This is a genomic window from Segatella copri (genome assembly GCF_019127135.1).
Taxonomy (GTDB): domain Bacteria; phylum Bacteroidota; class Bacteroidia; order Bacteroidales; family Bacteroidaceae; genus Prevotella.
In genome coordinates this window covers 1-57671 of record NZ_JAHOEA010000014.1, presented here as the reverse complement: position 1 = coordinate 57671, position 57671 = coordinate 1, and the positions used below count along the sequence as shown (strand labels likewise).

At 45.8% G+C, this 57671-nt stretch carries 56 protein-coding genes and 1 tRNA gene (1 of these 57 running past the window's edge); 25 read left to right on the top strand and 32 right to left on the bottom strand.

The genetic code is table 11. The features are described 5' to 3' along the window. The 4 genes from serC to KSW37_RS05795 all read left to right on the top strand — a co-directional run. On the top strand, positions 1 to 941 hold the 3' portion of the coding sequence (gene serC, locus KSW37_RS05810) for a 3-phosphoserine/phosphohydroxythreonine transaminase (RefSeq protein WP_217313611.1). It extends 130 nt beyond the left edge of the window; 941 of the gene's 1071 nt are visible here — the last part of the coding sequence; its start codon lies off the left edge, out of view; its stop codon occupies positions 939 to 941. A 137-nt stretch (positions 942 to 1078) separates the two neighbouring features. Next, positions 1079 to 1996 (top strand): NAD(P)-dependent oxidoreductase, encoded by a 918-nt coding sequence (locus KSW37_RS05805; protein ID WP_217313610.1) that lies wholly within the window; start codon positions 1079 to 1081, stop codon positions 1994 to 1996. A 104-nt stretch (positions 1997 to 2100) separates the two neighbouring features. Then, positions 2101 to 3435 carry a DUF1015 domain-containing protein gene (locus KSW37_RS05800; protein WP_117727968.1) on the top strand — a complete coding sequence of 445 codons (1335 nt, stop codon included), beginning with the start codon at positions 2101 to 2103 and terminating at the stop codon, positions 3433 to 3435. Continuing rightward, positions 3435 to 4022, top strand: a complete 588-nt coding sequence (locus tag KSW37_RS05795) for an IMPACT family protein (RefSeq protein ID WP_006849028.1) — start codon at positions 3435 to 3437, stop codon at positions 4020 to 4022. The genes KSW37_RS05800 and KSW37_RS05795 overlap by 1 nt, the downstream gene beginning before the upstream one ends. Positions 4023 to 4116: 94 nt before the next feature. Here KSW37_RS05795 and uvrB read toward each other — a convergent pair whose 3' ends face one another. Beyond that, positions 4117 to 6162 carry an excinuclease ABC subunit UvrB gene (gene uvrB / locus KSW37_RS05790; protein WP_217313609.1) on the bottom strand — a complete coding sequence of 682 codons (2046 nt, stop codon included), beginning with the start codon at positions 6160 to 6162 and terminating at the stop codon, positions 4117 to 4119. Positions 6163 to 6320: 158 nt separating this feature from the next. On the opposite strand from uvrB, the gene KSW37_RS05785 reads away from it, so the two are divergent. From KSW37_RS05785 to KSW37_RS05765, 5 genes are all read left to right on the top strand, one after another. Beyond that, positions 6321 to 7187, top strand: a complete 867-nt coding sequence (locus KSW37_RS05785; RefSeq protein WP_217313608.1) for an outer membrane protein assembly factor BamD — start codon at positions 6321 to 6323, stop codon at positions 7185 to 7187. A 55-nt stretch (positions 7188 to 7242) separates the two neighbouring features. Beyond that, a complete protein-coding gene (locus tag KSW37_RS05780; protein WP_117586749.1) occupies positions 7243 to 7593 on the top strand; it encodes a DNA-directed RNA polymerase subunit omega in 351 nt (116 codons plus the stop codon). Positions 7594 to 7607: 14 nt separating this feature from the next. Beyond that, entirely contained in the window at positions 7608 to 8075 is a 468-nt protein-coding gene (locus KSW37_RS05775; RefSeq protein ID WP_117586750.1) for a DUF4293 domain-containing protein, read from the top strand. Between the two features lie 139 nt (positions 8076 to 8214). Further along, on the top strand, positions 8215 to 8745 hold the full coding sequence (locus tag KSW37_RS05770) for a 30S ribosomal protein S16 (protein WP_118064442.1): 531 nt from the start codon (positions 8215 to 8217) through the stop codon (positions 8743 to 8745). A 91-nt stretch (positions 8746 to 8836) separates the two neighbouring features. Continuing rightward, on the top strand, positions 8837 to 10321 hold the full coding sequence (locus KSW37_RS05765) for a hypothetical protein (RefSeq protein ID WP_217313607.1): 1485 nt from the start codon (positions 8837 to 8839) through the stop codon (positions 10319 to 10321). A gap of 195 nt (positions 10322 to 10516) precedes the next feature. Here KSW37_RS05765 and KSW37_RS05760 read toward each other — a convergent pair whose 3' ends face one another. Further along, a complete protein-coding gene (locus tag KSW37_RS05760; RefSeq protein ID WP_089543362.1) occupies positions 10517 to 11530 on the bottom strand; it encodes a GGGtGRT protein in 1014 nt (337 codons plus the stop codon). Between the two features lie 15 nt (positions 11531 to 11545). Then, positions 11546 to 12247 carry an iron-sulfur cluster assembly scaffold protein gene (locus tag KSW37_RS05755; RefSeq protein ID WP_006849036.1) on the bottom strand — a complete coding sequence of 234 codons (702 nt, stop codon included), beginning with the start codon at positions 12245 to 12247 and terminating at the stop codon, positions 11546 to 11548. A gap of 241 nt (positions 12248 to 12488) precedes the next feature. On the opposite strand from KSW37_RS05755, the gene KSW37_RS05750 reads away from it, so the two are divergent. From KSW37_RS05750 to KSW37_RS05705, 10 genes are all read left to right on the top strand, one after another. Continuing rightward, positions 12489 to 12998 (top strand): DMP19 family protein, encoded by a 510-nt coding sequence (locus KSW37_RS05750; protein ID WP_217313606.1) that lies wholly within the window; start codon positions 12489 to 12491, stop codon positions 12996 to 12998. Positions 12999 to 13091: 93 nt separating this feature from the next. Then, positions 13092 to 13571, top strand: coding sequence for an SsrA-binding protein SmpB (gene smpB / locus KSW37_RS05745; RefSeq protein WP_217313605.1), 480 nt, complete (start codon positions 13092 to 13094; stop codon positions 13569 to 13571). Positions 13572 to 13574: 3 nt separating this feature from the next. Next, positions 13575 to 16358, top strand: coding sequence for a methionine synthase (gene metH / locus KSW37_RS05740; protein WP_217313604.1), 2784 nt, complete (start codon positions 13575 to 13577; stop codon positions 16356 to 16358). A gap of 35 nt (positions 16359 to 16393) precedes the next feature. After that, positions 16394 to 17014, top strand: coding sequence for an HAD family hydrolase (locus tag KSW37_RS05735; RefSeq protein WP_217313603.1), 621 nt, complete (start codon positions 16394 to 16396; stop codon positions 17012 to 17014). Between the two features lie 108 nt (positions 17015 to 17122). Beyond that, a complete protein-coding gene (map, locus tag KSW37_RS05730; protein ID WP_118253320.1) occupies positions 17123 to 17983 on the top strand; it encodes a type I methionyl aminopeptidase in 861 nt (286 codons plus the stop codon). A gap of 111 nt (positions 17984 to 18094) precedes the next feature. Beyond that, positions 18095 to 19120, top strand: a complete 1026-nt coding sequence (gene tsaD, locus KSW37_RS05725) for a tRNA (adenosine(37)-N6)-threonylcarbamoyltransferase complex transferase subunit TsaD (RefSeq protein ID WP_117693676.1) — start codon at positions 18095 to 18097, stop codon at positions 19118 to 19120. Between the two features lie 91 nt (positions 19121 to 19211). After that, positions 19212 to 19718 carry a CinA family protein gene (locus KSW37_RS05720; protein ID WP_217313602.1) on the top strand — a complete coding sequence of 169 codons (507 nt, stop codon included), beginning with the start codon at positions 19212 to 19214 and terminating at the stop codon, positions 19716 to 19718. A 153-nt stretch (positions 19719 to 19871) separates the two neighbouring features. Further along, a complete protein-coding gene (gene rpmB / locus KSW37_RS05715; protein ID WP_006849044.1) occupies positions 19872 to 20135 on the top strand; it encodes a 50S ribosomal protein L28 in 264 nt (87 codons plus the stop codon). A gap of 5 nt (positions 20136 to 20140) precedes the next feature. After that, positions 20141 to 20329 carry a 50S ribosomal protein L33 gene (rpmG, locus tag KSW37_RS05710; protein WP_006849045.1) on the top strand — a complete coding sequence of 63 codons (189 nt, stop codon included), beginning with the start codon at positions 20141 to 20143 and terminating at the stop codon, positions 20327 to 20329. 43 nt (positions 20330 to 20372) lie between these two features. Further along, the gene (locus tag KSW37_RS05705; protein WP_006849046.1) at positions 20373 to 20531 is read left to right on the top strand and encodes a DUF4295 domain-containing protein; all 159 of its coding nucleotides are present in this window, start codon (positions 20373 to 20375) and stop codon (positions 20529 to 20531) included. Positions 20532 to 20731: 200 nt separating this feature from the next. Here KSW37_RS05705 and hrpB read toward each other — a convergent pair whose 3' ends face one another. From hrpB to KSW37_RS05645, 12 genes are all read right to left on the bottom strand, one after another. Continuing rightward, positions 20732 to 23308, bottom strand: a complete 2577-nt coding sequence (hrpB, locus tag KSW37_RS05700; RefSeq protein WP_217313601.1) for an ATP-dependent helicase HrpB — start codon at positions 23306 to 23308, stop codon at positions 20732 to 20734. A 58-nt stretch (positions 23309 to 23366) separates the two neighbouring features. Then, positions 23367 to 24140: a hypothetical protein gene (locus KSW37_RS05695; RefSeq protein WP_217313600.1), complete on the bottom strand. Its 774-nt coding sequence runs from the start codon at positions 24138 to 24140 to the stop codon at positions 23367 to 23369. 63 nt (positions 24141 to 24203) lie between these two features. Continuing rightward, entirely contained in the window at positions 24204 to 25346 is a 1143-nt protein-coding gene (locus tag KSW37_RS05690; protein ID WP_217313599.1) for a glycosyltransferase family 2 protein, read from the bottom strand. 75 nt (positions 25347 to 25421) lie between these two features. Further along, positions 25422 to 26579, bottom strand: coding sequence for a diaminopimelate decarboxylase (gene lysA / locus KSW37_RS05685; RefSeq protein ID WP_217313598.1), 1158 nt, complete (start codon positions 26577 to 26579; stop codon positions 25422 to 25424). Positions 26580 to 26718: 139 nt separating this feature from the next. Next, a complete protein-coding gene (locus KSW37_RS05680) occupies positions 26719 to 28041 on the bottom strand; it encodes an aspartate kinase (protein WP_006846458.1) in 1323 nt (440 codons plus the stop codon). A 27-nt stretch (positions 28042 to 28068) separates the two neighbouring features. Continuing rightward, the gene (locus KSW37_RS05675) at positions 28069 to 28785 is read right to left on the bottom strand and encodes a cell division ATP-binding protein FtsE (RefSeq protein WP_217313597.1); all 717 of its coding nucleotides are present in this window, start codon (positions 28783 to 28785) and stop codon (positions 28069 to 28071) included. Between the two features lie 31 nt (positions 28786 to 28816). Next, a complete protein-coding gene (gene hisIE / locus KSW37_RS05670; RefSeq protein WP_117728361.1) occupies positions 28817 to 29464 on the bottom strand; it encodes a bifunctional phosphoribosyl-AMP cyclohydrolase/phosphoribosyl-ATP diphosphatase HisIE in 648 nt (215 codons plus the stop codon). Positions 29465 to 29508: 44 nt separating this feature from the next. Beyond that, a complete protein-coding gene (gene hisF, locus KSW37_RS05665) occupies positions 29509 to 30291 on the bottom strand; it encodes an imidazole glycerol phosphate synthase subunit HisF (RefSeq protein ID WP_217313596.1) in 783 nt (260 codons plus the stop codon). A gap of 99 nt (positions 30292 to 30390) precedes the next feature. Beyond that, positions 30391 to 31104, bottom strand: coding sequence for a 1-(5-phosphoribosyl)-5-[(5-phosphoribosylamino)methylideneamino]imidazole-4-carboxamide isomerase (gene hisA, locus KSW37_RS05660; protein WP_217313595.1), 714 nt, complete (start codon positions 31102 to 31104; stop codon positions 30391 to 30393). 16 nt (positions 31105 to 31120) lie between these two features. Further along, complete coding sequence (gene hisH / locus KSW37_RS05655; protein ID WP_217313594.1) at positions 31121 to 31759, bottom strand: imidazole glycerol phosphate synthase subunit HisH; 639 nt, start codon at positions 31757 to 31759, stop codon at positions 31121 to 31123. A gap of 229 nt (positions 31760 to 31988) precedes the next feature. Next, entirely contained in the window at positions 31989 to 32525 is a 537-nt protein-coding gene (locus KSW37_RS05650) for an FHA domain-containing protein (protein WP_006846465.1), read from the bottom strand. Positions 32526 to 32633: 108 nt separating this feature from the next. Next, positions 32634 to 33788 carry an SPOR domain-containing protein gene (locus tag KSW37_RS05645; protein ID WP_217313593.1) on the bottom strand — a complete coding sequence of 385 codons (1155 nt, stop codon included), beginning with the start codon at positions 33786 to 33788 and terminating at the stop codon, positions 32634 to 32636. A gap of 106 nt (positions 33789 to 33894) precedes the next feature. Between KSW37_RS05645 and rfbC the strand changes: the two genes are divergently transcribed. Both rfbC and KSW37_RS05635 read left to right on the top strand, forming a co-directional pair. Continuing rightward, on the top strand, positions 33895 to 34449 hold the full coding sequence (rfbC, locus tag KSW37_RS05640) for a dTDP-4-dehydrorhamnose 3,5-epimerase (RefSeq protein WP_217313592.1): 555 nt from the start codon (positions 33895 to 33897) through the stop codon (positions 34447 to 34449). 45 nt (positions 34450 to 34494) lie between these two features. Then, positions 34495 to 35298: a DUF4738 domain-containing protein gene (locus KSW37_RS05635; protein ID WP_217313591.1), complete on the top strand. Its 804-nt coding sequence runs from the start codon at positions 34495 to 34497 to the stop codon at positions 35296 to 35298. 116 nt (positions 35299 to 35414) lie between these two features. Here KSW37_RS05635 and KSW37_RS05630 read toward each other — a convergent pair whose 3' ends face one another. The 5 genes from KSW37_RS05630 to KSW37_RS05610 all read right to left on the bottom strand — a co-directional run bounded on the left by KSW37_RS05630 (position 35415) and on the right by KSW37_RS05610 (position 41618). Beyond that, the gene (locus KSW37_RS05630) at positions 35415 to 36563 is read right to left on the bottom strand and encodes a sodium ion-translocating decarboxylase subunit beta (RefSeq protein ID WP_022121790.1); all 1149 of its coding nucleotides are present in this window, start codon (positions 36561 to 36563) and stop codon (positions 35415 to 35417) included. A gap of 125 nt (positions 36564 to 36688) precedes the next feature. Further along, positions 36689 to 37177 carry a biotin/lipoyl-containing protein gene (locus KSW37_RS05625; protein ID WP_217313590.1) on the bottom strand — a complete coding sequence of 163 codons (489 nt, stop codon included), beginning with the start codon at positions 37175 to 37177 and terminating at the stop codon, positions 36689 to 36691. A 5-nt stretch (positions 37178 to 37182) separates the two neighbouring features. Continuing rightward, positions 37183 to 38211, bottom strand: coding sequence for an OadG family protein (locus KSW37_RS05620; RefSeq protein ID WP_217313589.1), 1029 nt, complete (start codon positions 38209 to 38211; stop codon positions 37183 to 37185). Between the two features lie 222 nt (positions 38212 to 38433). Continuing rightward, the gene (locus KSW37_RS05615; protein ID WP_217313588.1) at positions 38434 to 40128 is read right to left on the bottom strand and encodes a putative transporter; all 1695 of its coding nucleotides are present in this window, start codon (positions 40126 to 40128) and stop codon (positions 38434 to 38436) included. A gap of 242 nt (positions 40129 to 40370) precedes the next feature. Beyond that, the gene (locus KSW37_RS05610; RefSeq protein WP_022121786.1) at positions 40371 to 41618 is read right to left on the bottom strand and encodes a phosphoglycerate kinase; all 1248 of its coding nucleotides are present in this window, start codon (positions 41616 to 41618) and stop codon (positions 40371 to 40373) included. Between the two features lie 324 nt (positions 41619 to 41942). Between KSW37_RS05610 and radA the strand changes: the two genes are divergently transcribed. The 3 genes from radA (at position 41943) to KSW37_RS05595 (ending at position 45328) form a co-directional block, all read left to right on the top strand. Then, the gene (gene radA / locus KSW37_RS05605) at positions 41943 to 43427 is read left to right on the top strand and encodes a DNA repair protein RadA (protein WP_217313587.1); all 1485 of its coding nucleotides are present in this window, start codon (positions 41943 to 41945) and stop codon (positions 43425 to 43427) included. A 47-nt stretch (positions 43428 to 43474) separates the two neighbouring features. Then, positions 43475 to 44128 (top strand): 7-cyano-7-deazaguanine synthase QueC, encoded by a 654-nt coding sequence (gene queC, locus KSW37_RS05600; RefSeq protein ID WP_217313586.1) that lies wholly within the window; start codon positions 43475 to 43477, stop codon positions 44126 to 44128. A 75-nt stretch (positions 44129 to 44203) separates the two neighbouring features. Next, positions 44204 to 45328, top strand: a complete 1125-nt coding sequence (locus KSW37_RS05595; RefSeq protein WP_217313585.1) for a TlpA disulfide reductase family protein — start codon at positions 44204 to 44206, stop codon at positions 45326 to 45328. A gap of 79 nt (positions 45329 to 45407) precedes the next feature. Here KSW37_RS05595 and KSW37_RS05590 read toward each other — a convergent pair whose 3' ends face one another. The 5 genes from KSW37_RS05590 to KSW37_RS05570 form a co-directional block, all read right to left on the bottom strand. Further along, positions 45408 to 46856 (bottom strand): HU family DNA-binding protein, encoded by a 1449-nt coding sequence (locus KSW37_RS05590; RefSeq protein ID WP_217313584.1) that lies wholly within the window; start codon positions 46854 to 46856, stop codon positions 45408 to 45410. Then, on the bottom strand, positions 46853 to 47143 hold the full coding sequence (locus tag KSW37_RS05585; RefSeq protein ID WP_006846479.1) for an HU family DNA-binding protein: 291 nt from the start codon (positions 47141 to 47143) through the stop codon (positions 46853 to 46855). The genes KSW37_RS05590 and KSW37_RS05585 overlap by 4 nt, the downstream gene beginning before the upstream one ends. A gap of 58 nt (positions 47144 to 47201) precedes the next feature. Next, positions 47202 to 48503, bottom strand: coding sequence for a 30S ribosomal protein S12 methylthiotransferase RimO (gene rimO, locus KSW37_RS05580; RefSeq protein ID WP_153092783.1), 1302 nt, complete (start codon positions 48501 to 48503; stop codon positions 47202 to 47204). Between the two features lie 3 nt (positions 48504 to 48506). After that, positions 48507 to 49460 carry a signal recognition particle-docking protein FtsY gene (gene ftsY, locus KSW37_RS05575; RefSeq protein WP_217313622.1) on the bottom strand — a complete coding sequence of 318 codons (954 nt, stop codon included), beginning with the start codon at positions 49458 to 49460 and terminating at the stop codon, positions 48507 to 48509. Between the two features lie 244 nt (positions 49461 to 49704). Beyond that, complete coding sequence (locus tag KSW37_RS05570) at positions 49705 to 52938, bottom strand: S41 family peptidase (RefSeq protein ID WP_217313583.1); 3234 nt, start codon at positions 52936 to 52938, stop codon at positions 49705 to 49707. A gap of 241 nt (positions 52939 to 53179) precedes the next feature. Here KSW37_RS05570 and KSW37_RS05565 point away from each other — a divergent pair. Further along, positions 53180 to 53254, top strand: a tRNA-Arg gene (locus tag KSW37_RS05565). A gap of 362 nt (positions 53255 to 53616) precedes the next feature. Here KSW37_RS05565 and KSW37_RS16115 read toward each other — a convergent pair. The 7 genes from KSW37_RS16115 to KSW37_RS05530 all read right to left on the bottom strand — a co-directional run. Continuing rightward, complete coding sequence (locus KSW37_RS16115; protein ID WP_262897843.1) at positions 53617 to 53751, bottom strand: hypothetical protein; 135 nt, start codon at positions 53749 to 53751, stop codon at positions 53617 to 53619. An 88-nt stretch (positions 53752 to 53839) separates the two neighbouring features. Then, positions 53840 to 54520: a DNA alkylation repair protein gene (locus KSW37_RS05555; RefSeq protein ID WP_217313582.1), complete on the bottom strand. Its 681-nt coding sequence runs from the start codon at positions 54518 to 54520 to the stop codon at positions 53840 to 53842. A 77-nt stretch (positions 54521 to 54597) separates the two neighbouring features. Continuing rightward, positions 54598 to 54858, bottom strand: coding sequence for a hypothetical protein (locus tag KSW37_RS05550; protein ID WP_217313581.1), 261 nt, complete (start codon positions 54856 to 54858; stop codon positions 54598 to 54600). Positions 54859 to 54901: 43 nt separating this feature from the next. Next, entirely contained in the window at positions 54902 to 55936 is a 1035-nt protein-coding gene (locus tag KSW37_RS05545) for a virulence RhuM family protein (RefSeq protein WP_217313580.1), read from the bottom strand. A gap of 133 nt (positions 55937 to 56069) precedes the next feature. Beyond that, positions 56070 to 56432: a DUF1653 domain-containing protein gene (locus tag KSW37_RS05540; protein WP_254368560.1), complete on the bottom strand. Its 363-nt coding sequence runs from the start codon at positions 56430 to 56432 to the stop codon at positions 56070 to 56072. A gap of 388 nt (positions 56433 to 56820) precedes the next feature. Further along, on the bottom strand, positions 56821 to 56916 hold the full coding sequence (locus tag KSW37_RS05535) for a smalltalk protein (protein WP_153072405.1): 96 nt from the start codon (positions 56914 to 56916) through the stop codon (positions 56821 to 56823). A gap of 72 nt (positions 56917 to 56988) precedes the next feature. Beyond that, positions 56989 to 57671 (bottom strand): HU family DNA-binding protein (locus tag KSW37_RS05530; protein ID WP_437183421.1); only part of this gene is annotated, 683 nt, incomplete at its 5' end.

The following is a 57671-nucleotide window of genomic DNA, read 5'->3' as shown; positions in this document are numbered from 1 at the left end:
ATTTCCAGCCAGTAGTTGATGAGGCAGTCTCCTTATTCAAGGAGCTTCTTGACATTCCTGAGGGTTATTCCGTAATCTTCCTTGGTGGTGGTGCATCATTGCAGTTTATGCAGATTCCAGCAAACTTCCTCATCAAGAAGGCTGCCTACATTAATTCTGGCACTTGGGCTAAGAAGGCAATGAAAGAGGCAAAGCATTTTGGTGAGGTCGTGGAGATCGCATCATCGTCCGACGCCAATTTCACTTTCTATCCACAGGTTCCTAACACTGTACCAGCCGATTGTGATTACTTGCATTTGACAAGCAACAATACTATATATGGTACTGAACTCCGTGTTGATCCAGATGTAAACGTACCATTGATTTCTGATATGTCTTCAGATATCATGAGCCGTCCAGTAGATGTTTCTAAGTATACTGCCATCTATGCAGGTGCTCAGAAGAATCTTTCTATGGCTGGTGTTACTGTTATCATCGTAAAGGATGATATGCTCGGCAAGGCTCCTCGCGAGCTTCCTACTATGCTCGATTATCGTACTCACGTAGAGAAGGGCAGTATGTTCAATACTCCTCCTGTTGTTCCTATCTATACCTTGATGGAGAATCTCCGCTGGTTGAAGGCTAATGGTGGTGTTGAGGCTGCTGACAAGCGAGCTCACGAACGTGCAGAAGTTCTTTATGCTGAAATCGACCGCAACAAACTCTTCAAGGGTACTGTTGAAGAAGCATCCCGTTCTTTGATGAACATCTGCTTCGTGATGAACGATGAGTACAAGGAGTTGGAGAAGCCATTCCTCGACTTCGCTACAGAGCGTGGCATGGTAGGTATCAAGGGTCACCGCTCAGTGGGTGGTTTCCGTGCCAGCTGCTACAATGCACAGACCATGGAGGGTGTTCAGGCACTCGTCAAGGCCATGCAGGATTTTGAAGCTAAGTATTAACATTGAACATTGAACTTGGAACTTTGAACTTTATGATTACTCCAAAGATTATATATCTATGTATAATCTGGAAATATTGAAAAAGCAAATCATAAAGTTCAAAGTTCAAGGCTCAAAGTTCCAAGTAAAATCGTAATATGAAAGTATTAGTTGCAACAGAAAAGCCATTCGCAGCGGCTGCTGTGGACGGCATTAAGAAAGAAATAGAGGGAGCAGGCAACGAACTTGTCTTGCTCGAAAAGTATACAGAAAAAGCACAGCTTCTCGATGCAGTGAAGGATGTGGACGCGATGATTATCCGTTCTGACAAGGCTGATGCCGAGGTGCTTGATGCAGCAAAGAACCTGAAGATTATCGTTCGTGCTGGTGCAGGTTATGATAACATCGACCTGGCTGCTGCTACTGCTCATAATGTAGTGGCTGAGAATACTCCTGGTCAGAACTCTAACGCAGTAGCTGAGTTGGTATTCGGCTTGTTGGTTTACACCGTTCGTAATTTCTACAACGGCAAGGCTGGTTCTGAGTTGAAGGGCAAGAAACTGGGTATTCTTGCTTTCGGTAATGTTGGTCGAAATGTGGCTCGCATCGCCAAGGGATTTGGCATGGAGGTAGCTGCTTACGATGCATTCTGCCCAGCTGATGTTATCGAGGCTGCCGGTGTGCATGCTGTAAAGTCACAGGATGAGTTGTTCCAGACTTGTGACATCGTTTCTCTTCATATCCCTGCTACTCCAGAGACTATCAAGAGCATCGACTACAAGACCGTAAACCAGTTGCCTAAGGGTGGCATCCTCATCAATACAGCGCGTAAGGAAGTTATCAATGAGCCTGAGCTCCTGAAACTTCTCACTGAGCGTGAGGACTTGAAGTTCATCACTGATATCAAGCCTGATGCTGATGCAGACTTTGCCAAGTTCGAGGGTAGATACTTCTCAACTCCTAAGAAGATGGGTGCACAGACTGCAGAAGCAAATATCAATGCCGGTATTGCTGCAGCTAAGCAGATTAATGCGTTCTTTAAGGATGGATGCACTAAGTTCCAGGTAAATAAGTAATTATTCTTCCCATACATATAGCTCATGAAGGGTGCTTTTTCACAGAAGCACTCTTGATGGGCTTTTCATGTTTTTATTAAACTAGTCAATTTAAACGAAATATTATGGCAATAGTAAAACCTTTTAAGGGAGTAAGACCTCCTAAAAATCTCGTTGAGCAAGTTGAGTCTCGTCCTTACGATGTTCTCAATTCTGAGGAAGCACGTGCCGAGGCTGGCGATAACGAGAAGAGCCTTTATCATATTATTAAACCTGAAATCAATTTCGAACCAGGTACTTCTGAGTACGATCCTCGCGTTTATGAAAGCGCTGCAGAGAACTTCAGAAAGTTCCAGGAGAATGGCTGGTTGAAACAGGATGATAAGGAACAGTATTATATCTATGCACAGACGATGAACGGCAAGACTCAGTATGGTCTTGTGGTAGGTGCGTATGTAAACGACTATATGACGGGTGTCATCAAGAAACATGAGCTGACACGCCGCGATAAGGAAGAAGACCGTATGAAGCATGTGCGTGTATGCAATGCCAATATCGAACCAGTATTCTTCGCTTATCCTGATAATGAGGTGCTAAACGAACTTCTGATGCGTTATGCAGCAACAACGCCGGAATATGATTTCATTGCTCCAATTGATGGTTTCCGTCATCAGTTCTGGGTTGTAAGCGATGATCAGGATATTGCCACAATTACAGCGGAATTTGCCAAGATGCCTAGCCTTTATATTGCTGACGGTCATCACCGTTCTGCAGCAGCAGCTCTGGTAGGTGCAGAAAAAGCTAAGCAGAATCCTAATCATACAGGTAAGGAGGAATATAACTACTTTATGGCAGTTTGTTTCCAGGCAAGTCAGCTTACCATTCTCGATTATAACCGAGTTGTGAAGGATTTGAATGGTCTGACTTCTGATCAGTTCCTCGATGCTTTGACAAAGAACTTCGAGGTGATAGATATTGATGCAATCAATGTGAATGTATCTGGTGATGAAGAGGGCATACCTTGCTATGAAAAGATGGCTATTGATGATGCTATCAGCCAGTTTGGCTTGGATATTCTGAAACCAGCAGCTCTCCATTCTTTCCTCCTGTATCTGGATGGTAAATGGTATGGTTTGTTTGCCAAGCCAGGAACCTACGACGATGCAGATCCAATCGGCGTGCTCGATGTGGATATTTCATCTCGTCTGATTCTTGATGAAATCCTGGGTATCAAGGATTTACGTTCTGATAAGCGCATCGACTTTGTTGGTGGTCTTCGCGGTCTCGGTGAGTTGAAGCGTCGTGTGGATAGCGGTGAGATGAAGATGGCACTTGCTTTGCATCCGGTTTCTATGCAGCAGATTATGGATATCGCTGACAGTGGTAAGATTATGCCACCTAAGGCAACATGGTTTGAACCTAAGTTGCGCAGCGGTTTGATTATTCACAAGTTGGATTAATGATAGACGAATTTAAGACTATATCAGATACGATAGGCGAGGGATATTACACCGAGAAAAGGAGTAAGTTTCTCGCCTTTGCTCACCATGTTACAACTGTTGACGAGGTGAAGGAAATTGTTGCCGGGTACCGTAAGAAATATTACGATGCCCGACATTGTTGTTATGCATATATGCTAGGTCCTGAACGGACAGAGTTCCGTGCCAATGATGATGGCGAACCTTCTTCTACGGCAGGAAAACCAATCCTCGGCCAAATCACGAAATCAGAATTGACGGATATTTTAATTGTCGTCATCCGATATTTCGGAGGAGTGAAATTGGGAACCAGCGGACTCATTGTTGCCTATCGTGAAGCTGCCATTGATGCGCTGGCTCATTGCGAGGAGGTTACGCAACAGATAGAGGAAATCGTAACCTATGATTTTACTTATCCGATGATGAATGATGTGATGAGGATTGTAAAAGATATGAATCCGCGTATCTTGGATCAGACTTTCGATAATACTTGCAGCATCAAACTTTCTATCAGAAAGAGCGAGGCTGAGCAGTTACGTTCCCGTCTGAAAAAGCTGTCGTTTGAATAGCAGATAGACAGATGAATAACTGCTGGGTAAATAAAAAGAGGGTGAATCATTAATTTATGATACACCCTCTTTTTGATGGTTATTTCTTTTGAATTTATCCCTTTTCTTCCAATTCCTTCTGCAATCGGATGATTTCATCGCGATATTGGGCAGCTTGCATGAAGTCGAGGTCTTTGGCAGCTTGCTTCATCAATGCCGTAGTATTGGCAATGCTCTTCTCCAGTTCTTCCTTGCTCATACTGCGCACGATAGGATCGGCAACGAAGGCAGCACTTTCCGGTTCCACGTAGACGCGAGGCTTAGAACCCTCGGCTCCCATCGGAACAATCTTTGCTCCCTCTTCCTTGCTAGTAGGCAGAGCTGAGGTTATTGCCTTCACAATCTGTTTTGGTGTAATGCCATGGTCTGCATTGTATTTCAACTGGATGCTTCGGCGGCGGGCAGTCTCATCTATCGTTTTCTGCATGCTGTCTGTGATGTTGTCTGCATACATGATTACCTTTCCGTTCACGTTTCGGGCTGCACGGCCAGCTGTCTGGGTCAGAGAACGGTGACTGCGCAGGAACCCTTCCTTATCTGCATCGAGAATAGCTACGAGCGAAACTTCTGGCAAGTCGAGTCCTTCTCGTAACAGGTTGACACCCACCAGCACATCGTAGACACCAGCACGTAGGTCGTTCATAATCTTTACTCGGTCTAAGGTTGCCACATCACTGTGGATATAGGCAGCCTTTACATTGTGATTGAGCAGGAACTCAGTGAGTTCTTCTGCCATACGCTTTGTAAGAGTCGTAATCAGAACTCGCTCGTTGCGGTGTGTTCTTGTTAATATTTCATCCAGAAGATCATCTATCTGGTTCTCACTTGGACGGACTTCGATTTCCGGATCCAGGAGTCCTGTAGGACGAATCAGCTGTTCTACAACCACGCCTTCGGCTTCTCTCAATTCATAGTCTGCCGGAGTTGCACTTACGTAGATGGCCTGCGGAATGAGATCATGAAATTCCTCGAACTTCAGCGGACGGTTGTCGAAGGCAGCAGGCAAACGGAAACCATATTCTACCAGGTTCTTCTTTCGTGCCCGGTCGCCTCCATACATGGCACCAATCTGCGGGATGCTCACATGGCTCTCGTCAACCACAAGCAGGAAATCTTTAGGGAAGAAATCGAGCAGGCAATACGGGCGTTCGCCTTCATGTCTGCCATCGAAATAACGGGAATAGTTCTCAATGCCCGAACAGTGGCCTAATTCCTTGATCATTTCCATATCATATTCTACACGTTCCTTGATGCGCTGTGCCTTGATTCCATCTCCAATACTCTTGAAGAATTCTACCTGTTTAACCAGATCGTCCTGAATTCTGCGAATAGCACTTTCCTGCTGTTCTTTTGATGTTACGAAAAGGTTGGCTGGATAAATCTCGTAATCTTCGAACGAGGCAAGGCGGTGATAAGTGAGCGAATCCACTTCTTCGATACTGTCAATCTCATCGTCCCACCATGTTATGCGCAAAACATGATCGCTGTAAGCCATAAAGATGTCAACCGTTTCGCCTTTCACTCTAAAGTTGCCACGTTGCAGTTCTATGTCATTTCTAACGTAAAGTGCATCAACGAGTTTCCTCAGAAATTCATTTCTGTCGAGTCGCTGCCCGCGATGAATCTTGATGATGTTCTCCTGCATCGCCACAGGTCCGCCCATACCATAGATGCACGATACGGATGAGACAACGATGACATCCTTTCTGCCCGAGAGAAGGGCAGAAACAGCACCGAGTCGCAACTTGTCTATTTCATCATTGATGGCGAGGTCTTTTTCTATATATGTATCAGTAGTTGGCAGATAAGCTTCCGGCTGATAATAGTCGTAGTATGAAACATAATATTCTACAGCGTTCTCAGGGAAGAAACCCTTCATCTCCTGATACAGTTGGGCGGCAAGAGTCTTGTTGTGGCTCAAGATGAGCGTAGGCTTCCCCACGTTGGCAATCACGTTTGCCACCGTAAAGGTCTTACCCGAGCCGGTTACACCCAACAACACCTGTGCAGGGTCTCCTTCAAGCACCCCCTCTGTGAGTTGCCTGATGGCTTGCGGTTGGTCGCCAGTCGGCTTATATTTTGATGTAATCTTAAAATCCATTTTCTTCCTGATTTCTTCTCAAAAGTTCTGTTTCAAGGTGCAAAATTACAAAAAAAACGCCATTAATCGTTATAAAGATTAATTTTTTACGAAAAAATGTATCTTTTCTTTTGATAATAAGTAAATTATGAGTAACTTTGCAGTTCAAAATGAGAATTATGAAGAAATTGACTCTTATCGCATCGTGTGTTGCATTGCTCTTGTCAAGCTGTGCCCACGAATATAACCAGGTATTGAAATCTGGCGATTATACTTATAAGTATGAGTACGCCAAGCAGAGCTATGCTCAGGGCAAGTATTCCCGTGCCATTCCTCTTCTGCAGGAACTGGTAACGATGAAGAAAGGTTCTACCGAGGGTGAGGAATGTTTGTACATGCTGGCTATGGCCGAGTATGGTATGAAGGATTATGAGACTGCTGCAGAGTATTTCAAGAAGTATTACTCTTCTTATCCTAAAGGCGAGTTTGCAGAAAATGCAAAGTACTTTGTAGGAGAGAGTTTGTATCAGAATGCTCCGGAGCCTCGTCTAGACCAGAGTACTACGATTACAGCCATCGCAGCCTTCCAGGAGTTCCTGGATCTTTATCCTGATGCCCGACTCAAGCAGCAGGCAACAAACCGCCTTTTCGCTCTTCAGGATCTCTTGGTTGAGAAGGAGTATAAGAGTGCCAAGCTCTATTTTGATATGGGCACCTATTTCGGCAACTGTACAAACGGAGGTAATAACTATGAGGCTTGTATCGTAACTGCACAGAATGCGCTTAAGGATTATCCTTACAGTAACCGACGCGAGGAGTTTGCATCGCTCATCATGAAAGGCAAATATGAACTGGCTAAGATGAGTGTCGAGAAAAAGCAGCTGGAGCGCTACCAGGATGCTGAGGACGAGTGTTATGGCTTTATCAACGAATATCCTGATTCAAAGGATCGCGCACTTGCCGAGAAGTATATCGAGAAGTGCAAGCTGTATGAGAAAGAGCATCCGGAGACAGCTCTCGACCAACTTGGCAATAATGCCAATTAAAAAGTATATATATATAATAAGGTAAAAACAATATAATAATAATAGTACTATAATTATGGATTTCAAAAAATCAAAGGCACCAGTAAACACAGTAACTCGCAACATTATGGATCTCTGCGATGATACCCATAATATCTACGAGAGCGTAGCTATCATTGCAAAGCGCGCTAATCAGATTTCTATCGAAATCAAGCAGGAGTTGAGTAAGAAACTTCAGGAGTTTGCTTCTTACAACGATTCTTTGGAGGAAGTTTTTGAGAACCGCGAACAGATTGAAATCTCTCGCTACTACGAGAAGTTGCCAAAGCCAACTTTGCTCGCTACAGAAGAGTTTATTGAGAACAATATTTATTGGCGCGATCCAACCAAGACATCTGCGCCAATGGTTCACGATAGCGAAATTTAATATTCCAGGGCTATATGATACAGCGTAAACAGACATTATTTCTGCTCTTTGCTGTCATCGCCATTGCTATCTGTCTTTTCCTTCCTGTCGCCAGCATCGCAGCTAAGACGATGGGAGGAGACACTATGGTTTATAACCTCGGAGTGGTAGGGGAGGCAGGAATGCAGATTTCAACTACTTGCGTTCCTCTGTTCCTTCTGCTCGCCGTTTCAGCCATTATTGCATTGGTAAACATCTTTTTGTACAAGAATCTGAAACTTCAGAAATCACTCTGTTCACTTGCCATGCTTTTTGCAGGTTTATGGTATGTAGATTATATCGTGATGTTCATGGGCTTGATTCCTGTTCCTGAAGCAGAAGGAGCGATGAAGTTTCAGTTTGCCGCTTGCCTTCCTTTGGTAGCAATCATATTCGAATGGATGGCAATGAAAGGTGTGAACGATGACATCAAACTCTTGAGAGCAGCAGACCGAATCAGATAAAAAATGCTAAAAAAGCATTTGAATATCGATAAAAGTTTGCTCAATTCAAATAAAAGTAGTAATTTTGCACCCGCTGTCACGAGATGGCAGCATAAAATTCAAACCTCATTATAAATTAAATTAAAATTAAGATTTAAAAATGGCAACAAAAATCAGATTGCAGCGCGGCGGTCGTAAAAACTATGCTTTCTACAGCATCGTAATCGCTGACGTTAGAGCACCACGTGATGGTAAATTTACTGAGAAGATTGGTACTTTCAACCCTAACACCAATCCAGCTACTGTAGATTTGAATTTCGAGCGCGCACTCTACTGGGTAGAGACAGGTGCACAGCCAACAGACACAGTTCGCAACATCCTCAAGGGCGAGGGCGTTTACTTGATGAAGCACCTCAAGGGTGGCGTTAAGAAGGGCGCATTCGACGATGCTGAGGCTCAGAAGCGTTTCGACGCTTGGAAGAATGGCAAGGACGCTAAGATTTCTGCTGTTCGCGAGGGCGATGCTAAGGCAAAGAAGGAAGCTGCTGCTAAGGAGCTCGAGGCTGAGAAGAAGATGAACGAGGCAATCGCTAAGAAGGTAGCTGATAAGAAGGCTGCTGCAGCTGCTGCTGAGGCAGAGGCTAAGGCTGCTGAGGAAGCTCCTGCAGAGGAGGCTCCAGCTGAGGCTTAATCTTCGACAGAATCTTCTTTTGAGATTTTAAAGTATAAAGGTTGAATTTCTCTTTCGGGAAATCCAACCTTTTTTTTTGTTTCTTTTGATTATGGGTGATAAAAAGGAAAACAGTTATTCGCATATTCTGAAATATACAGGATTGTTTGGCAGTGTGCAAGGATTGGGAATTCTTGTAGGAGTTTTGCGCAATAAATTTACGGCGCTCTTCCTCGGACCTTCTGGAATGGGACTGCTGTCTCTTTTCAGCTCAACGATTTCTGTTCTCAGTTCTGCGTGTAATTTCGGCATTCCTACAAGTGGTGTTAAATTTATTTCTGAAAAGGAACATGCTGCAGATGAATCGCAGTCTGAAAAGGCTGATATCGCCGGAGCGGTTCTTCTTGTCCGCACCTATAGTCTGCTTGCTGCATTTTTCGGAGCCATCGTCTGTGTTCTTCTGGGTCCGTTACTCAATGGGTTTACTTTTTCCTGGGGCAATCATACGCTACATTTCATTCTCCTGGCACCAACCATTTTCTTCACGATTCTGGCTGGAGGTGAAACAGCCATTCTGAAAGCTACCGGACAGTTGCGTGCGTTGGCGATGCAGGCAAGTCTTCTGGCTATTCTTCTGCTTTTGGTTTCGGTTCCGGTTTATTGGATATTTGGTGAGAGAGGTATTCTGCCCGTTCTGTTCATTTTGGCATTTATGCAATGGGCTCTGAATTTTCGATATTCCCGACGAGTTGTACGGTGGGGCGTAAATATGCGAAAAATGACGCTAGTTGCAGGTTTTCCACTTTTGCGACTTGGCGGGGCATTTGTACTTTCGGGTTTGATGAATAGCGGATGCGAATTTCTGATTCGTGCCTTTTTGAACCAACAAGGCAATCTGGAAGTTGTCGGACTTTTCAATGCCGGCATAACGATAGTCTTTGTTTATGCGGGAATGGTATTTTCGGTCATGGATCAGGATTTTTATCCCCGTCTCTCTGGCATTTCGGGTTCCAGAAAAAACGAGGAGTCTGTAAAAGAACGCAATCTCTGTGTGAACCGCCAGCTTGAGATGAATGTCCTGTTGTTGGGGCCTATAGTAGCTGCTATCATTTTGGGACTGCCTCTCATTATTCCTATTTTATACAATGCCCAGTTTATGGGGATGCTCCAGATGACTCAGCTTGCTGCTATTGCCATGTTGTTCAAGGCCGTTTATCTTCCGATAGAATATCTCCCGTTGTCAAGGGGAGATTCCAGACTTTTTCTCATTCAGGAAAGTTTTTGTGTTATCTTGCTGATAATCTGTGAAATAGCTGGTTATCAGTTAGATGGATTGAGAGGAGTAGGAGGGGGTATTGCCGTTGCTTATGCCATAGAGACCTTAGCAGTATTGGCTTTCAGCAGAGCCGTTTATGGTTATCGGTTATCCGCTCTTGGTTTCAGATTCAGTATTTTTCAACTCCTGATTCTGCTCCTGGTGTTGTTCCTGGTTTTCATGATCAGTTATCGTGATTGGCTTTATTGGCTGATTGGCGTTATCATTGTACTCATGAGTACATCGTTTAGTTTTAGGAAAATCCGAAAACTGGTTAGATAAAAATAGAAACTCTGTAGGATAAATTATTTTCTCCGAAAGATAAATTTTTATCTCCGAGAAATAAGAAAATATCTCCGAGAGATAATTTTTTTATTCCAGTAAGATATAAAGATTATTTCAGTGGGATAAATAAAGAAAAAGCCTTGAGAATCAGTTGATTCTCAAGGCTTTTATATGTTTTGTATCTCAAAGAAATTACTTCTTGTTGATAGCGAGGTCGATAGCTACGGCGATAGCAACAGTAGCACCTACCATAGGGTTGTTACCCATACCGAGGAAGCCCATCATCTCTACGTGAGCAGGAACTGAAGAAGAACCTGCGAACTGAGCGTCTGAGTGCATACGACCCATAGTATCAGTCATACCGTAAGAAGCAGGACCTGCAGCCATGTTATCTGGGTGCAAAGTACGACCTGTACCACCACCAGAAGCTACAGAGAAGTATGGCTTACCAGCAGCAATACGCTCCTTCTTGTATGTACCAGCTACTGGGTGCTGGAAACGTGTAGGGTTTGTAGAGTTACCTGTGATAGATACGTCTACATCCTCGCTCCAGTTGATAGCAACACCCTCGCGAACGTCGTCAGCGCCATAGCAGTTAACCTTAGCACGTGGACCGTCGCTGTAAGCGATGCGGTTAACAACCTTCAACTCACCTGTATAGTAGTCGAACTTTGTCTGTACGTATGTGAAACCGTTGATGCGGCTGATGATCTGAGCAGCATCCTTACCAAGACCGTTCAAGATAACGCGCAATGGGTTCTTGCGAACCTTGTTTGCCATCTCAGCAATCTTGATAGCACCCTCAGCAGCAGCGAAAGACTCGTGACCTGCCAAGAAAGCGAAGCACTGAGTCTCCTCACGGAGCAAACGAGCAGCCAAGTTACCGTGACCGAGACCAACCTTACGGTCGTCAGCTACAGAACCAGGAATGCAGAATGCCTGCAAACCGATACCGATAGCCTCAGCTGCGTCAGCAGCAGTCTTAGCACCTTTCTTGATAGCGATAGCAGCACCAGCTACATACGCCCACTTAGCGTTCTCGAAGCAGATACGCTGAGTATCTTCACACATCTGATAAGGGTCAACACCTGCGTCCTCGCAGATTTGATTAGCCTCTTCCAAGCTCTGAATACCGTTAGCATTAAGAGCAGCAAGAACCTGCTTCTCGCGACGTTCCTGACTTTCGTAACTTACTTTTCTAATCATATCTGTATCTCCTTATTATTCTTTACGTGGATCAATTGCTTTAACAACACCCTGCTCAGCAGTTGTACGACCGTAGCTACCTGTGAACTTCTTGACAGCCTCGTTAGCGTCCATACCGTTCTTGATAGCTTCCATCATCTTGCCGAGGTGAACATACTCATAACCACAAACCTGGCTGTCCTTATCGAGGAACTGCTTTGTGATGTAACCCTCTGTCAACTCGAGGTAACGTGTACCCTTAGCTACAGTACCATAGAGAGTACCAGTCTGTGAACGAAGACCCTTACCCAAGTCCTCAAGACCTGCACCGATAACGAGACCGCCCTCAGAGAAAGCGCTCTGGCTACGACCATAAACAATCTGGAGGAAGAGCTCGCGCATAGCTGTATTGATAGCATCGCATACGAGGTCAGTGTTCAAAGCCTCAAGAATAGTCTTGCCTGGGAGAATCTCAGAAGCCATAGCAGCTGAGTGAGTCATACCAGTACAACCGATAGTCTCAACAAGAGCCTCCTGAATAACGCCTTCCTTGATGTTCAAAGAGAGCTTGCAAGCACCCTGCTGAGGAGCACACCAACCCACACCGTGAGTATAACCAGAGATGTCTTTGATCTCTTTTGCCTGAATCCATTTTCCCTCTTCAGGAATTGGAGCTGGTCCGTGGTTAGGACCCTTAGCGACAACGCACATGTTGTCTACTTCTTTAGAATAGATCATATTCGCTAAATTTTATATTAATGAATATTATAAGTATAAAGTTCTGTACTTAATTCATATTATTTTGCTGAAACATCGGTGCCATCACCTCAATTCCGAGCACAAAAGTACAAAAAAAATCCGGAAAATACCTAAAATTGGGTATTCTTTTTAACTCTTTAACCTAATATTTAGATTTTTTCTTGGGTTTATGCACAATTTCATGTATCTTTGCAAACTGAAAATTGCAATTTTGTAGATTATGATCGAAGTAAAGATAAACGATGCCAGGCTTCAGCAGGCTGCCGAGGCAGGCATGGATGAATTTGTAAAGGCTTTCGTGGATGCCATCCGCGAAGCGATTGGTGGCGAACTGACAGCCGAGACCATGGCGCAGCTCAACAGCGACCAGATTACTCTTCTGGCTTGGGATATCCTGCATGAGGAGATGATGGATGGCGGAATGGTTCAGCTCATACATAACGGCTATGGTGCTTTCCTCTGGAAGAACCCTACCGACAAGGCGTTTAAAAACTGGGGATTGGCAGAACTCTCCAAGCTTATCAAGAAGAGTCATTTCCTGTATAAGACAAACCATGAGGAGATTGAGCGCGATCTGACCGATGAGGAGTTTATGGCGCTCTACGAGAAATTTCCTGAGTTTGATGATTTTGACGATGAGTTCGTAGAGAACGAAGAGGAGTGGACCAGCAAGGTTGCCTTCTACATCGATGATCATATCGACAATTTCTGCGAAATTGTCAAAAGTTAATAGTTGATAGTTAATAGCGGCTTCGCCGTATGATAGGAATGCCGTATAAACTATAAACTTTAAACTATAAACTTATAATACATTATTATATATATGAACAAGCAAGAACAGGAACTCCGTAAGAAGAGTCCGATACAGATACGCAACAAGAAGGCTTCGTTCGAGTACTTCTTCGTTGACACATATACCGCAGGCATTGTGCTTACGGGTACAGAGATTAAGTCAATCCGTGGCGGAAAGGCTTCGCTGGTAGATTGTTATTGCGATTTCTATCAGGGCGAACTTTGGGTCAAGGGAATGAACATCTCTCCTTATTTCTATGGCTCTTTCAGCAATCATGAGGCTCGCCGCGACCGCAAACTTCTTCTCACCAAGCGTGAATTGCGCCGTCTTGAGGAGGACAGCAAGCAGCCCGGTTTCACCATTGTTCCAATCCTCATCTTTATCGATAATCACGGTAGAGCCAAGGTGGACATAGCCCTCTGCAAGGGTAAGAAGGAGTATGACAAGCGCCAGACTCTGAAGGAGAAGGAAGACAGAAGGGAGATGGATAGAGCAATCAAGCACTTTTAGCCAATGAAGAATTTAAGAGAGATTGTAAAGGAGAAAATTCTGATTCTCGATGGTGCCATGGGTACTGAGATTCAGAAGTATAATCTTACAGAAGAAGACTTCAGAGGCGAGCGGTTCCGCGATTTGCCGGGCATGATGAAGGGCAACAACGATATGCTCAACATCACTCGTCCTGATGTGATATCTGATATTTACCGACGCTACCTAGAGGCTGGCGCCGATATTATTACTGCGAATACTTTTTCGTGCCAGCGCATTTCGCAGGCTGATTATCACCTGGAGAACTGCGCCCGCGAAATGGCATTCGAGGGTGCACGCCTGGCACGTATCGAATGCGATAAGTTTTCTACACCTGATAAACCACGCTTCGTTGCAGGAGATGTGGGACCAACCAACAAGACATGTTCCATGAGCCCGGACGTCAGCAATCCTGCCGCCCGCGAGATTACCTACGATGAGCTTTTCACCGATGTATGCGAACAGGTGGATGGTCTTATCGAAGGCGGTGCTGACGTGATTCTCATCGAAACCATCTTCGATACACTCAACTGCAAGGCGATGATAGATGCGGCGCTCACCATGATGAAGAAACATGGAGTAGAGTTGCCTGTTATGATCAGTCTTACGGTGAGTGATCTGGCGGGCAGGACGCTCAGTGGTCAGACTGTAGATGCTTTCCTTGCTTCGCTTTCTCCTTATCCTATCTTCTCTGTCGGCATGAACTGTGCCTTTGGTGCTCCTCAGATGAAGCCTTTCATCGAACATATGGCTCAGGTTGCACCTTATTATATTAGTGCGCATCCTAATGCCGGTTTGCCTAATGAAATGGGCGAATATGACGAGACTGCCGAATCGATGGCTCCGCAAATAGCCGAATTCATCGATGAAGGTATCGTGAACATCATTGGCGGATGCTGCGGTACAAGTCCTGAATTCATCGCTCATTATGCCCGTATAGCAGAGGGTAAGAAACCGCACAAAGTTGTGGAGAAACCTAAGTATATGTGGCTCTCGGGATTAGACCTTCTGCAGGTCGATGATTCTGTACATTTACCGGTTGACGCAAGCCGGTTCGTCAATGTGGGCGAACGCTGTAATGTGGCTGGTAGCAGGAAGTTCCTGCGTTTGATTAACGAAAAGAATTATGAAGAAGCCATTGGTATTGCCAGAAAGCAAGTGGCTGATGGAGCAGCTGTCGTTGACGTGAATATGGACGATGGTTTGCTCGATGCGAAAGCCGAGATGGTTAATTTCCTGAATATGATTGCAGCCGAACCTGACATTGCGAAGGTTCCGGTGATGATCGACTCTTCCAAATGGGACGTCATCGTGGCTGGCTTGAAGTGCTGCCAGGGTAAGTGTATTGTCAATTCCATCAGTTTGAAGGAGGGCGAGGAAGTATTCCTTTCTCATGCCCGCGATGTGTTGCGCTATGGTGCAGCCGTTGTTGTGATGTGTTTTGATGAGGTTGGTCAGGCTACCACTTTCGAGCGCCGCATCGAGATAGCAGAACGTGCTTATCATCTTCTGGTAGACAAGTTGGGCATGAATCCGCTCGATATCATCTTCGACCCGAACGTACTTGCCATAGCTACCGGTATGGAGGAGCATGATAATTATGCTGTTGAGTTCATCCGTGCAACGGAGTGGATTCATCAGAATCTGCCTGGTGCACATGTCAGCGGAGGTGTCAGTAACCTCTCGTTCTCATTCCGTGGCAATACTTATATCCGTGAGGCTATCCATTGTGTTTTTCTGCATCATGCCCAGCAGGTAGGTATGGACTTTGGTATTGTAAATGCCAAAGCCAGAATGGATTACAATAAGATTCCTGAAGAACAACTTCAGCTCATCGAGGATGTCGTGCTGAATAGAAGGAAAGGTGCGGCAGACGAACTCATCGAGCTTGCGGCAGAGATAAAAGCACAGGCTGATGCTGCCAAGGCTGCAGCTAAGGCAGGCGGTGTTGCTCCCAAGAAGCCGGCTGCTCCTGAATGGCGAAAGGAGAGTGTAGAAGAACGTCTGAAGTATGCGCTGAGAAAAGGAATCACCGATTTTCTGCAGCAGGATATTGACGAAGCACTTGCCAAATATCCTCATGCAGTAAACGTAATTGAGGGTCCTCTGATGGACGGCATGAACCTGGTAGGCGAACTTTTTGGAAAAGGCGAAATGTTCTTGCCGCAGGTTGTCAAGACGGCTCGCACGATGAAATCGGCAGTTTCTATCCTTCAGCCTCATATCGAGGCAGAAAAACAGGGTGGAGCAACAACTGCCGGTAAGATTCTGATGGCAACCGTGAAGGGCGATGTTCATGATATCGGAAAGAACATCGTCTGCGTGGTTATGTCATGTAACAATTACGAAATCATCGACTTAGGTGTGATGGTTCCAGCCGAACAGATTGTACAGAAAGCTATCGATGAAAAGGTAGACGCAATCGGTTTGAGCGGACTTATCACCCCTTCGCTTGAAGAAATGGTTCATGTGGCCCGAGAAATGCAGAAAGCTGGTTTGCGCATTCCTATCATGGTAGGTGGGGCAACAACGAGCGAACTGCATGTGGCTCTGAAGATTGCGCCTGAATATGACGGACCGGTTATCTGGGTGAAGGACGCATCGCTCAATGCCGGAATCTGTGCCCGATTCCTCAACGAGACAGAATGCCCTAAATTTGAGGCGGAACTGAAGAAGCGCTACGAGAAACTTCGCCAGGACTATCACGAAGAGCAGGCTAAGATAGCCTCGCTCTCAGAGGCTAGAAAGAACAAGCTGGAGCTGTTCTGACAAGATAAAGAATACAACGTTTTTAGGATAATTATATGATTAAAACTGTGATTTTTGATATGGGTGGTGTCATCATCACCCTCGACGAGAATGAGGCAGGCAAACGTTTCATTGAGTTGGGTATGAAGGAGTTTGCGGAGAAGATGGACCCTTATAAGCAGGTTGGCTTAAACGGCCAGCTGGAAGAGGGCAAGATTTCCGAGGAGGAATATCGTCGGGAAGTGAGCAAGAAGATTGGCCGCGAGGTAACCTTCGAGGAACTGCAGCATTGCTGGCTGGGCTACATGAAGGAAATTCCAGAACGCAATCTGGTTACTCTCCGCAATCTTAAGAAGCAGGGCTACCGTGTAATCTTGCTCAGCAATACCAACCCTTACGTTTCTGCCTGGGTAGACAGCGAGGCATTCTCTGCCGACGGTCATCCTATCGGCGATTATTTCGATGCGATGTACCGTTCTTATGAGGCAAAGTATATGAAGCCGGATGAGAATTTCTTCCGTTATGTCCTTTCTCAGGAGAAGATTATGCCAGAGGAGTGCCTGTTTATTGATGATGGTCCTCGTAACTGCTGTGCTGCCTCAGAACTGGGACTGTTTACTTATTGTCCGCAGAATGGAGAAGACTGGTGCGATAAGATTTATGAGCATTTGAAGTAATTATTTGTGGTGATTATTTGCACTAAAATGCAAATAATTGCCATTTTATTTTGTGCTCTGCAATAAAAAATGTACTTTTGCAGTCGCAAATATTAAATACATAATACAATGATTAAGAAGAAAAGATGGCATTGCTTGCCAGGTCAGCCTCTTACAGAGCTCGACAAGCAGGTAATGTTTTGGGAAAACAAGGGTAAACTTGTTCCTACCCGTGACTTGATTAAAACTCCAGAACAGATAGAAGGCATCCGTAAGAGTGGTGTCGTAAACACCGGTTGTCTCGATGCGGTAGCAGAGATGATTCGTCCGGGAATCAACACCCAGGAGATTGATGACCTCTGCATGCAGTATTGTAAGGATCATAATGCCATTCCTGCATGCCTCAACTACGAAGGCTATCCTAAGAGCGTTTGCACTTCTATCAACGAAGTGGTTTGCCATGGTATTCCTAAGGAAGAGGATGTGCTCGAAGAGGGTGATATCATCAATGTGGATATGACAACCATCGTTGATGGCTATTATGCTGACGCCAGCCGTATGTTCATTGTTGGCGGCAAAACTACTCCTGAGAAGGAACAGCTGGTTCGCGTAGCCAAGGAATGCCTGGAAATCGGTATGGAGGTTGCCAAGCCTTACTCGTTTGTAGGTGATATCGGTCATGCTATCGAGAAGCATTGCAAGAAGTATGGTTATGGTGTGGTTCGCGATCTTTGCGGTCATGGCGTAGGTTGCCAGTTCCATGAAGAGCCTGAGGTTCTTCACTATGGTCATAGAGGCACGGGCATGCTGCTTGTTCCGGGTATGGTATTCACCATCGAGCCAATGATTAACATGGGCACCTGGCAGGTATTCCTCGATGCCGACGATCCATACGGATGGGAAGTAATCACCGGCGATGAGAAACCATCTGCGCAGTGGGAGCACACGCTTGTGATGACAGAGACAGGTGTGGAGGTTTTGACACACTAGTGTTAGTTAATAGTTGATAGTTTATAGTTAATAGGGCATTCTTGCTTGAGTCTCATGGATAAGGTGTTTTATGCTATAAACTATAAATTATAAATTATAAACTTTGATATAATGAAGGATATATATATATTAGGTATAGAGAGCAGCTGCGATGATACCTCTGCCGCAGTGCTCAAGAATGGTGTGCTGCTGAGCAATGTTACCGCCTCTCAGGAGGTTCACAAAGCTTATGGCGGTGTTGTTCCGGAGTTGGCTTCCCGTGCCCACCAGCAGAATGTGGTTCCAGTCGTTGACCAGGCCATCGCCCGTGCCGGCATCAAGAAGGAAGATCTTTCAGCCGTAGCCTTCACCCGTGGTCCGGGTCTGATGGGTTCGCTTCTCGTGGGTGTGAGCTTTGCCAAGGGATTCGCCCGTTCGCTCAATATCCCGATGATAGATGTAAACCATCTGCAGGGTCATGTGATGGCTCATTTCATCAAGGAGAGCGATGATGACCAGAGTGCACCTCCATTCCCGTTCATCTGTCTTCTCGTGAGCGGTGGAAATTCGCAGATTGTAAAGGTGAATGCCTACAACGATATGGAAGTGCTGGGACAGACCATCGATGATGCGGCTGGCGAGGCTATTGACAAGTGTGCCAAGGTACTGGAGTGGGGCTATCCTGGTGGTCCTGTCGTAGATAAGTATGCACGCCAGGGTAATCCGAAGGCTTTCAGTTTCTCTGAGCCTCATATTCCGGGTTTGAACTACAGTTTCTCTGGCTTCAAGACAAGTTTCCTCTACAGCTTGCGCAAATGGGTGGCTGCAGATCCTGACTTTGTTGAGAAGAACAAGTACGATCTGGCTGCCAGCATAGAGTTTACCATCGTTGATATTCTGATGAAGAAACTCCGCATGGCTGTCAAGCAGACCGGTATCAAGCATGTGGCTGTAGCTGGAGGTGTGAGCGCCAATAATGGTTTGCGCAACGCTTTCCGCGACCATGCCAAGCGCTTCGGCTGGACTATCTACATCCCTAAGTTCAGCTATACTACCGATAATGCGGCGATGATAGGCTGCGTGGGAACCTTCAAGTATCGTGATGGCGAGTTTGCAACCATCGACTTGCCAGCCTATAGTAAAGTAACATTTAAGTAATTAAGAGTTTATAGTTTATAGTTAATAGGGCAATCTTGTTTTAAGGTTGTTCATGCTATAAACTATAAATTGTAAACTGTAAATAAACAAGATGGAATTTGAAACAAAGATATTGAGCAAGGGCATCCAGGAGATGCTCTACAACAGTGACAAGACAGTAGGCACAGCAGAGAGCTGCACAGGCGGTCGTATCGCCGAGGCGCTGATTTCTGTGCCAGGTGCCAGCAATTACTTCAAGGGTGGTGTAGTAAGCTACACCAACGAGGTAAAGGAGAATCTTTTGGGCGTGAGCCATGAGGTTCTGGAGGAGCAGACTGCCGTTTGCGAAGAAGTGGCTAGAGAGATGGTGCTCGGCACAATCAAGACCCTGAATGTAGACTTCGCCATTTCTGCAACGGGCGTGGCTGGTCCAACGGGTGGAACTCCAGCCATTCCTGTGGGCACAATCTATGTAGGTTATGGCGATAATAACGATGTTCGCGTGGTAAAACTCACCGAAGATTTCGGACGCGACATCAACCTTGCAATTGCCACAAATACAGCGCTTAAAGGCATGCTCGAATTCTTGAAAGAACATGCTGAAGAACTTAAAAAATAGGCTTAAATTGCTAATTTAAGGCTATTAAATATTAATAATCCTTAAAAGACAGCGTTCTTTTAGGGATTATTTTGTTATTACCAAATTATTTTGTAATTTTGCACTCTGTTTGGAATAGGTATCAATTAACGAATTACAAAATTAAAGATAGAAATGTCTAAGATTTGTCAAATTACAGGTAAGAAGGCACAGTTAGGTTGCAATGTGTCTCACTCAAAGCACCGTACAAAGAGAAGCTTTGATGTTAACCTCTTCAGCAAGAAATTCTACTATGTAGAAGAGGGTTGCTGGATCAGCCTCAAGATCAGCGCTGCTGGTCTTCGTCTTATTAATAAGGTAGGTCTCGATGCTGCTTTGAATCAGGCAGTAAAGAAGGGCTACGTAGATTGGAAGGACATTAAAGTTATAGGAGAATAAATATCATGGCAAAGAAAGCAAAAGGTAATAGAGTACAGGTTATCCTCGAGTGCACTGAACACAAGAACAGTGGTATGCCAGGTACAAGCCGTTACGTGACTACAAAGAATCGTAAGAACACTCCTGAGCGTCTTGAGTTGATGAAGTACAACCCAATCCTTAAGAAGATGACTCTTCACAAGGAGATTAAGTAAGCTTAGCTTACAAGTTTAATAATTTTATCAATTTAAATAGACTATGGCAAAGAAAGCGGTCGCTACCCTCCACGAAGGTAACATGGATGGTCGCGCATATACAAAGGTTATCAAGATGGTTAAGAGCCCTAAGACTGGTGCATACGTTTTCGATGAGAAGATGGTACCAAACGAGGCTGTTAAGGATTTCTTCAAGGATTAATTTCCTTGCAGATGAGCATCGTTGAATTTAGATTACATCAAAATTCAAATATAAAGATAAAGGTCGCTACCCAGATAGGGGAGCGACCTTTTTAATTTTTACTTTTCTTAGGACCCAAAACAGTTTTGGCTTCTTTCATATTGTCACTTGACGATATCTTATCGCCAAGTGACGAATCTTCTTGCATTTGACTCATCTTATCACCGCTTGACGCCTCTCACGGCCTGGCTCTCTAACGGATTCTCCGGCCAGAAATGCTTAGGGTATCGGCGCTTCAGTTCCTTGCGGACTTCGAAATAAGTGCCTTGCCAAAAACTTGCGAGATCCTGAGTAAGCTGAACGGGCTTGAAACCGGGAGATAACAACTCAAGCAGAAGAGGCCGTTTGCCAGCATCGACAGTGGGAGTTGATGTCATTCCGAAACACTCCTGAAGCCGTACACTAAGAACTGGGGCTTCGGTTCCCAAGCGATAATCGATGCGGATGTTGCTGCCCGATGGCACACGGATGTGGGTGGGAGCAAAGTGGTCTATCTCCTGCTGAAGGTCGTAAGGAAGGATGTTCCATAAGATTTCGCACAGGTTGAGTTTCTTCAACTCTGTAACAGCAGTCTTCATCTTACCACCTTCTTCGAGATAGAAAGGGAGCCACGCTCGGGCTGTTGTCAGGAGATGCTCTGTTGACAGGTCGGGAATCTCCAGTTCCGGATGCCATTCAGCTACTTGCGCCACGCGCTGTTGCAGACGATGAACGGATTCGTTCCAATCGAACATGCTGAGTCCGTCTTTTTGGGCAGCTTCGCAGATAATGTCCGAAACTGTCTCCCGGCTGGCATTCTGTATCGGCTTGCTGTCTATGACGAGTGCTCCTATCCGTGTTTCCTGCTGCATCTTTACTGCCATCACTTTGCTGTCCCATGAAATATTCTCGCAGGTTTGTGCCGGCAAGTTCTTCCAGTTGACGGGGGCTGAGAGAAATACTCTTCCTTTACGTCTCTGTGCGGGATTGGATGATGAGGTTGAAGATAGGTTGAGTGATGCGATGGCAAGCCATTCGTTTGCAGCCATGCTGTCGCTCGGGTCGATGAAAACCATGTTTCCATTCGACATCTTGTAGTTACCTGCATGGTCGGTGGCATGGGCGATGCGTTCAGGATAGGCTAGGGCGATAAGATGGCCCACTTCCTCAGCATCAATTGGCTCGTTGTCTTCCTTAATACGCAGCATCTTCCTGTATTCCTGCGCAATTTGAGCGATACGGTTCCAACGCCCCAGATTCTTCTTGCTTCGCGCGGAGCGGAGGAGTGAAAGGCGGAGCGCCATGTCAGAATCCTCATTTCCGCCCAACGGATCTTTCTCTTCCAGCAGTGCTGCAATGTCGCAGGCCAAGGCTTGGATTGACGGAGAACCGCTGCTGATTATCATCTTGGCGATTCGCGGATGACAAGGAAGCTGAGCCATTCTGCTGCCTTCTGCGGTGATGCTGCCACTGAGAGCGTGAGCATCATGATCAGAAGTGAGGGCGTTGAGCGACTTAAGAAGTTGCTGGGCCATGGCGAGGTTGCCCCTAGGAGGAGGGGTAAGCCAAGGAAGTAGTTCCGGCTTGTTTTCGCCGAAAGCAGCAATGTCGAGAACTATGGAAGAGAGATCTGCATCCAGTATTTCGGGCAGCCGTTGTTCAGGCATCAGATGTTCAGAGGTCTGTGTCCAAAGCCGGTAACATATGCCTGATGTGATTCTGCCCGCACGTCCCCTTCGTTGCGTAGCCATGTCCTGACTGATGCGAACGGTTTCGAGATGACTCAAGCCTGTACGGGCATCATAAACCAGTTTTCGGCAGAGTCCGGAATCCACAACGATTCGTACCCCCTCGATGGTGAGAGAAGTTTCGGCGATAGGGGTGGCCAATACGATTTTTCTTTCGCCCGGTTTGGAAGGAGCGATGGCGAGTCGCTGCTTTTCTGGCGTGAGGTTGCCGTAGAGTGGATAGATTTCTGTTGAAGATAAGGCAGAACGAAGCAGTTCTTCACATTTCATGATTTCACCTTGTCCCGGCAGAAAGGCAAGAATGTCGCCTTCCTGATTTCTGAAAGCCTGACAGATGGTGGCTGCCATTTCCTGCGCTACCTGATATCTGTCGATGTCGTGGTCTGCATAAATGGTTTCTATCGGAAACATTCTGCCTTCACTCTCGATAAGCGGAGCCTGAAGTGACTGACAGATACTGGAAGCATCGATGGTTGCCGACATGATGATGAGCTTCAGGTCGGGGCGGATGATTTCCTGTGTTTGCCGGGCCAGTGCTAACGCCAGGTCGGAGTTGATGCTGCGTTCATGAAACTCATCAAAGATGAGGCACGAAACTCCTTCGAGTGTAGCATCATTGATCAGCATTCTGGTGAGAATGCCCTCGGTAAGGACTTCGATGCGTGTTTCATCCGAAACCTTGTTTTCGAATCTTACCCGATAGCCGATGGTTTTGCCCACGGGTTCTCCCAGAATCTGTGCCATCCGTTCGGCTATCTGGCGAGCAGCCAGGCGGCGCGGTTCGAGCATCAGAATCTTACCCTGATTTTTAAGATGATCATGGATGAAACCTTCCAATGTCTGATCATTCATGCCCCGCAGAATGGTGAGCGGGAGGAGGGTAGATTTACCGGCTCCAGGAGGAGCTGTAATAACAAGGTTAGCCGACTCCATCAATGCTTCATTGACAGAGTCGGCTATCTGGTAAGCTGGCAGATGACCAGCCTGCTGTTCTATTCTATCTAAGTTCATTTCTTCTTATTTCGCAAACTTCAGAATCTTTTTTATTTCGCAAACTTCAGAATTTTTTTTATTTCACAAACTTCAGAATCTCTTTACTCTTTCTGCCCTTTTTGGCAGGAATCGGCATGAAGCCTTCAGTGAGTCCTGTTTTATCTGTCATGGCCTGGAAAACGGAGGCGGCATAGGAAGAGAGTTTCTTCTCTGCCAGTTCTTGCTTGATAGCATCCTCATCATAATCATCAGCATAGAGCAGAGTGTGCAAATCGTCAAGATATTTTTGCGGAATATTCTGATGCGGCATGCGGCTTTTTATCTGCATGATCTGTGCGATGATAGCCTGTTTGGTCTGGGCAGCGATGGTTTCTGCCTTTTGCTGCTCGAAGGCTGCCAGCGTCTCCTCATCCGTCTCCAACCAGTTCTGTATCATGGCTTCAGTGGTGGTAAGATGACTGTATCCTGCATAGCGAATCAGGGCGATGCGCTTGTTCCAACCCTTCTTTTCGAGATAGCTTTTCTCCATAGGGGTAGTAGCTACCACAAGGTTTGCTTTGGCGTACATGGCTTTCTGATACATAGACTGTTGCAGTGAACGCTTCAAGTAAGGGTTCTTGCAGTTTCTCTCAGAAAGATCTCCCAGTGGACAAACGATGTAGGGAATGTCCATCTGCTTTGCTTTCTTTGCTATCTGGGCTCCCTGCCATGTCCATGCTCCTATAATCAACACAATGTCGGCATCAACCAGACTGTTGGTGATGTCGAGCTGTTTATTCAAGGCTTCGATGTATGGAAGATACATCTTCAGCAACTTCTTTTGGTTGGAAATGAACAAATATACTTTCATCGTTCTGTCGGTTATTTTTAACTGTTAGTATTATGATAGACTTAAACTTCCTTTTTACCCTGTTTAGAGTTTATGAGAAGTGAAATCGTTTTTGTCAGCCCGCCAATAGCGCAATTTGGTAGCCAGATTTCTCCAGATAATTCCATATTCTAAGAATGGCAGTTTGAACATCGCTATTCCGTCATCAAAGTGTCTGATGGCCTTGTTGGCTATCAGCATTCTCACGATGAACAGCAGAAGGAGACTGAAACCTGCGCATCCTGTAAGAATCCAATTCTTCATGAGGATAGAGTAGGCTGCTACGGCCAGCGTTGCTATCAGGCTGAGATGTGGCATGAGATGGTCGAAGAACATGAGGGTTCGCATGGAACCGGCTCTTTCCAGACTCTTGCGTGAAGCCTGCAGATAGAGGTGGGCATTGTGCCAACTCTTGCTCGATGGTGCTTCGCGGATGAGCCATGCATCGCAATCCAGTTCTGTAGCTGTATCGCCACAATGGGCATACTTGTTGACGAGAAAATCGTATTCGCCGCGAACATATTCCAGGTTGCCTTGATAGCCCTGTTCCTTCATGAAGTCGCTCTTGCGGAAAGCTACGTTAGGCATGTGACTGCGATAGCCGTAGGTCTGTTGGGCACGGCGCAAAACATAGTAAGCCTTGCGGATGCTGTCGAAACGGCGTACGCTCTTAGTTTCCTCATCAAGGGCTACATATCCCAATACCAGATGGTTAGGGTCCTGGCATTGAAGGGCCATGGTTTGTAACCACTTGTCGTTGCTTGGGCGACAATTAGGCTCTGTCAGAATAATCCATTCATGTTTGGCAGCCTTCACACCCAGTGTAATCTGCAATTTCTTGCGGCTCATGTAGCGTGAACTCTCAGGAATATAAGTATAATAAAGATGAGGGTTCTCGGCTGCTGTTCGCTTCAGAAAATCCAGTGTCTCGCCATCTGTACTCTGGCAGACTACGATTACCTGATAGTCGGCAGCATACTGCTGGCGCAGGAACATAGGGAGATTCCTCTCCAATTCAGCAAGATTATCGTGTGCGGTAATGAGTATACTGACAGGAGGTTGATTCTCTGCCGTTTCTGTTTTTTGAAAGTGCAACGAGCGCAGAAATGGATTTATCAGCGATCCGAGAACCGCCAATAAAACCACCACTGCGCCTGCTATTATAGTAGTTGTACTAATGATCATCATATTCTTTTTCTCGTAATATAGAAAGCTAGAGAAAGGAAAATCCTATAAACTCTTAACTTTTAACTTTCAACTATATTAAAAGTCTTCTGTAATATACCCCTTTGGCAACTGGCGACAGTTATACTGGCTCGCCATGATCTCACCATAGGCTCCAGCTGAGCGGAGGGCGATGAGGTCGCCGCGATGGGCTTTGTTGATGTCGACAGCCTTGCCGAAGACATCGCTTGATTCGCAGATAGGACCTACAACGTCGTAAGTTTCAACAGGCTCATCGCTTGAGATGTTTTCAATCTTATGGTAAGCCTGATAGAGAGCAGGACGGATAAGGTCGGTCATTCCTGCATCCACAATGGCAAACTGCTTGGCTGTGCCCTGCTTGATGTAGAGTGTCTTGGTGATGAGAGAACCCATCTGACCCACTACGGCTCGACCCAACTCGAAGTGAAGCTTCTGACCATTGCGCAACTTCAGTTTCTTTGCGTATGTATCGAAATAATCCTTGAAATTAGGGATTGGCTGGCGGTTTGGATGATTGTAATCAATGCCCAGTCCGCCGCCCACATTGATGTTCTTCACAATGATGTGATGTGCTTCAAGCTGGTTCTGAAGTTCGTTGATACGGTTGCAGAGTGCCTCGAAATCCCCCATGTCGAGAATCTGGCTTCCGATGTGGAAGTGCAGTCCGAGGAACTGGATGTTCTTCATCTTGGCAGCCTCTTCGATTACGGCTTCCATGTCGCGCATGGCAATTCCGAACTTGTTTTCTGCCAGACCTGTTGTGATGTTTGCATGCGTATGGGCGCCGACATCCGGATTGATGCGGAAACAAACCTGCGCAATCTTATTCTGTTTTTCAGCCAGTTCGTTGATGATTTCCAACTCCGGAATACTCTCTACATTGAAGCAGAAGATGTCTTTTTCCAATCCGAGGTTGATTTCCCAATCGCTCTTGCCTACACCAGCGTAAACAATCTTGCTGGCTGGGAATCCGGCTTTGATGGCAGCCTGAATTTCTCCTCCGCTCACACAGTCAGCTCCTAAACCAGCCTGACAGATGATATTGAGCACCTTAGGGTTAGCATTTGCCTTTACGGCATAGTGCACTTCAAATCCCTCGTGCTTGCCAGCCTCTTCATTGATGGTTTTCAATGTCTGGCGCAACACATTGGTGTCGTAATAGTAGAACGGAGTCTGTATCTCCTGAAACTTATCTATCGGAAATGTACCTTTCATTTCGCTTAATCTTAAATTAATACCTTATTATAGTCAAATCAGAATATCCAATTTATTGTAAATCAGAATATCCAACGAAGAGTGGACAGGAAGCATTACATACGAATTCTTCACTTTTCACTCTTCGTTTTCATTTGCATTACTTCTTCTCGAACAATACGTTGCTCAAGTTCTGTAATGCCTGCTTCTTATCTTTCTCTCTGATGAGGAATGAGATGTTGTAGTTAGAACCACCGTAAGAAATCATGCGTACAGGAATGTTCTTCATCGCATCGGTAGCGATGGTCTCGAAGCCAACGTTGCTCCAGTCCAAATCACCTACAACGCAGATAATACACATATCTGAATCTACAGTTACTGTACCATATTTCTTCAGCTCGTTTACGATGTCGTTAAGATGAGAATCATTATCAATACTCATGCTGACACCCACCTCAGAAGTGGCAATCATATCAATTGGAGTCTGATAGCTCTCAAAGATTTCGAATACCTTGCGGAGGAAGCCTGTAGCGAGTAACATGCGGCTACTCTTGATCTTGATGGCTGTGATGTTGTCCTTGGCAGCAACAGCCTTGATCTTGCCGCGTACGATGACATTGTCGATGATTGTACCGTCGGCCTTAGGATCCATGGTGTTCTTCAAGCGTACAGGGATGCCTGCATACTTAGCTGGCTGGACACAGGTAGGGTGGAGAATCTTGGCACCGAAGTAAGCCAACTCTGCAGCCTCCTCGAAGTTCAACTGGCGTACTGCCTCAGTGTGCTCTACGACACGAGGGTCGTTGTTGTGCATTCCGTCGATGTCGGTCCAGATCTGAATCTCTTCAGCTGGGAGAGCTGCACCGATAAGAGATGCGGTGTAGTCGCTACCGCCACGCTGCAGATTGTCAACCTCGCCATATGCGTTGCGGCAGATGAATCCCTGAGTGATGTAAATCTGATAGCCCTGGTTCTGCTCCATGATAGCAGCCAACTTCTCCTTGATGTACTGAGGATCTGGCTCTGCGTTCTTGTCTGTGCGCATGAAGTCTAATGCGCTGAGCAATACAGCCTTTACACCCTGTTCCTTCAAGTAGTTTACAACCATGTTGGTGCTCATCATCTCGCCCTGAGCCACGATGCTCTTCTCCTCGAAAGAAGTGAAGAGGTCTTTGGTGAATGAGCGGAGATAGTTGAATTCGCCCTGCAAGAACTCACGAGTCGTATTTTTCATCTCCTCGGTAGAGTAGAGTTCTTCTACATGCTGCATGTATTTCTTCTCCAAGTTGTTGATTACCTCGTTGGCGCCCTCTGGATTCTTCTTGTAAAGATAGTCAGAGATCTCAACGAGAGAGTTTGTTGTACCGCTCATCGCAGACAATACGATGAAAGTTGGTTCACCTGATTCTGTAACCAAAGAGGCTACTCCCTTCATGCGCTCTGGTGAGCCTACAGAAGTACCTCCGAATTTCATTACCTTCATAGTCGTAATTTTATTTAATTATTTCACTTAATTATCTTCTCCATCCTCTGTGAGGTCGATACGGTTGTACTCATTTGTTACGTCGTAGAGCACACCTTCCTTACAGCGGTAAACGATGCCTGGGAATTTGTCGAGCATCGGGATGTTATGGGTTGTCATCACAACGGCTGTTCCTTGTTTGGTGATGTCTTTCAGCAGACTCACGATGTTGCTGGCTGTCTCTGGGTCGAGATTGCCTGTAGGTTCATCGGCGATGATGATCTTAGGATTGTTGAGAATGGCGCGGGCGATGGCTACACGCTGCTGCTCACCACCTGAGAGCTCATGAGGCATTTTGTCGATTTTATCAATCATGCCCACTTCGTTGAGAACTTCTTCGATGCGCTTATCTCTGTCTTTCTTGTTTTTCCAGCCTGTTGCCTTAAGCACGAATTCAAAGTTCTTGCGAACGGTGCGGTCGTGTAGCAACTGGAAATCCTGAAAGATGATTCCCAACTCCTTGCGCAGAGCCGGAATCTCCTTTCGCCTGATAATCTTTAGGTCTCTGCCGAGAATTTCAGCCTTTTCGGTTTCGCCCTCTACAAGGTCTAGTTCGCAATAAAGAGTCTTTAAAAGCGAACTTTTACCAGAGCCGACTTTTCCGATAAGGTAGGCGAATTCTCCTTCATCAATATGGAAATTGATGTTCTGGAGCACGCACTTGTCGGCCTGATATATGCTGACGTTCTGATAATCTATTAACATCTTCTATTTTTTTCTCCTTAATGTTGGTTTGTTATTTCATTTCGCCCTTGCTCTTGGCAACGCGACGTTTCTTATCCCATTCCGGGTCGTGACGCATCTGAAGTTCTTTCACAACATCTTCTATTCTCAAACCCTTGCTTGTGAGCAGAACGATGAGGTGATAGAGAAGGTCTGAACTCTCGTAAACGAGTTTCTCGTTGTTGCCATTTGTTGCTTCGATAATAGTTTCAACAGCTTCTTCTCCAACCTTTTGTGCCATTTTGTTAACGCCTTTCTTGAAGAGGCTGGTAGTGTAGCTTCCCTCTGGCATTTCTTCATGGCGCTTGTTGATGAAATCCTGAAGTTCTGAGAGGAAGAGGATAGGGTTGAGCGTGTTCTCTTCTGCCCAACAGGTATCTGTACCTTTGTGGCAGGTTGGACCGTCTGGGTGAACCTTTACCAGCAAGGTGTCGTTATCGCAGTCGTTCTGAATGCTTACAAGGTTCAGGAAGTTGCCTGATGTTTCACCTTTTGTCCAGAGGCAGTTGCGTGAACGGCTCCAGAATGTAACCTTTTTGGTTGCTATTGTCTTATCGTATGCTTCCTGGTTCATGAAACCAAGCATCAAGACGTTCTTTGTAACTGCGTCTTGGATGATGGCAGGAACCAGTCCGCCTAATTTTTCGAAATCTATTTCCATTTTATCTTGTTTTTATTTTCTTACATTATTATATACCCCGTGTTCTATATTCTCACGTTGATTCCTTCTTCTCTCAGATATTTCTTGAGGTCAGGAATGGCAATCTCGCCAAAGTGGAACACGCTGGCTGCCAGTGCAGCATCTGCCTTGCCTTGGGTGAAAGCATCGCGGAAATGCTCCATTTTTCCAGCACCTCCTGAGGCGATGATAGGAATGCTTACTTCTTCAGCAAGACGGGCGAGGGCCTCGTTTGCGAATCCCTGTTTCACACCGTCATGATCCATACTGGTAAAGAGAATTTCACCGGCACCCCGGTCGGCTACTTCCTTAGCCCAGTCAAACAGTCCTAGTTCCACCCGTTCTCTTCCGCCTTTCACATAACAGTGCCAGCCGTCAGAATCGAGACGTGCATCAATGGCGCATACGCAAACCTGTGAGCCATAATGGTTGGCTATTTCATTGATGAGCTCCGGATGTCGGATGGCAGCGCTGTTGATGCTAACCTTGTCAGCTCCTGCGTTGAGCAGGCGGTCAACATCTTTGAGTTCATTGATTCCACCTCCCACAGTAAATGGGATATTGATTTCGGCAGCCACACGGGTTACCATATCCGTAAAGGTTTTGCGCTCTTCGAAACTTGCTGTAATATCTAGGAATACGAGCTCGTCAGCTCCAGCATTGCTATAAGCTTTTCCCAGTTCTACCGGGTCGCCAGCGCTGCGCAGGTTTACGAAATTGGTTCCCTTTACCGTCTCGCCATTCTTCACGTCAAGACAAGGAACGATTCGCTTAGCCAATCCTTTGCTTTTACTTTGAACTTTCACCATTGTATTTAAATTCTTATAGATTGAAGCTTTTGCCCTTACAGGGCGTGTCGAGAATAGCTACGAGTAATTGACTGTCAGCTATTAACTGTCAACTATTAACTATTTAACTAGTTTGTCAACATCGATTTTCCCTTCGTAGAAAGCTTTTCCAAATACTACGGCAGGAATACCTGCAGCTTCCAAAGCTTCGATGTCTTCGTTGCAACTCACTCCGCCTGAAGCGATAAGATGCAGTTGAGGGTAGGCAGCCATTACTTCTTTGTAGAGTTCTATGGCAGGTCCTTGCAGCGTTCCGTCTTTGCTGATTTCTGTGCAGAGAACGTAGCGTACTCCTTTATCGATGTACTTTTTCAGGAAAGGAAGGAGATCTTCAGAAGAATCTTCTTTCCATCCGTTGATAGAAATCTTTCCGTTTCTTACATCGGCTCCCAGAATCAGGCGGTCAGCTCCATATTTGTCCAACCATTGCATGAAGAGATCCGGATTAGTGACGGCAATACTGCCCACTGTAACCATGCTTGCTCCCGCAGCAAAAGCTTTCTCTATATCTTCTTCGGTCTTGATTCCGCCACCGAAATCAACCACGAGAGAGGTTTCTGTGGTAATGGCCTTCAATACCGCATCATTTACGATGTGCTTTGACTTGGCTCCATCGAGGTCTACTACATGAAGGCGCTTGAAGCCCATCTGCTCAAACTGTTTTGCAACCTCGGCAGGATTGTCATTGTAAACCTTCTTCTGGTCGTAATCGCCTTTTGTAAGACGAACACACTGGCCATTTATCAAGTCGATAGCTGGAATTAATTCTATCATATTAGTATTTCCTCTTTTATTTTATCTCTAAAAAGTTCTTTAAAATCTGTTCTCCCACCTTTCCGCTCTTTTCCGGATGGAACTGGCAGGTATAGAAATTGTCTTTGTGGAGCGATGCGCTATAAGGAAGAATGTATTCTGCCTTGGCAATGGTCTCCTCGCAGAGTGGCACATAATAACTATGTACGAAATAGAAGTAGGGATGAAGCAGCGCATCAGCGGTAGACTTGTCTGAGTCAGAATCTATTCTGTTTCCGAACCCCTTATAAAGGTCAGTCTTCAAATCATAGATTTCATTCCATCCCATAGCAGGCACCTTGTCTTCGTGTTTCTGAGGCTGGAATCGCTTTACATCTACATCAAAGATTCCTATGCAATCTACGTCACCTTCTTCCGAATGGCGGCACAAGAGTTGCTGTCCTACACAAATGCCCAGGACGGGTTGCTTCAAGTTCTTGATTACTTGATCAAGTTGATGAGCCTTCAGATATTCCATTGCTTCTCTTGCCTGGCCTTGTCCTGGGAAGAGGACGCGGTCTGCCTTCTGGAGCATTTCTGCATCATCTGTAAGTACAGGTTCGATGCCTAAACGCTTCATGGCGTTGACTACGGAATAGATATTTCCGGCATTATATTTTACGATTGCTACATCCATAACCTAACGTAATTCATTTCTATTTCTTATTTTTCGATGCAAAGGTACACATTTTCTTTTAATTTAAAGAAAATAAAAACAAAAAGATTACGAAATATAGTAGATTTCTTTCAGAAAGTTAGGAATATGGCGGGATTTTACGTTTTCGTTAAGTGAAAAAGGAGCAATTAGATGTAAACCAACATCTAATTGCTCCTTTTGAAGTGTTTATTTTGATAATCGAAACTTCTTAGTTTTCTTCTTCACTGTCTGCTGTGCGGAGAATGATTGAAGTTGCTCCGATGGTGAACAGGGTTCCGTCTTCGATAACACGGCGTTCTCTGTCGCCCAGAATTTCATTGTCAACGAAAGTTCCTGTATAACTTGGTCCATCGCGGAGTACATACTTCAACTTGCCTTTCTTGTCGCGACTAACGTTGATTACGCAATGGTTCATGTCAACGCTTGGGTCTACGGTTTCGATAGGGCAGTTGATTCCGCTGTTCTTCATGTAGCGGCCGATGATGTTGTCGCCCAACTGGAGCGGGATGACCTGCTTGTAAGCGAATACGTTCTCGATGACAACGATAGAACCATATCCCTTCTCGTTGGCATTCTCGTCAAGTTTTTCTTCCTTGCGGGTTTCGCGGAGCTTTGAAACTCCCATTCGGATGCCAAACTGCTTATTGCAATTAGGGCAAACGAAAACGAGACTCTGACCAGCCTGATACTTGGTCTCATCGAAGGTGATAAAATTATCGCACTTAGGACAACGTACTCTTTTCATATTCTTGTTCTTACTTTTCTGTCTATATTTTATAATAATGTGTTGTAAAAGCTTCCGATTTTCCTTGCTCTTTGTTCTAGCTATAAACTATAAACTCTTAACTGTCAACTATTCTTTTACTTTCGTAATCCAGCCGTCTGTAAAGGCATCATAGTTATGTAAGCGGTTGAGAGCAGAATAAGCTTCGCCCTCGGTAGAGTAAGTTCCGTATATAACTTTCACATTATTATCCGTAATCAACACTCTGGCTTCCTTGAATCCCTTGTTTTGGAGGAGTTCTGCATAGCTCGCTGCATTGCGCTTGGTAACACGACTTGCCAAAACGATGCTATAGTAAGAAGAAGCTGCTTGTAATTCATTGTCCTGAGCCATGTTGACAGACTTGGCAGGAATGCTTTCTTCTGCTTGAGATTCTGTACTAAGAACCAGTTCTTGAGGTTGCGCAACTTTATTGATCTCCTTAGGCATGATGCGGTTCAACATACCTGTGTCGATTTGGCTCTTCTGAACGGTTGGTGTTCCCAATGGAGAAGAGTAGGTGAAGAATGCAATGAGAGCGATGCAGGCTGCTGCAATATTGCGCAACCAGCTCTTCTTGATGCTGATAAATTCGGCATTTGATTCTTTTTCGTCTTCATCGTTAACGAACACGGAACTGTTGACAGAGAGTCCGCTCTCCATCTTCTGGTTACTATCTTGATTCTTGACTTTGCTTTCTGTACGATTGTTTTCTACTGTCTTTGCTGGCATTTCTATGATTGAAGCAGCAGAATCTTCAGCCTTCTGAGCCTCTTCTGCAGAAATCTGCGCAAGTGGGAGCATGTTTAAGCCACCCAAGCCATACAACTCAGGTGTAAGGATGCCTGCCTCACATGGTTCGAAGGTGTAGTTTCCGTCTTCGTTCAATATGATGGTGCCAATATCGTTCAGTTCAAATTTGCCTGAATTCTCCAGAGTCTGACGCATCTCTGTTACCTCATCAGCAATGCGGTTCAAAGCTTCCGGATAGCTGATGTCGTATGCTTCAACATACGAAAGTGCAAGGAGAGAATCGTTCATCTGGAGTTGCGGATTGAAGCCAATAGTTCTCAGCGGTGGCAAAAACATGCTGTCTCTGCCATCGTAACGCGCATCTACATGATGAGCCATGAAGCCACCAAATCCTGGGACAATCACGCAATCGTTGCTCAAAAGTAGGATCTCTATATGTCTTTCTAGTCTATTCACGTTTGCAAAGGTAGTGATTTTTTCGGAAATGACCAACAGAAAATAGAGAAAATTTTCGATGAAATCATAAAAAGTCTAATTTGTTTTGTCGTTTCGGGAAAAAGTATTACCTTTGTGCCTAAAATAAATAAGGTATTAATCGATGAAATATACAGAGACAGAAATAGAAGGAGTCTGGCTGATAGAACCTCGGGTATTTGATGATGCTCGCGGCTATTTCTTTGAGGCATGGAAGCAGGCTGAATTCGATGCTCACGTTGGAGGGCATGTGGTGTTTGTGCAAGACAATGAATCGATGTCGGCTCGTGGTGTGCTCAGAGGTTTGCATTATCAGAAAGGTGAATTCTCGCAGGCTAAGTTGGTGCGTGTCATCAAGGGCTGCGTGCTGGATGTTGCTGTTGACCTGCGAAAGGGCAGCAAGACTTTCGGTAAATATGTAATGGTAGAATTGAGTGGAGAGAACAAACGTCAGTTTTTCATTCCTCGCGGTTTTGCCCATGGTTTTCTTGTACTGAGCGACGAAGCAATCTTTACTTATAAGGTTGACAACGTTTATGCTCCTGAACATGAAGCCAGCATTCATTGGGATGATCCTACCATCGGGATAGAATGGCCTATTGAAGGAGTAGAGGTACTTACGTCTGAAAAAGACAGAATCAAGGCAAAGTCTTTCGAAGAGGCTGATTATTTCGAGTAGAATTGGTACAGGCTTTTACCGATTAATTTATTTAAAGAACTCATCATGAAAAAGATAGTTAATTTATGGCTGCTCGGCTGTATCTTGGCTTTTGTTGCTTGTGGTCAGAAGACCGAAAAGCAACAGGAGGTAAAGGAAGATGCTGCGGCTAAGAAAATGTTGCAAGGCATTTGGCTGAACGATGACGATGAGGATGATGTAGCGTTTCGCGTTAAGGGCGACACGATTTATTATCCTGATTCTACCAGTCAGCCTGTCTACTTCTACATTGCTGGCGATACGCTTGTAATGAAGGGTGCTAATATGGCAAAATATCCGATTGTAAAACAGGCTGAGCATATTTTCCAGTTTAAAGTGCAGAATGGAGATGTGGTGAAGCTGGTGAAGACGGAAGATAAATCTTATTTGCAGCAGTTCATCCACAATCGTGCTTCTGTGGCGCTGAATCAGAATACGCTGATCAAACGTGATACGGTGGTTGTAAGGGGCGATGAGAAATATCATCTCTACGTACAGGTTAACCCAACAAGTTATAAGGTCTACAAGAGTTCTTATAATGATGATGGTGTTGAGGTAGACAATGTTTATTACGATAATATTGTGAATCTGCATGTCTATCATGGTGCCAACCGTCTGTTCTCTCGTGATTTCTATAAGAAGGATTTCGGTAAGCAGGTTCCTGCTTCGTTCTTGAATCAGGCTATATTGAGCGACATCGTATTCAATAAGATAGATGAAGCTGGTATTCATTATCTTGCTGTGCTGGCAATGCCTGACAGCAGTTTGAGTTATCAGGTTGAGGTTATCATTTCCTTTGAAGGAAAAATGAGCATGCGGGTTAAGAGCTAAAATAGAATAAAAAAGTCGCCCTGAAGGGAAAGCATTGGATGTAAGATGCTTTTGTCCTTTCAGGGCGATTCTTTTTTATGTGCTTATCTTGGAGGGGTAGCTTGATGGCTCAATTTTTAATTGAAGAATCCCAGCAAAGCTCCGGCTGCAACGGCAGAACCAATGACTCCCGCAACGTTTGGTCCCATGGCGTGCATGAGAAGGAAGTTGTGGCGGTCGTATTCCAGACCCAGGTTGTTGGAGATGCGTGCACTCATTGGTACGGCACTCACTCCGGCGTTTCCGATAAGTGGGTTTAGTTTCTTGCCTTTTGGCAAGAAGAGATTCATCAGCTTTACGAATAATATTCCGCTTGCCGATGCGATGATAAATGCAAGAGCACCGAGAGCAAAGATCTTGATGGTATTCAATGTCAGAAACTCTGAAGCCTGGGTAGAGCAGCCTACGGTCAGACCGAGGAGGATGACGACAATGTCATTCAAGCTGCTGCTTGCTGTCTTGGCAAGTCGGGTTGTCTTACCGCTCTCTTTCAGAAGATTTCCGAAGAACAGCATTCCTAGCAATGGCAAACCGGACGGAACGATGAAGGTGGTGAGAAGCAGACCGATGATAGGGAATAGAATCTTTTCGGTCTGTGAAACCTGACGTGCCGGTTTCATCTTGATGACGCGCTCTTTCTTGGTTGTAAGCAGTCGCATCAAAGGTGGCTGGATTACAGGCACCAGTGCCATGTAAGAGTAGGCACAAACCGCAATGGCTCCCATGAGGTTCGGACTCAGTTTGCTGCTCAGGAAGATGGCGGTTGGTCCGTCTGCACCTCCGATAATGGCAATGCCTGCTGCCTGGTTAGGTTCAAACCCAAGAGCCAGGGCAATCATGTAGGCGCCGAAGATTCCAAATTGGGCAGCGGCTCCAATCAGGATGAGTTTCGGATTGGAAATGAGCGCCGAGAAGTCGGTCATGGCTCCAATGCCCAGGAATACGAGTGGCGGGTACCAGCCCTGTTTCACTCCCTGGTAGAAGATGTTCAGAACGGAGTTGTCTTCGTATAAACCTATTTCGAGTCCTGCATCGGCACGGAATGGAATGTTGCCAAGAATGATTCCCAGTCCGATAGGAACCAGGAGCAGCGGCTCAAAATCTTTCTTGATGGCGAGCCAGATAAAGAGTGCTCCCACCAGAATCATGATGAGGTTTCCTGCCGAGGCGTTGGCAAAGCCCGTGAAGGTAAGAAACTCATTGAAGTTTTGTATGATGAAATCCATAATTTACTTTGAACTTTGAAAGTTGAACATTGATTTACTTTGAACTTTGAAAGTTGAACATTGAATTTTATGATTAGTCTTCTTGTTAGAAAGAGTAATCATAGTTGTTCCTACTTTATCGCTTATTAAGCGATTGTCACAAGCGTGTCTCCTTCCATCACAGCGTCGCCCTTATTCACGTTGATGCTGGCAATGGTTCCCGAGGTTTCTGCATCGATGTTGTTCTGCATCTTCATAGCTTCGAGAACGACAACCGTATCGCCTGCGTTCACCTTGTCACCAACTTTTACCTTGATTTCGTTGATTGTGCCAGGCAGAGGAGCTACCACTGGCTTGCCAGAGGCAGCGGCTGCCGCTGTTTTGGTGGTTGGTGCGGAACTTTCGTTTGTTGCAGAACTTGCATTTGTTGCAGCAGAAGAAGAACTGTTGAATTCTTCACTCTTCACTCTTCGCTCTTCACTTAACTTTACTTTCTGCTTGCCAGCCTTAACCGGCTGTTTCATTTCCACTTCGAATGGAATTCCATTTACGGTAACATTGGCGATATTGCCTTCAATATCCTGTATTTCAACGACGTAATCTACGCCTTTAACCTTATATTCGTACTTTGCCATAGTTTTTATATTTTAGCATTGTTATTATTGTTGTTGAATTTCGGAGCATTCCATCTTGTCTGTTTAGGTTTGATGGTGATAATGCCTGATTCTACATCGTGAACATCTTCCAGATATTCCTGTAGTGCAAGGGAGATGACTGCCATGTAAATCTCCTTATCAATACCCTTGGTTTCTAAACCATCCTTCAGAATCACATTGGTCTTATGGCTGAGGTCTTGCGTAACCTCGATGGTCTTCTTTCCTGTCTTATATAATAAGGTGGCGTGTTTCTCTGTAGCACGGGCGATGCGCTGTTTATGTTTCATGTAGGTTCCGAAAGCCCAGAACACGATGAAGAGGAGAGCAAGGCAGGCAAATACGATTCCCATTGAAAGTACGGCGATTCCTATTCCGTACGGGTCGCTTTTCTTCAATTGCTGGGCTTTACTCAAACCGGCGTTTTGTGGCAGATAACCCGGGGTGATGAATCCGGCAATGGCTTTATTCCATGTCTTGAAATCACTGCTCAGTGCATAGCTCTCGTTGGCTGCCAATACAGGCACACTCACGGAGTCTATCAGATCTACGGCGTTTCCATCATAAAGTGCTATCCAGTTGGACTTCTTTTCCTGCAGAATAAGATTGAGATGAAAAGGTCCGGTGTTGGAAGAATCCTTTGCCTTCCAATACTGCCCGTTCCAACCGTCCTTGTACCAGCTACTGCTATCGAAGATGACGATGCTCTTCTTGCCGCCCAGCATGGTTCGGGGTTCATTGTTCGGCAATGGATACATCATTTGCCGACGTACTTCGGGCGACAGGTTCTTGTTGAGAACTCGTCTGTCGGTGGTTAGGAACATACCGCGTACATTATACGTGGTAAAGGAGGAATTGCTCAATTCCACCCATGGTTTGTGCTGCCCGTACTCATCTACAAGATTGGTACGGTTGTCGGTCATCACCTCCGTTATACGGATGCTTTTGGCTCCTTGACTCCAAGCGGGCAAGGAAGTGATGACTAGCATGGTTATCAGAAATCCCAATTTCTTCATACGCTTACTAACGTTTATAGGGTTATTGTTTCATGTTTCGAAAAAACTGCATCATGTAGGAACTGTTGCTGTTCCTAGAAGATTCATTAGGTTTGTTTCTTGTGCTCAAAGGTACGAAGAATTTCTGAAAAGACAACAAAAAAAGTGCACAAATTTTTGTCTTTGTGCACCTCTTTTATAATTTATAACTATTACTAGTCGTTTTGTTAACTTTTGTAAGCCTTACGCTCCGCAGAAGAACAGCACCACAATCTGGGCTGTAAAGATACGGAGGAACATGCTCAAAGGATAAACTGTAGAGTAACCTACAGCTGGAGCCTCCTTAGAGCAAGAAGCATTTGCATAAGCCAATGCAGGAGGGTCTGTGTAAGTACCGGCGAGCATACCCATGATGGTGAAGTAGTTGAACTTAAACTTCAGGCGGGCAATCGTACCGATGATGAAGATAGGAATAACGGTGATGAGGAAACCACATCCCACATATTTCAAACCGTCACCCTGTACTACCGTGTCCCAGAATCCGGCACCAGCCTTGATTCCCACACTCGCCAGGAAGAGTACAAGTCCTATTTCTCGCAGCATCATATTAGCCGAAGTCGTCGTATAAGTTACCAGTTTCATGCGATAGCCGAAACGGCCGATGAGGATGGCGATGATCAGCGGACCTCCGGCAATACCCAACTTCAAAGGCACCGGCATTCCCGGAATGGCAAATGGGAGAGAACCGAAGATAATACCCACCATAATGCCTACGAAGATAGTAGCAATGTTAGGCGCATCGAGGCGCTTTACAGAGTTACCCATGATTTCAGCCACACGGTTCACATTCTCTTCAGGACCTACAACCAGAATCTTATCACCTACGTGGAAGTGGTGGTTTCTGCCTGCAAAAATGTCCATTCCCTGACGGGAAATACGGGTTACGTTAACGCCGTATACGCTGGAGAAGTGCATCTTGCCCAAGGTCTTACCGTTCATTTCTGGACGGGTAACGATGATACGGCGAGAAACAAAGTGCTGTACTTCATCCTTCTCGCGGTCCCATTCAGCCTCAACCTCTGGTCCGATGAAAGCCTTGATGGCTTCAGCATCAGCCTCTGCACATACAACGAGCAATTCATCTCCAACCTCAAATTTAGTCTTGCTGTTAGGAATACTTACCTCGCCATTGTGGAGCAGTCGGGAACATACAATGTCACGGTTCAAGAATTCTGAAACTTCTCTCAGCGTTCTGCCTGTAATGTAAGCATTTTCCACGCGCAAGTGCATGTTGTGGGCCTTAGCGTGTGGGTTTGCAGCATCTTCTTCGTTAAGCTGTTCTTCCTCATCAGCAGTATTAATCTTACAGATGTACTTGATAAGGATAGTAGCACCGATAATGCCTACTACACCAAGAGGATAAGCACAAGCATAACCATTGGCGATACTTGGAGCACCATTAGGGAAGACGCTGAGCAAAGCCTCGTTGGCAGCACCAAGACCCGGAGTATTGGTAACCGCACCATAGAGTGTACCTATCATCATAGGCAGGTTGTTAGGGTTGCTCGTATCAAAGAAGAGATAATAGCAACCAAACATCACGAGGATGTTGAGTAAAATAGCGCTAGCCGAAAGCATGTTGAGCGTAACACCACCTTTCTTGAAACTCTCGAAGAAACCAGGTCCTACCTGGAGACCAATCATGAAGACGAAGAGGATCAATCCGAAGTCTTGCACGAATGTGAGAATTTCCTTTGGACCGGTGAAGCCAACGTGGCCAGCCAAAATACCTGCGAAGAGTACGAAGGTGACGCCTAACGAAATGCCGCCAATCTTTAACTTTCCGAGGTAAACACCAATAGCTATCACGATAGCGTAGAGTAGGGCGATGTGAGCCACCGACTCGGTATTGGTGAAGAGATTAACAATCCAATTCATGTATTCGTTTTAAAATCAGAAAATTATATTCCTGTAGTTTACCAAATCATTTTAGAATTTATGTTTTCTGTTGCTTGTTTTAATTGAGGGATATAGTTCTGTTTATAGAGAGAATCTGTAGATTATTAGGGGATTCAGTTAAAACTGAAAATTGGAGGACATCACATATGATGCCCTCCAACCTATTTTTTCTTGTAAAAAATCAAGCCCATTTTTCAAATGGCTTTCTTTTAAACATAAGATTACTTCTCGATAGCTGCTACACCTGGCAATACCTTACCCTCGATAGCCTCGAGGAGAGCACCACCACCTGTAGAGATGTAAGATACCTGATCAGCCAAACCGAACTTGTTGATACAAGCTACAGAGTCACCACCACCGATGAGTGAGAATGCACCTTCCTTAGTAGCCTCAGCGATTGCGTCAGCAATAGCCTTAGAACCACCTGCGAAGTTGTCGAACTCGAATACACCTGCAGGACCATTCCAGAGAATAGTCTTGGCACCCTTGATGGCAGCTGCGAAAGCCTTGCGAGTCTCAGGACCTGCGTCCATTCCCTCCCATCCGTCAGGGATGTTGTTAGATGGGCAAACCTGAGTATTGCAATCGTTCTTGAAGTCATCACCGCAGATAGAGTCTGTGCCGAGTACGAGGTTTACACCGTTCTCCTTAGCCTTCTTGATTACGTCGAGAGCAACGTCGAGCTTGTCATCCTCGCAGATAGACATACCGATCTTGCCACCGAGAGCCTTAGAGAATGTATAAGTCATACCACCGCAGAGAATCAGGTTGTCAACCTTAGTCAACAGGTTCTCGATGATACCGATCTTAGTAGAAACCTTAGAACCACCCATGATAGCTGTGAATGGGCGCTTGATGTTGCCGAGAACTGCGTCAACAGCCTTAACTTCCTTCTCCATCAGGAAGCCGAGCATCTTGTGATCCTTGTCGAAAGAATCAGCGATGACAGCTGTAGAAGCATGCTTGCGGTGAGCAGTACCGAATGCGTCCATTACATATACGTCAGCGTAAGAAGCCAACTTGGCAGCGAACTTCTTCTGACGCTCCTTCATCTCAGCCTTAGCAGCATCGAATTCTGGAGTACCCTTCTCAACGCCAACTGGCTTGCCTTCCTCTTCTGGGTAGAAGCGGAGGTTCTCGAGCAAGAGAGCCTCACCTGGCTTCAAGGCAGCAGCCTCAGCATCTGCGTTACCGCAGTCCTTAGCGAACTTAACGTCTACGCCGAGAGCGTCTGATACGTTCTTAACAATCTGAGAGAGAGAAAGCTCTGGTTTAACCTTGCCCTTTGGCTTACCCATGTGGCTCATCATGATGAGCGCACCGCCGTCTGCAAGTACCTTCTTCAATGTAGGAAGGGCACCGCGGATACGAGTGTCGTCTGTTACATTACCATTTTCATCCAATGGCACGTTGAAGTCAACGCGCACGATTGCCTTGTGACCGGCAAAGTTAAAATCTTCAATTTTCATTTTACCTAAATTTTATTTAGTTTATGTACTAATTTATTGTTCTAAACCTTTCTGCTGGTTTCAAAAACCGAAGGCAAAGATACAAATTATATTTGAATCAGCAAAATATAGTAGCGGTTTTTATGATTTTTAGTAGATGAAATCGCCTGTTTGCTATATCGGGTTTGCAAAATTCGTGTTTTGTGCTTTCTTCTGCTAGATTTGTTAAACAAAATGGAGAGAAATGAAATATATTCTTAACAAATTACTTTTTTTTTGGATTTCTCGATAATAAATAGTACCTTTGTGCGCAGTTAAAACGTTATTACATATAAATGAGATAAAATGGCGAAAGATAAGATTGCTTTTGTGTGCAGCAATTGCGGACAGGAAAGTGCCAAATGGATGGGCAAATGTCCTAGCTGCGGACAATGGAATACATTTAAGGAGATTCGTATTGCTGCCGATTCCGGATCGCAGGCTGCGAAGAATGCCGGAATGACCATGCGTCATGGTGGGGCTGCCACGATGTTTGGCGGGCAGCACAGCGAGCATGATGCTGCGCCGATGAAGCTTCGCGATATTTCTGCGATTGATGAACCGCGCATCGATATGAGGGACGAGGAACTGAACCGTGTGCTGGGTGGCGGAATGGTTCCCGGCAGCATCACGCTCCTGGGCGGTGAACCGGGAATCGGTAAGAGTACGCTCACCTTGCAGACTATTCTGAACATGACTGACCGCCGCATCCTGTATGTGAGTGGAGAGGAGAGTGCCCATCAAATCAAGCTCCGTGCCGACCGGTTGGCTAAAGGACAGGCGATGCTCAGAGATGGTTCTTCTGCAGACACACTGAAAACGGCTTCTCTTTCATCAGAAGGAGCCTTTGATCATATTACGGTTCTCTGCGAAACACAGTTGGAGAAAATCTTTAGCCATATTCAGGAAGTTGCTCCTCAGCTGATAGTTATAGATTCTATCCAAACCATTGCTACGGAAGAAGTAGACAGTTCGCCAGGTTCTGTTTCCCAAGTTCGCGAGTGTGCAGCCTCCCTGCTCCGTTTTGCCAAGACGAGTGGCATTCCGGTTATTCTGATAGGACATATTAATAAGGAGGGAACGCTTGCCGGACCAAAGATTCTGGAGCACATCGTAGATACGGTGATTCAGTTTGAGGGCGACCAGCATTATATGTACCGCATCTTGAGAAGCATCAAAAACCGATTTGGAAGTACTTCTGAGTTGGGAATCTATGAGATGATGCAAGGTGGACTCCGACAGGTGAGCAATCCTTCAGAGTTGCTTCTTACCGAAGATCATGACGGACTTTCGGGTGTAGCTATCAGCGCAGCCATCGAGGGTGTTCGTCCGTTCCTGGTAGAGACGCAGGCTTTGGTTTCAACAGCAGCCTATGGAACTCCGCAGCGTTCGGCAACGGGTTTTGACCAGCGCCGTTTGAACATGCTTCTGGCGGTTCTAGAGAAACGTGTGGGATTCAAGCTGATGCAGAAAGACGTGTTCCTGAATATTGCCGGAGGATTGAGAGTAACCGATCCAGCCATGGACTTGAGTGTGTTGGCAGCCGTATTGAGCAGTAATGTTGACACGCCTATCGAGCAAGGCTGGTGTATGGCGGGCGAGGTAGGTCTGAGCGGTGAAGTCCGTCCGGTGAGCCGCATCGAGCAGCGTATTGCTGAGGCTGAGAAACTGGGATTCCAGCACATCATCATCCCGAAATACAACAATCATGGTTTCGACCATAAGAAATATAAGATAGAAATTCATCCCGTAAGAAAGGTGGAAGAAGCATTCCGCTGTCTGTTCGGGTAAGGAAATAAGTTCAAAGTTTAAAATTCAAAGTTCAAAGGAAAAATAAAATGAAGGATTCAGTAATCATTGTGAGCGGCGGCATGGATAGCATCACGCTGCTCTACGACAAGAAAGACGAGATTGCACTCGGCATTAGTTTTAACTATGGAAGTAATCATAACGAGCGTGAAATTCCCTTCGCCAAGATGCATTGTGAGCGTTTGGGAATCAAGCATATTACGATAGATTTGGCTTTCATGCATCAGTATTTCAAGAGTTCTCTTCTTGAAGGTGCCGATGCGATTCCTGAAGGTCATTATGCTGCTGATAATATGAAGAGTACGGTGGTTCCTTTCCGTAATGGAATCATGCTGAGCATTGCCATCGGCATTGCTGAGAGTAACAATCTGAAGAAAGTTTTCATTGCTAACCATGGTGGCGACCATACGATTTATCCAGACTGCCGTCCGGAGTTTATCAAGGCGATTGATGAGGCTGCCGAAGCAGGAACGTTCGTCGATGTACGCGTGGTGGCTCCTTATACGAATATTACCAAGGGGCAGATTGCGGAGATTGGCAAGAAGTTGGGTATTGATTATGCTGAAACCTGGAGCTGCTATAAGGGCGGTGAGAAGCATTGTGGCAAATGCGGAACCTGTGTAGAGCGCAGGGAGGCTTTGGCCGAGGCGGGTATTGAGGATACTACTGAGTATGAAGAATAAGGTTGAAGATGAGCCAGGCGTTCTTCGTTCCCTATATATAATAAGGTATAATCAGAATAAATATAATAAAAGAAAATGAAAACAACGATTTTATCTGCGGCGTTGATGCTTGTATCAACTGTTGCGATGGCTCAGAAGAGCAACTTTCAGTTGAAGGTGGATTTGAAGAATTTCAATTCCGATTCTGTACTTGTTTACAAGGGCAGAAATGTTAAGATGGATACGGTTTTGGTGAAGAATGGCAAGTTTACCTATTCTGCAAACCTTGATAAGGCTGCCGGATACGTTTTCCTCTCACCTGAAACTTATCGTGGCGCAGGTCAGTTTATGTTCAATCTGCCTTGTGTTCCTGGCGAGAAGGCTGAAGTTAAGGGCGATGCAAAGACCCGCTTTGATATTTCGGGTTCTAAGTTCTATCAGCAGTATCATGAAGTAGATGTCCTGCTGGAGAATGCAAATAAGGAGTTGAGAGATTATGAAGCTTCTCTGAACCAGAGAATCAAGAATGGTGAGACCCAGCAGACTGTCATGGCTGAATATGAGCAGAAGGCTCCTGCCCTGCAAAAGGCAAAGGACGATAAGATTTTCGATTTCGTAAAACAGCATCCTGATTATGAGGCCTGTGCCACTATCTTCGAGCAGTTTGATGATGTTGCAAAGATGGAGAAACTGCTGGGCTTGCTCTCAGAGAATGTGAAGAACGGCAGAATGAAGGCTTTCTACCAGCCAATGATTGATATGGCTAAGAAGCGTGCTGAGGCTGAGGAGAAGGCTAAGAAGGTGCAGGCTGCCGGTGTTGAGGCTCCTGACTTTACTCTGAAGGATATTAAGGGAAATGATTTCAAGCTTTCCAGCCTTCGCGGTAAGATTGTAGTTCTCGATTTCTGGGGTTCATGGTGCGGATGGTGCATCAAGGGAATGCCTAAGATGAAGGAGTATTACGAGAAGTACAAGGGTAAGTTTGAAATTCTTGGTGTAGATTGTAATGATACAGAGGCTAAGTGGAAGGCTGCTGTTGAGAAGCATCAGTTGCCATGGATTCATGTTTACAATCCAAAGGACAGTAAGGTTCTCAGCGACTATGCTGTTCAGGGTTTCCCTACTAAGATTGTGATTGATGCTAACGGTAAGATTATCAAGACCATCGTTGGTGAGGATCCTGCTTTCTATACTTTGCTTGATGAAGTATTGGGCAAGTAATGTTTTTAACATCAAACAATGTCGCCCTGTAAGTGCAAAATTATATTTGCTCTTACAGGGCGATTTTTTGTTTGTATTTTTATTTCTTTTTCTTCTTCAATTCCAGTTTCGGAATCTTGATTTTCTGTCCGGCCTTTACGGTGCCTGTACCATTCAGGGCTTCAACGTAGCATTCCATGCCGGAACCTAAATAGCGGTTACTGATCTGTTCGAGGGTCTGACCGGCGCCAACAGTAACAGTCTGGGCAACTCCTACGATGCGGTAAGCTCCAGTGCGTACACGTACGTCCTTGTCGTAATGGGATGAAGATTCAGTTTTAGAAGCAACCTTATCTTCTTCCTTTGCTGCTGCTTTTGCTTTAGCTTTTGCCTCATCCTGCTTTGTGTTTTCAGCCTTGTCGCTTGCTTCATCAGATTGTTCCGCCAGTTTGACAGCTTCTGCAGTTTTAGCCATACGTATGCTGTCTTCAATCGCTTTCTGGCGAAGCTTCTGTTCCTGAGAGAGTGGGGCGGCAACTGCGTTAGCTGGGGCTTTCTTGGCAGGAGCCTGATGATACTGGCTTAGCTGCATGGCTAGATGATCACGCTGGGCAGTCATCTGACCATAGTTGAAAGCAAACCATCCCATTCCGCCTATCAAAGCTACTACGATGAGACAGACTGCAACGACCAGATAGCGAGGAATAACAATATGATGAGAATTGGAAGTTTCTTCATCCTCTTCTTCTGTTTCGTTTGTTGCAGGAACTGCAGGTTCAACAGTTGCTTTCAAGGCTTGCTGCTGTTTGGCTAACTCCAGTTTTTCCTGTTCAAGTTTCTCTTGCTTCAGTCTTTCCTGCTCAAGTTTCTCTTGCTTCAGCCTTTCCTGTTCAAGCTTCTCCTGTTCCAGTCTTTCCTGTTCGAGTTTCTCCTGTTCCAGCCTTTCCTGTTCCAGTCTTTCCTGCTCTTGCTTTTCTTTTTCAAGCTTTTCTTTCTGTATTCTTTCCTGCTCCAGTTTGGCTTGTTTTAATTTTTCCAGTTTAGCTTGTTCAAGAGCAATTTGCTTAGACAGCTCGTCTTCCTTTTCCTTCTCCTTCTCAGGCTCGATTACGACAACATCCGGGTTGGGTGTTGCAGCTTCTTCTTCGTCCAGGAAATCAATCACTTCTGAAGGAGCATCTTCTGTCTGTTCTTCTCCAAACTTCTCATCGATTTCATCGAAATCTACACCGTCATTTACCACCACCGTTTCAAATTGGGCGAATGGCTTGTTCACGATTTCTTTCAGAATGTTGTCGGGTGTGAAGGTGAGTTTGTCTCTGCCTTCAATGGTGAAGCGCTCGCCCGTGTTCACATTGATGCTCTCACGGTCTTTTGTGGCTTGTACCTTAAAAGTGCCCAGCCATTTTATCTTCACCTGCTTGTCGGCTTCAAGTCCCTGGTTGCACACATCAAACATCTTCCGGATGAAGAGTTCTGCTTCCACCTGGCTCAGCCCGCTTTTGTCAGCAAGCAGTTTTCCGAGTGTATTTAAACTGAATTTGCTCATTGCTCATCCCCTCCATTCTTTAGTTTTTCCTTGACCGAAGCAACCGGTCGGAAACCCAACACCAACTTAGGCGGCACCAGCTGGCGCTTCTTGGTAGTAGGATTAACCACCACTCGCTCCATGCGCTTCTTCACTTCGAAGGTGCCAAAATTGGGGATAGAGACAGCTTCTCCATCCTCAAACTCGGCAATCATAGCGTCTATCGCCTTGCGCACCAACTTCTGGGTGTCTTCCTGCGAATAGCCGGTTTGCTGAGCCAGTTCTGCGATGTATTCCTTGTTGTTCATATTTTATTTAATATGTAGTCAAAATTTCTAAAACTCCAGGCTATGGGGGAGAGAATGATTATTTCACCACCTTGCCATAGAGGTCAAACTCCTCGCTTGCAGTAATTTCTACCTGGTAGAAACAGCCCACACGCAGACGCTTCTCATCAGCACGTATCAGAACCTCAGGGTCTACTTCAGGAGAGCAGAATTCTGTTCGTCCGATGTAGTAATCGCCTTCCTTGCGGTCGATGATAACGGTCATGATTTTGCCCACTTTATCAGCCTCAATCTCAGAACTGATGTCTTGCTGCAGAATCATCAGTTCGTCCAGTCGGCGCTGCTTTACTTCGGCAGGCACATTGTCTTCGTAGTGGGTGGCGCTGTAGGTTCCTTCTTCCTCTGAGTAGGCAAAGGCGCCCATGCGCTCAAATCTCTGTTCGCGTACGAAGTCGAGGAGTTCGTGGAAATCCTCATCTGTCTCGCCTGGGAATCCTACCATCAGCGTAGTGCGGATGTGAATGCCTGGCACGCGTTCGCGGATAGCCTTCAGCAGATTGATGGTTTCCTGCTTCGTTACGTGGCGATGCATGCTGGTGAGCATGTGGTCGCTGATGTGCTGGAGGGCAATGTCGAGATATTTGCATACGTTTGGCTTCTCGCGCATCACGTCCAGAAGATCCATAGGGAACTGGTTCGGATAAGCGTAATGCAGGCGAATCCATTTCACGCCCGGAATATCAGCCATCTCGCTGATGAGTTCGGTAATATGATGCTTGCCGTCAATATCTACACCATAGTAGGTGAGTTCCTGAGCGATAATCTGAAACTCCTTTACGCCTTCAGCTACCAGTTCGCGCACCTCCTGCAGAATCTCTTCCTTTGGTCGGGAAACGTGCTTGCCGGTGATGATAGGAATGGCGCAGTAGGCACAGTGGCGGTTGCAGCCCTCGGCTATCTTGATGTAGGCATAATGGCGCGGAGTGGTGAGATGACGCTGGCCGTTGCAGGATGAAACTTCCGCCTTGCCGAGTTCCTGCAGAAGCTGTTTGTAGTTGAATTTGCCGTAGAATTTATCCACTTCAGGCATTTCTTCTTCCAGTTCCTTCTGGTAGCGCTGTGAGAGACAGCCCATTACGTAGAGCTTTCTGAGTCGGCCTTCTTCCTTAGCCTGGATAAACTCCAGGATGGTGTCGATGCTTTCCTGCTTCGCATCCTCGATGAAACCGCATGTGTTGATAACGGCAATCTCGCCCTGAGGGCGCTTTGAATCGTGAACACAATGGTAGCCGTTTGCCTCAAACTGCTTCATCAGCAACTCGCTGTCAACGAGGTTCTTCGAGCAGCCCAGGGTTATAATATCTATCTGATTTTTCTTCATTTTCTAATTTTTAAAGAGCGAGTCTACGAATTCTGTCTTGTTGAAGAGCTGCAGATCTTCCATTCCTTCGCCCAGTCCGATGTATTTTACAGGCACCTTGAGCTGGTCGCTGATGCCGATGACAACGCCGCCCTTTGCGGTTCCGTCGAGCTTGGTGATGGCAAGCGAAGAGATGTTGGTTACGGCAGAGAATTGCTTAGCCTGTTCGAATGCATTCTGTCCGGTACTTCCGTCGAGCACGAGCATTACCTCGTCTGGTGCTTCTGGCATTACCTTCTTCATCACTTCCTTTATTTTCTTGAGCTCATTCATCAGGTTCACCTTGTTGTGCAGTCGTCCTGCCGTATCGATGAGCACCACGTCGGCGCCGTTTGCCTTGGCGCTCTGCAGGGTGTCGAAAGCCACGCTTGCCGGGTCGCTTCCCATCTGCTGTTTCACTACAGGCACACCCACGCGCTCGCCCCAGATGCAAATCTGCTCTACGGCAGCAGCACGGAAGGTGTCGGCAGCTCCCAGCATAACCTTCTTGCCAGCTTTTTTAAACTGGTAAGCCAGCTTGCCGATGGTGGTTGTCTTGCCCACGCCGTTTACGCCTACTACGAGGATAACGTAAGGCTTATGGTCGGCAGGGAGATCCCAGTCTGCCAGGTCATCGCTGTGATTCTCAGAGAGAAGATTGGCGATTTCTTCGCGCAGAATGCGGTTGAGTTCGTTGGTTGAAACATATTTATCGCGAGCCACACGTTCTTCGATGCGGCGGATAATCTTGACAGTGGTTTCTACACCTACATCTGAGGTGATGAGTACCTCTTCGAGATCGTCGAGCACATCATCGTCGACGGTAGACTTTCCGGCAACGGCGCGCGCCAGTTTGCCGAATACACTCTCCTTGGTTTTTTCAAGACCCTTATCGAGAGTTTCCTTCTTTTTGTTGCTGAATAATCCGAATAATCCCATAATCTTGTTTTTATTTTCTGCAAAGATACTCATTTTTTTTTATTTTATGGCTTTTTCACTTGCTTTTTCTCCCTTTTCAAGAAAAAAAGTAAAGATTTAGAGGCTTTGATGTTATGATAGAAGGGTTTTTACCGATATTGTGGGGTTAAACAGGTTTAATAAATAAAGTTGTCTGCTACAAAAAACAAATCGCCCTGCAAAGAACAGAAGCGGTTCTGCTTCTGACCCTTGCAGGGCGTTCTGTTTATTTCTTCATCATTTCCCTGACGGCTCTTTCGAGCTGAGTATCATGGCCATTGATGAAATCTTCCGGACTGTTGTAAACCTCGATGTCTGGGTTCAGCTGGGTATTCTCGCCAAACACACCACGCATGTCGCGGCAGCCTACCTGAGGAATACCGAATACCAGCGTGTTGTCCATCAGCGTTTCCCACCATACGGCTGTCATGGTTCCTGCTACAGGAGCACCGATCAGCTTGCCGATTCCGAGTTCCTTGTAAACCCAAGGGAAACCATGACCGTTGCTGTAATCGTTCTCGCAGATCATGACGCATGATGGCTTCACCCATTTGTTGAACGGATCGCGGCCAACTACCTTACCGTGAGGCACAAACTCCTGATACTGCTTGCCGTTGAGCAGGGTGCACAGATCATCGTGCAACCAGCCACCGCCATTATGTCGTTCGTCTACGATTACTGCGTCTCGGTTTCGGTTCTTGTCGCTCAGGAGTTCGCTGTAAACGGTGCGGAAACTCTCCGAATTCATCGCCTTAACGTGAACATAAGCAATGCGTCCGCCCGAAATGCTGTCAACGAAAGCGCGGTTGCGGTCTACCCATCGCTTGTAGAGCAGGTTGTTGAGGTTGCCCTGAGAGATAGCCTTCACCGTAACCTCCATCTTCTTGCCCTTGGCGTTTCTGATGCCGAGTCGTACATTCTTGCCAACCTTTCCGTCGAGCAATGGGAAGTAGTCCATTCCGGCTTTAATCTCCTCGCCGTCGATGCTCTCGATGATGCTGCCGGCTGTTACGCCCGTATTCTTCACATCGAAAGGACCACGTTTGATAATCTCCTGAATCTTCAGACCGTCGCCCTGATACTGAGGGTCGAAGAATACTCCCAGGTTGGCTGTGGTGAGCGCGCTGTTCGAAGCATAGTAACGGGCTCCTGTATGCGAAGCGTTCAGCTCGCCAAGCATTTCGCTCAACATCTCCTGAAAGTCGAAATTGTTGTTGATGTAAGGCAGGAACTTCTCGTAGGTCTTGCGGTAGCCTTCCCAGTCAACACCATGAATCTTAGGGTCGTAGAACTTGTCTTTCACCTGTCGCCATACGTGGTCGAAGAGATACTGGCGCTCCTCGGCTGGCTTATAGTTGAAGTTAGCCTCGAAGCTGATGTTCTTGGTGCTGAATCCGCTCAGATCCACTTTCTTGATGCTGCTTCCGTTGCAGATAAAGAGGTTCTTCACATCCTTGTCGGTCTGCAGGTTGCCCTGGCCTACGCCCTTCATCACGAGCTTGGTAGAGCCGTCCTTCAGGTCGTGCTGCCAGAGATCGTAACCATCCTCGAAGGCTGCCTGGTAGTAGAGCTTGTCGCCGTCTTTAGAGAGAACAGCATCGCCCATGTGCGAAGAGTTTGCGGTGAGGCGTACGATTCTGTCGCGGCAGTTTTCGATGTCAAGTTCCAGTGGCTTTACCTTTTCCACCTCTATCTTTCCGGTCTTCTTCTGCTTTTCGTCAGCTTTCTTTTTAGCCTCTTCCTTCTTTTCGTCTTCCTTCTTTTCCTTTTCGTCCTTGTTGGCGTCAGCCAGTTCTATCTCTTCCTTGCTCATGTTGAAGCGGTTGTAGGCGTCCAGGTCGAAGAACATGATGTAGGCATCGTCTTCTGCTCCCCAGCTTCCATGACTGCGGTAGCCGGCTCTGTCGCTCTGGAAGAGCATTGCCTTGCCGCCGAGCACCCATTTGCCGTTGCTGTCGCTGTAGCCGGAATTGGTCAGGTTGTGAACCTCCTTGCCGTCAGCCTTTACCAGCGCAATATCCTGGTTGTTCCAGCCACCGTTGCCGATATAGGTAGAAAGAAGCCATTTGCTGTCTGGCGACCATTCGAAAGCGATGTCTCCATCGCTGTAAGAGTAGACGTATTTGCCGTCGAGTACGGTGCGTATTTCCATCGATTTCAGATTGACAATGCGGAGTGCTGCACGGTCTTCGAAGAAAGCCACTTCCTTGCCGTCAGGAGAGTATTGAGGATACTGCGATGTAATGCCGGTTTTCACCAGCTGCTCTTCCTCGATGTCGGTAGCGTAGGTGAAGTTCTTTTCTTTCTCGTTCTTGATCTTAGACTGGTAAATCTGCCATACGCCATTTCGCTCGGCTGCATAGACCAGGGCTCTGCCGTCTGGCGAGAAACTCAGGTCGCGTTCCTGCTGCGGTGTGTCGGTAATGCGCTTGGTAGTGGTGTATTCCACAGAAGTAACGTATACATCGCCATGCATCACGAAAGCCACTTCCTTGGCGTCTGGCGAAACGGAAATCTCCGTAGCTCCCCAGCTTTTAATCTGACGTACGAGGCTTGGAGCATCATTATCCGTTGTAATGGAGATGTTCACCTTCTGAGGCTCTCCACCTTCTTTTACGGTATAGATTTCGCCATCATACCCGTAGCAGAGCAGGTCGGCGCTGGATGCGGTGAGGAATCTTACCGGATTGCCTTTGTGATGGGTAATCTGCTTGTCGCTTGAACTGTTGAGGCTGCGGCGGTAGATATTGAATGTGCCGTCCTGTTCGCTCAGATAGAAGAAAGATTTCTCGTCTGATGTCCATACAGGCGAACGGTCTTCGCCGGCAAAGGTAGTCTGCTTGGCAAACTTACCGTTGCTCTTCAGCCAGATGTCGCGTGCGATAGGTGATTTCTGGTGTTTGCGCCAAGGGTCTTCATATCCCTTTTTGTCGTGATAGAGAATGTCGCCGTTCTTGGCGATGCTGATATTCTCCATGGTGAGGGTAGAGAAGAGTTCCGGTCTTCCGCCCTTGGTGCTTACCTTATATATTTGTGGGAATGTATTGTCGCCGAAGATGATGCTCTGGGCTGTAGGCTGCAGACTGGCAGAGTAGAGCACATGGTCGTTGTCTGCAAAGGCGATTGGTGTTTCGCTGCCGCTGTTGGTAGTGAGTCGGGTAGGAGCACCGCCTTTTGCATCGATTACGAAGATGTCGAGACTTCCTTCGCGGTTAGACTGGAAGGCAATTTTCTTGCTGTCAGGGCTCCATACAGGATGTGAATCGAAGGCTGCATGGGTTGTGAGCTGTCGTGCTTCACCGCCGTTGACAGAGACACTGTAGAGGTCGCCTTTATAAGCGAAGGCGATGGTAGTTCCATCGGGCGAGATGGCTGGGTAGCGCATCCAGAGCGGATGGTCTTCTGCGCTGGCAGAGAGTGTTGCCGAGAGCAGGGCTACTGAAAAGATTAACTTTTTCATTTGCGTATGTTTTATGTTTCAATATGCGTTATAAAAATCTCTTCTTCTTTAGGAGCAAGAATGCTGTTTCTTGCTTTGTACGGATGCAAAGGTAGTTATTTTTTGCGATATTTAAGCATAAAAACAGAAAAAAGTGAGAAAAAGTTTGGTGTATTCAAAAAATATATGTACCTTTGCAGCCGCAAATAAGAAAATGGCTATCTGACATTGGTTAGTTAGATTGCTTGCGATTTAAAGTGTTGGTTCCGTAGCTCAGTTGGATTAGAGCAACAGCCTTCTAAGCTGTGGGTCTTGGGTTCGAACCCCAACGGAATCACAAAATAAGCAAAATAAAACTTATTTGTACAAAATAGCGTGGAAGAACAATGGTAGTAAGTTGCTTATTCATAAGAACTTATCTCTGTTGTTCTTTTTTGTTTTTAAATATATTTTATCGTTTATCCCTCTTTCATGTGCTCTTTTTGTAAATAGCTGTTAGTCAATAGGTTATAAATTTGGTGTATAGCGAAATCATCCATGTGTGTTACAAATGTGTTACCAAAATAGTCTAATGTGTTATCAAAAAGAGAGAAGTGAAAATCCTTAATGACCCTTAATGACTTTGACCCTTCATGACCCGCTTTCTCGATAGAAACGAAAACGACCGCTCTCCTCGTATTGGGTGAGCGGTCGATTTATTTATGGCTGAGTCTGCTTATATAATAAGATAGACTCCATGTCCTTTACCATGAGGGTTAGCATCATTCGGAATTCCGTGGTGTGCAGGTCGCTGATTACATCACGGCTGATGATGTTGCCGTTATGCTCAATCACAACGGCAGCACCACCAGCTCGCTCTTTATGGCCATAATCACATGATCCACCTATCCAAAGTAATATGTAGAAGAATCTTGTGTCATAATTATTTTATCTTCAGTGTCCGCAGATAATCCTTCTGCTCGGGCGTGATTCTGTAGCTCTCGATGGCCTTCTGGATGGTCTTGTTGTGCATCCAGGGAGCAAGGCGGCGTTGCTCGATGTAGGGAATCGTTGCGTCCCATTGCTTGGCAAGGGCGGTGGCGAAGAACCAGGCTACCATCATCTTTACGTAATACTCTTCGCTCCTTATTGATGCAGGAATTTCAAGATATTCTGCCTTGAAGTCTTTATCCAGATAATGAGACATAAGAGTCTCTATTCCAAAGCGACAAGTATAAACGTGTGGCGATTTGCACCAAGTCTTAATCTTCGCCAATAGCTCCTTCTTGTGTTTGGCAAACACCTTCGGAGACATAATGTCGCAAACTGCCCAGTTGTCCACGAAAGGTAGGAAACTGTCTGTCAGACGAATGCATTCTTCGTAGTCCTTCACCTCGGAAATGAGGAGTCCGTGAAGCATATTCTCATCGTAGTATTCGTGAGGAAGCTGATGAAGAAAATCTTTGCGTTCTGCCTCCTTTGTAAACTCTTTTGTAAACTTGCGGAGCACAGGCACACGAATGCTTATGAAACTCTCCACAGGCACTCCTGGTGTCAGTTTAGCTTGGAAAGCAGCATACTGCTTATCCTGCATGGCGAACAGTCTTTCTTGAAGTGAAGTCATAGATTCTTCATTTATAATGCAACATAAAATTTATAATACAACATAAAAGGAGTAATTGTTTCTTTATTCTGTAGGTTTCACCACAGCTCTTCGAGAACTTTCTCAATATCCTCGGTTGTGGTTCCTTTGCGGCAAAGGCTCAGCATCTCTTTCAAAGTCTCAGCTTCCGCCACCAGACCATTAATATATTGGTGCATCAGTCTCTTGATCTTACGGACATGGATTAGTCGCTTGAACGCAGTAACGCCCAGGCTCTCCATTGCTTTCACAACAGAGGCATCATCAATATTCACGATGACACCTCCATAATCAAAAACGAGTGTTTCTATCTGTTTCATGCTCATTTTCCTGTTGTTATAATTCTCTTATGACATGCTTCTATTATTCAATATCCAAAGGTAATTGTGGGTCTTCGCCGTCAAACTTGTCGAAATCAGAGCGAAACAGACGGTCCTGTATCACTCTATATTTCTCAAACTCGCTTTCGGCATATTCCTTTGCATACTCGGCAGTAATGTGTCCTGCGTCTTGCAGAATTTCTCTGTCGGTTGCATCGAGGAATTTGTCGATGCGTTTAGCCCAATCCTCCATAGTCATAGGAATATGGCGCTCTGCCATATCCTTTGCCATATCAAGATAGGCATTCACCAATCGTCCAAGGGCTTGCAACTCATTTTCCTTCAGATAGTTCTTGGCTATACTTACGTCGGACTTTATGATTTTTCCATTAGGAGCCTTTGCCCATGTAGTGAGCCCCATGTGCTCTTTTTCTGCATCAGCACGATCCACTATCAGTTCTGCGGCAGTATGTCCATGAACAGCATAATGCATCTTGTTCTGTACCTTCTTGAAGAACTCGCGTGTTGTTGGAGCATCAAGGTTGTAGTCGATGGCTGTGGCGTAGATGTCGGTCAGTTTCTGATAGAAATTGCGTTCCGATAGACGAATCTCTCGAATCTCCTCCAAGAGTTGTTCGAAATAGTCCACGCCGATGAATGAGCCATTCTCCATACGCTTCTTGTCAATTACATAACCACGGATAGCATACTGTCGGAGAACATAAGTGCACCATTGGCGGAACTGAGTGGCTCGGCGGGAGTTGACGCGATAGCCTACTGAAATGATGGCATCAAGATTGTAGAACAAAGTGTTGCGTCGTACCTCTCTCGTTCCTTCCTGTTGAACTACCGAGATTTTCTCGGTAGTTGCATTCTTATCCAATTCCTTAGCATCGTATATGTTCTTCAGATGCAATCCTATGTTGTCAGCAGAGCAGTCAAAAAGCGTTGCCATTGCCTTCTGTGTTGCCCATATTGTTTCTTTTTTATATAGCACTTGAATGCCTTGCTCCTTACCCTCAGCCATGAAGATAAGAAATTCAGCGGTACTATTTCTTATTTCAAATCTCTTTGCCATTTTTCTGCGTATTTTCTCGTCGCTAATATTTTTGCAACACCTTATTACATAATTATTTGTCTATTTCTGTGAAACGATTAAAAGTTCTGCCGTCCCTCGTTACTTTCCCGAAGAACATGTTTCCCGGGCGAACTCAATAGGCTTGGTCTCCATAGAGAGCCTGATAAACCACCATGCGCTCCTGGGTCTCGGAGTCGAAGGCAGAATGGATGAACTTATATTTGCCGCCCTTGAAATGCTGGAAAAATCTTTCTTCCTTTGCTGAAAAATCCATCATCATTTTCTGGGCAAGGAAAGAACCGCAGCTGTTGCCCAGAAGCAAGTCGGGCTGTTCCCGGTCGATGATGAATCGAATCTCCTTCAGTGCCTCCTTGGGGTGCAATGGGAGGTCGGGAGTCAGCACCACCGCCGTCTCCTCAAACGCCTCTTTCAAGGCTCTCGCCATCGGACAACTGCCCGTGGCGAAGAATCCGGGTAGGAATAATATCTTCTTCATGCTCAAATCATTTGATAATGATGCGCCTATAATCTAGGAGGATAAGCCATGCTTTACTCCCATATTAGGCAATATATCTGCAAAAATACAACAAAATATTCAAAAAAGTGATTTTATGGATGGATTTTGTTGGTAGGGCGAACTTGATTTAACCTTATTTTATAAGATAGAGGGATGTTGAAGGATATTTTTGAACCCCGAAATCCTTAATGACCGAAAATGACCGTGACCTTAATGACCGGATTTAAGGAGATTGAAAATGATAATGCCCCTTAATGACCGGATTCCCCGGTAGAACAATAAATCGACCGCTCTCCTCGTATTGAGGTGAGCGGTCGATTTATTTATGGATGAGCCTGCTTATTATAAAAGGTAGACTCCATGTTCTTTATCCCATGCAGCTCGTTACTCCGAGCGTAGTAGCGATAGCGGTCAGAATGCTGATGGCTATCTGCAGAATTGTTTTCCAAGTGTTCGCTTTCATCTTTCTTAGTGTTTAATGATTAATGTTTACTTTATGGCTGCGGCTAGGGGCTAGCACCCTAGCCGCTGGGGGTTAACCCATATTGCCGTCTGAGCCTGATTCAGAGCCTTGACCCTCGCCGCCGGTTTGGTCGGTTTTTGAACCGCCGCCTTCGGTAGTGCCCGAACCGCTAGGGGTAGAACCGCCTGGCGTATTATCAGGAGTAGTTGGCGCGTTGAGGTCAACGTTGGTCTTACCCTCCTTAATCGCCTTGATAACGGCTGCCTGAGCGCTGCGGCTGGCTACGAGGTTGAACTCGGCGTCATCGCGAAGGTTCTTAAACTCCTGACCAGGCTCCCACTGAACCCTTACACCGGTGATGTTCTGCGAAGTGAACTTGTCGGCATCCTCGGCACCCTTCGAGGTGAGAAGGAGAGAGAAATCACCGAGGTCGCCCAGACGGATTTTCTTGCCCTCAAGCAACATCTCACGCATGCAGTCTACGGCGATGTAGAGGATGGCGCTGATGTCGGCTCTCGAATAAACACTACCATGTGAAGTGATGTGCTTGGCAAACTTCTCGATGGTCATGATGTCGGTGTACTGTGAGATGGCGAAAGCATTCTGCTTCTCAGTCTTCACGAGTTCCAGGTCCTTTGGGTCAGGATTCTTACCCTCCTTCTTCGCCTGGTTGATGCGTGACTTAGCCTGGTTGATTTCCAGAAGATTTGCGTTCACGCTACGCATTACGATGCTGTAATTAATCATAGTCGTTT

Coding starts and splice junctions, on each gene's coding strand:
- KSW37_RS05805 (WP_217313610.1), top strand. CDS start 1,079: ATGAAAGTATTAGTTGCAACAGAAAAGCCATTCGCAGCGGCTGCTGTG.
- KSW37_RS05800 (WP_117727968.1), top strand. CDS start 2,101: ATGGCAATAGTAAAACCTTTTAAGGGAGTAAGACCTCCTAAAAATCTC.
- KSW37_RS05795 (WP_006849028.1), top strand. CDS start 3,435: ATGATAGACGAATTTAAGACTATATCAGATACGATAGGCGAGGGATAT.
- uvrB (WP_217313609.1), bottom strand. CDS start 6,162: ATGGATTTTAAGATTACATCAAAATATAAGCCGACTGGCGACCAACCG.
- KSW37_RS05785 (WP_217313608.1), top strand. CDS start 6,321: ATGAAGAAATTGACTCTTATCGCATCGTGTGTTGCATTGCTCTTGTCA.
- KSW37_RS05780 (WP_117586749.1), top strand. CDS start 7,243: ATGGATTTCAAAAAATCAAAGGCACCAGTAAACACAGTAACTCGCAAC.
- KSW37_RS05775 (WP_117586750.1), top strand. CDS start 7,608: ATGATACAGCGTAAACAGACATTATTTCTGCTCTTTGCTGTCATCGCC.
- KSW37_RS05770 (WP_118064442.1), top strand. CDS start 8,215: ATGGCAACAAAAATCAGATTGCAGCGCGGCGGTCGTAAAAACTATGCT.
- KSW37_RS05765 (WP_217313607.1), top strand. CDS start 8,837: ATGGGTGATAAAAAGGAAAACAGTTATTCGCATATTCTGAAATATACA.
- KSW37_RS05760 (WP_089543362.1), bottom strand. CDS start 11,530: ATGATTAGAAAAGTAAGTTACGAAAGTCAGGAACGTCGCGAGAAGCAG.
- KSW37_RS05755 (WP_006849036.1), bottom strand. CDS start 12,247: ATGATCTATTCTAAAGAAGTAGACAACATGTGCGTTGTCGCTAAGGGT.
- KSW37_RS05750 (WP_217313606.1), top strand. CDS start 12,489: ATGATCGAAGTAAAGATAAACGATGCCAGGCTTCAGCAGGCTGCCGAG.
- smpB (WP_217313605.1), top strand. CDS start 13,092: ATGAACAAGCAAGAACAGGAACTCCGTAAGAAGAGTCCGATACAGATA.
- metH (WP_217313604.1), top strand. CDS start 13,575: ATGAAGAATTTAAGAGAGATTGTAAAGGAGAAAATTCTGATTCTCGAT.
- KSW37_RS05735 (WP_217313603.1), top strand. CDS start 16,394: ATGATTAAAACTGTGATTTTTGATATGGGTGGTGTCATCATCACCCTC.
- map (WP_118253320.1), top strand. CDS start 17,123: ATGATTAAGAAGAAAAGATGGCATTGCTTGCCAGGTCAGCCTCTTACA.
- tsaD (WP_117693676.1), top strand. CDS start 18,095: ATGAAGGATATATATATATTAGGTATAGAGAGCAGCTGCGATGATACC.
- KSW37_RS05720 (WP_217313602.1), top strand. CDS start 19,212: ATGGAATTTGAAACAAAGATATTGAGCAAGGGCATCCAGGAGATGCTC.
- rpmB (WP_006849044.1), top strand. CDS start 19,872: ATGTCTAAGATTTGTCAAATTACAGGTAAGAAGGCACAGTTAGGTTGC.
- rpmG (WP_006849045.1), top strand. CDS start 20,141: ATGGCAAAGAAAGCAAAAGGTAATAGAGTACAGGTTATCCTCGAGTGC.
- KSW37_RS05705 (WP_006849046.1), top strand. CDS start 20,373: ATGGCAAAGAAAGCGGTCGCTACCCTCCACGAAGGTAACATGGATGGT.
- hrpB (WP_217313601.1), bottom strand. CDS start 23,308: ATGAACTTAGATAGAATAGAACAGCAGGCTGGTCATCTGCCAGCTTAC.
- KSW37_RS05695 (WP_217313600.1), bottom strand. CDS start 24,140: ATGAAAGTATATTTGTTCATTTCCAACCAAAAGAAGTTGCTGAAGATG.
- KSW37_RS05690 (WP_217313599.1), bottom strand. CDS start 25,346: ATGATGATCATTAGTACAACTACTATAATAGCAGGCGCAGTGGTGGTT.
- lysA (WP_217313598.1), bottom strand. CDS start 26,579: ATGAAAGGTACATTTCCGATAGATAAGTTTCAGGAGATACAGACTCCG.
- KSW37_RS05680 (WP_006846458.1), bottom strand. CDS start 28,041: ATGAAGGTAATGAAATTCGGAGGTACTTCTGTAGGCTCACCAGAGCGC.
- KSW37_RS05675 (WP_217313597.1), bottom strand. CDS start 28,785: ATGTTAATAGATTATCAGAACGTCAGCATATATCAGGCCGACAAGTGC.
- hisIE (WP_117728361.1), bottom strand. CDS start 29,464: ATGGAAATAGATTTCGAAAAATTAGGCGGACTGGTTCCTGCCATCATC.
- hisF (WP_217313596.1), bottom strand. CDS start 30,291: ATGGTGAAAGTTCAAAGTAAAAGCAAAGGATTGGCTAAGCGAATCGTT.
- hisA (WP_217313595.1), bottom strand. CDS start 31,104: ATGATAGAATTAATTCCAGCTATCGACTTGATAAATGGCCAGTGTGTT.
- hisH (WP_217313594.1), bottom strand. CDS start 31,759: ATGGATGTAGCAATCGTAAAATATAATGCCGGAAATATCTATTCCGTA.
- KSW37_RS05650 (WP_006846465.1), bottom strand. CDS start 32,525: ATGAAAAGAGTACGTTGTCCTAAGTGCGATAATTTTATCACCTTCGAT.
- rfbC (WP_217313592.1), top strand. CDS start 33,895: ATGAAATATACAGAGACAGAAATAGAAGGAGTCTGGCTGATAGAACCT.
- KSW37_RS05635 (WP_217313591.1), top strand. CDS start 34,495: ATGAAAAAGATAGTTAATTTATGGCTGCTCGGCTGTATCTTGGCTTTT.
- KSW37_RS05630 (WP_022121790.1), bottom strand. CDS start 36,563: ATGGATTTCATCATACAAAACTTCAATGAGTTTCTTACCTTCACGGGC.
- KSW37_RS05625 (WP_217313590.1), bottom strand. CDS start 37,177: ATGGCAAAGTACGAATATAAGGTTAAAGGCGTAGATTACGTCGTTGAA.
- KSW37_RS05620 (WP_217313589.1), bottom strand. CDS start 38,211: ATGAAGAAATTGGGATTTCTGATAACCATGCTAGTCATCACTTCCTTG.
- KSW37_RS05615 (WP_217313588.1), bottom strand. CDS start 40,128: ATGAATTGGATTGTTAATCTCTTCACCAATACCGAGTCGGTGGCTCAC.
- KSW37_RS05610 (WP_022121786.1), bottom strand. CDS start 41,618: ATGAAAATTGAAGATTTTAACTTTGCCGGTCACAAGGCAATCGTGCGC.
- radA (WP_217313587.1), top strand. CDS start 41,943: ATGGCGAAAGATAAGATTGCTTTTGTGTGCAGCAATTGCGGACAGGAA.
- queC (WP_217313586.1), top strand. CDS start 43,475: ATGAAGGATTCAGTAATCATTGTGAGCGGCGGCATGGATAGCATCACG.
- KSW37_RS05595 (WP_217313585.1), top strand. CDS start 44,204: ATGAAAACAACGATTTTATCTGCGGCGTTGATGCTTGTATCAACTGTT.
- KSW37_RS05590 (WP_217313584.1), bottom strand. CDS start 46,856: ATGAGCAAATTCAGTTTAAATACACTCGGAAAACTGCTTGCTGACAAA.
- KSW37_RS05585 (WP_006846479.1), bottom strand. CDS start 47,143: ATGAACAACAAGGAATACATCGCAGAACTGGCTCAGCAAACCGGCTAT.
- rimO (WP_153092783.1), bottom strand. CDS start 48,503: ATGAAGAAAAATCAGATAGATATTATAACCCTGGGCTGCTCGAAGAAC.
- ftsY (WP_217313622.1), bottom strand. CDS start 49,460: ATGGGATTATTCGGATTATTCAGCAACAAAAAGAAGGAAACTCTCGAT.
- KSW37_RS05570 (WP_217313583.1), bottom strand. CDS start 52,938: ATGAAAAAGTTAATCTTTTCAGTAGCCCTGCTCTCGGCAACACTCTCT.
- KSW37_RS05555 (WP_217313582.1), bottom strand. CDS start 54,520: ATGACTTCACTTCAAGAAAGACTGTTCGCCATGCAGGATAAGCAGTAT.
- KSW37_RS05550 (WP_217313581.1), bottom strand. CDS start 54,858: ATGAAACAGATAGAAACACTCGTTTTTGATTATGGAGGTGTCATCGTG.
- KSW37_RS05545 (WP_217313580.1), bottom strand. CDS start 55,936: ATGGCAAAGAGATTTGAAATAAGAAATAGTACCGCTGAATTTCTTATC.
- KSW37_RS05540 (WP_254368560.1), bottom strand. CDS start 56,432: ATGAAGAAGATATTATTCCTACCCGGATTCTTCGCCACGGGCAGTTGT.
- KSW37_RS05535 (WP_153072405.1), bottom strand. CDS start 56,916: ATGAAAGCGAACACTTGGAAAACAATTCTGCAGATAGCCATCAGCATT.